This is a genomic window from Nonomuraea sp. NPDC001636 (assembly GCF_040298265.1).
Classification (GTDB): Bacteria; Actinomycetota; Actinomycetes; order Streptosporangiales; family Streptosporangiaceae; genus Nonomuraea.
In genome coordinates this window covers 1-57671 of sequence record NZ_JBEOZT010000039.1, presented here as the reverse complement: position 1 = coordinate 57671, position 57671 = coordinate 1, and the positions used below count along the sequence as shown (strand labels likewise).

Sequence of the window (57671 nt, the reverse complement as noted above, 5' to 3'; positions counted from 1 at the left end):
AAGGGAGAGCCGATCCGGCACTGGCACGAGGCGCTGCGCGCGGCCTGGCCGGTGCTGACGCGCGGGCGCCGGTGCGGCGTCGGGTAGGCGGCGCGGTGCTGTGGCTCATGGTGGCGGGCCTCGCGGGATGGGCGGGGCTGCGGCTGCTCGGGTGGGAGCCGAAGTTCCTGTGGTCGCAGCTCGTGTCGTTCACGCCGTACGCGGCGGCGCTGTCAGTGGTGCCGCTGGCGTTCGCGCTCTACCTGCGCGCCGGGGCGCTGATCGCCGCCGCGCTCGCCGTGACGTGCGCGTTCGCGGTGGCCGTCGTGCCGCGCGCGCTGCCCGAGGGCAACCCCCCGGCCGCCGGGCCGGTGCTGCGGGTGCTGGCGGTCAACCTGCTGCACTCCTCCGTGCTGCCGCCGGTGCTGGTGGAGACGGTCGAGCGCGAGCGGCCCGACGTGCTGCACCTGCTGGAGTTCACCGGCCTGATGCGGGAGCGGGTGGAGGAGCTGGGGCTGACGCGGCTGCTGCCGTACCGGATCGTGCTGCCGGGGGAGGACTCGTCGGGGGCGGCGATCTACTCGCGGTACCCGTTGCGGGCCGCGGACTCGCCGATCGCGGCGCCGCCCTTCGAGGAGAGCCCGCGCCACCTGCCCGCCGTCGTCACGCTGCCGGGCGGGCGGGAGGTGGAGATCGTCGCCGTGCACGCGTGCGCGCCCTCGGAGGGCTGGCGCACGGCCTGCTGGGCGTCGAGCATCCGGGCGCTGCCGCCCGCCGGCGGCCGCCTGCGCATCCTGGCCGGGGACTTCAACTCCACGCTCGACCACGCGGTGCTGCGCGACCTGATCGCCACCGGCTACCGGGACGCCGCCGACGTCACCGGAAAGGGGCTCTCCATGACCTGGCCCTACTACGAGCAGCCGCGGCTGTTCCCGAAAGTGGCCATCGACCACGTGCTGGCCGACCGGCGGATCGCGGTCCGGAGCTTCCAGACCCTGCGGGTGCCGCGGACCGACCACCGGGCCACGCTCACCGAGCTGGTCCTTCCTTGATGTGACGTTTCCGGAGCTGAGACCGATATGTCATGGACACCCAGGGGGACGGATGACGAGGTTGCCGGAGCGGAAGACGGTGTTCGGCACCGTGCTGGACGCCCTCACCATGAACCAGGTGATCGCCCGCTGCGTGGCGGCCGTCGCGGAGGGCGGCCGGCTGACCATCGGCGTGGTGAACGCCGCCAAGGTCGTCAACATGCGCACGGACGCCGCCCTGCGCCAGTCGGTGCTGGACAGCGACCTCGTGCTGGCCGACGGGCAGGCGGTGGTCTGGGCGGCGCGGGCGCTCGGTCACCGGATCCCCGAGCGGGTGGCGGGCATCGACCTGTTCACCGAGCTGATGGCCGAGGGCGGCCGGCGCGGCTACCGGGCCTACTTCCTCGGCGCGACCGGTGAGGTGCTGGCCGGCGTGCTGGACGAGGTGCGCGCCCGCTACCCGGGCCTGGCCGTCGCCGGGGCCCGCGACGGCTACTTCGCGCCGGAGGAGTCGGCCGAGGTCGCCGCCGAGATCGCCGCCTCGCGGGCCGACCTGCTGTTCCTGGGCATCACCTCGCCGAAGAAGGAGATCTTCATCCGCGAGTGGGGCGAGCGCACCGGGGCGCGGATCATCCACGGCGTCGGCGGCTCGTTCGATGTGCTGGCCGGGCGTACCCGCAGGGCGCCGGTGCGCTGGCAGCGATCAGGGCTGGAGTGGCTCTACCGCATGCTCCAGGAGCCGCTGCGGCTCGGGCCGCGCTACGTGCGCACCAACGGCAGTTTCCTGCTCCTGGTGGTCAGGGAGTGGGCCGGTGTCAGACGCAGGATCGAGGAGACGACGTGACGGATCACCGGATCGCTCTGCTGAGCTCCGGCCACCAGGACTTCGTGCGGGGCATGCTGGACCTGTCGGTGCGCGGCCTGCCCCCCGGCTACGGCGACGGCGGCTTCGTCTTCACCCGCCGGGGCCGGCGACAGGCCGACGGCACGTGGACGGCCGTGCCCGAGGGGCGCAGCATCCGCTACTCCGCGATCGTCGCGCTCGGCGTGGCCACCCTGGAGGAGTCCCGGCAGCGGGCGGCGCTGGCCGGCGACGACGTCCTCGACCTGGTGGGGAACCTGGTCAAGCGGCTGCCCGAGGTGCGCGGCGCCGGCGACGCGGCGCTGATCTGCTGGGCGGCGGCCGAGACCGGGCACGCCGACCTCGACCTGGCCCTGAGCCGCCTGGCCGAGCTGGACGCGGGCGGGCAGATCCACACCGTCGAGGCGGCGTGGGTGCTGGCCGCCCTGGTCGCGGCCGGGGTGCGCGACGGCCGGGCCGAACGCGCCCGCGAGCGGCTGCTCGGCGGGCTGACCGGCAACCGGCTCTACCCGCACGCGCTCGGCCGGGGCGCGCTGGTGCCGCGCTACCGCGCCCACGTGGGGTGCTTCGCCGACCAGGTCTACCCGCTCCAGGCGCTGGCCCGGCTGCACGCCGCCACCGGGGACGCCGAGGCGCTGAAGGCCGCCGAGCAGGTGGCCGCGGGCATCTGCCGGGCGCAGGGGCCGGAGGGGGAGTGGTGGTGGCACTACGACGCCCGTACCGGCTCGGTGGTGGAGGGGTATCCGGTGTACAGCGTGCACCAGCTCTCCATGGGGCCGATGGCGCTGCTGGACCTGGCCGACGCGGGCGGTACGGCGTACGTGGCGGAGATCTCCAAGGGGCTCGACTGGATGATCGAGCGGCCCTCGTTCGTGCTCGACGACCTGGCGCTGACCTGGCGGAAGGAGGCCAGGGCCGATCCGCGCAAGCTGGTGCGCGGGCTGCGGGCGATGGCGACGGGCGTGCACAAGGAGCTGCGGCTCGGCGTCCTGGACCGGGTCTACCCGCCGGTCGCGGTGGACCGGGAGTGCCGGCCGTACGAGCTGGGGTGGTTGCTGTACGCGTGGCTGGCCAGATGCGGACAAAGCGCGTGACTTAGCCCTGAATCGGTGCGATAGATCGATCCAGGGCTCGGGGGATTTTTCCGTTTCAAGGGGGTTCCCGTGTTACGGCGGCTTCGCCATGCGCTTTTTTCCGTCCTGCTGGTCACGACCGGGCTGGCGATCGTCGCGCCGCCGCCCGCGCAGGCACTGCCGGGCAGCTTCCAGAGACAGGTGGTCTTCAGCGGGCTGACCAATCCGACCAACATCGAGTTCGCCTCGGACGGCCGGGTGTTCGTCGCCGAGAAGAGCGGCCTGATCAAGGTGTTCGACTCCCTCGCCGACACCACGCCGGCGATCTACGCCGACCTGCGCACGCAGGTGCACAACTTCTGGGACCGCGGCCTCCTCGGCCTGGCCCTGCACCCGGACTTCCCGGCCGACCCACGCATCTACGTGCTGTACTCCTACGACGCGGTGCCCGGCGGCAGCGCGCCGCGCTGGGGCGCCGCGGGCGTGAGCGCCGACCCGTGCCCGACCCCGCCCGGCGCGACGGGGGACGGCTGCCTGATCACCGGGCGGCTGTCCGTGCTGGCGCCCTCGGGCGGCTCGGTCGCCGAGACCCCGCTGATCACCGACTGGTGCCAGCAGCACCCCAGCCACTCCGTTGGCGACCTGGCGTTCGGCCCCGACGGCATGCTCTACGCCAGCGGCGGCGACGGCGCCAGCTTCAACTTCGCCGACTATGGCCAGGACAACCTGACCAGCTCCGACGTCACCCCGGACAACCCCTGCGGCGACCCGCCCTCGCCCGTCGGCACCGCGCTCAGCCCGCCGGCCGCCGAGGGCGGCGCGCTGCGCTCGCAGGACCTGCGCACCGGCGGCGACCCGGCGGGCCTGAACGGCAGCATCATCAGGATCGACCCGGACACCGGCGCCGCCGCCCCCGGCAACCCGAACGCGGGGAGCAGCGACCCCAACGCGGCCCGGATCATCGCCTACGGCCAGCGCAACCCGTTCCGCATCACCGTACGGCCCGGCACGAACGAGATCTGGGCGGGCGAGGTCGGCTGGAACACCTACGAGGAGATCAACCGGATCGCCTCGCCCACCGGCCCGGTCAGCAACTTCGGCTGGCCCTGCTACGAGGGCCCGGCCCGGCAGGGCGGCTACGACAACCTGAACCTGACGCTCTGCGAGAACCTGTACGCGGCCGGCCCGGCGGCGGTGACGCAGCCGTACTTCGCCTGGAACCACGCGTCCAAGCCCGCGCCGAACGACCCGTGCCCGTCAGGCGGCTCGTCCTCCAGCGGCGTCGCGTTCTACGAGGGCGGCTCCTACCCGGACGCCTACGACGGCGCGCTGTTCTTCTCCGACTTCAGCAGGTCGTGCGTCTGGGTCATGACCAAGGGCGCGAACGGCCTGCCCGACCCGGCCACGGTGACCACGTTCGACTCCGGGATGCCCGCCGTGGAGGTGCAGACCGGCCCCGGCGGCGACCTGTTCGCGGTCGACTACACCAACGGGCAGATCATCCGATACCTGTACAACAACACCCCGCCGACCGCCGTCATCGGCGCCAGCGCGACCTCGGGCAACGCGCCGCTCACGGTCAACTTCACCTCCGCCGGATCCACCGACGCCGACGGCGACCCGCTCACCTTCCGCTGGGACCTGGACGGCGACGGCGACCACGACGACTCCACCTCGGCCACGCCCTCCTACACCTACGCGCAACCGGGCTCCTACGTGGTCAAGCTGCGGACCGACGACGGGCGAGGCGGCCAGGGGAACGCGACCGTCACGATCAACGTGAACAACACGGCCCCCACGGCGACGATCAACTCCCCGTCGCCCTCGCTGACGTGGGCCGTCGGTGACACGATCACGTTCTCCGGCACCGGCACCGACGCCCAGGACGGCACGATCCCCGGCTCGCGGATGCAGTGGAAGCTGATCATGCATCACTGTCCCAGCACCTGCCACGAGCACGAGATCACCACCTTCACCGGCACCGGCGGCTCCTTCGCGCCGCCGGACCACGAGTACCCCTCGCACCTGGAGCTCAGGCTGACCGTGACCGACGCGCACGGCCTGACCGACACCAAGAGCGTGCTCCTCCAGCCGAAGACGGTGAACCTGACCTTCCAGACCGTGCCCGCCGGGCTGCAACTGGGCTTCAACAGCGAGCAGACCGTCGCCCCCTTCACCAGGACGGTGATCGTCGGCTCGCACAACTCGGTCTCCGCGCCCTCGCCGCAGAGCTCCGGCGGCTCCAGCTACACGCTCACCTCCTGGTCCGACGGCGGCGCGGCCACCCACAACGTCACGGCGCCGGCCACCGCGACGACCTACACCGCGACGTACCAGCAGTCCCAGGTGCCGGACGGGCTGGTGGCGGCGTACGGGATGGACGCGGGCGCCGGGACGGCGGTCGCCGACGCCTCGGGCAAGGGCAACAACGGCACGGCCGCGAACACGACGTGGTCCCTGACCGGCAAGTACGGCCAGGCGTTGTCGTTCGACGGCACGTCGAGCTGGGTGACGGTGGCCGATTCCAGTTCGTTGCGTCTGACGAACGGGATGACGTTGGAGGCGTGGGTGCGTCCGTCGAGTGTGACGGGGTGGCGGACGGTGGTGATGAAGGAGTTCGGGGCGGATCTGGCGTACGCGGTCATGGGGAGCGGCGGCAGCGGCCCGGCGGCGTTCGTCTACACCTCCTCGGGAGCGAACGCTCCGGCGGCGAACAACCTGCCGTTGAACACCTGGAGTCATGTGGCGGCGACCTATGACGGTTCGATGTTGCGGATGTTCGTCAACGGCACGCAGGTGGCGACCAATCCGACGGTCGGCAACCTGCGCGCCGGGACCAGCCCCCTGCGGATCGGCGGGAACAGCGGCTCCGGCGACTACTTCAGCGGTCTGATCGACGAGGTGCGGATCTACAACAAGGCGCTCACCACCGCCCAGATCGCCACCGACATGAACACGCCCGTCGGGCAGCAGGGACCGCCCGACACCCAGCCGCCCACCGCGCCCGGCTCGCTGGCCGCGACCGGGGGCCAGGGCAGCGCCCAGCTCACCTGGACGGCCTCGACCGACAACGTGGCCGTCACCGGGTACACCGTCCACCGGTCGGTGACCGCCGGGTTCACGCCGTCCGGGGCCAACCAGGTGGGCTCGACCGCGAGCACGTCGTTCACGGACTCGGGGGTCGCGGCGGGCACGTACTACTACCGGGTCGTGGCCTTCGACGGCTCCGGCAACACCGGCCCGTCGTCCGGCGAGGCGTCGGCGGTGGTGACCCAGCCGCCCACGGTCAGCGGGCTGGTGGCGGCGTACGGCATGAACGCGGGCACCGGGACGGCGGTCGCGGACGCCTCCGGCAACGGCAACAACGGCACCGCCGCCGCGACCACCTGGGCGGCCGGCAAGTACGGCCAGGCGTTGTCGTTCGACGGCACGTCGAGCTGGGTGACGGTGGCCGACTCCAGCTCTCTTCGCCTGACGAACGGGATGACGTTGGAGGCGTGGGTGCGTCCGTCGAGTGTGACGGGGTGGCGGACGGTGGTGATGAAGGAGTTCGGGGCGGATCTGGCGTACGCGGTCATGGGGAGCGGCGGCAGTGGCCCGGCGGCGTTCGTCTACACCTCCTCCGGCGCGAACGCTCCGGCGGCGGCCAATCTGCCGTTGAACACCTGGAGTCATGTGGCGGCGACCTATGACGGTTCGACGTTGCGGATGTTCGTCAACGGCACGCAGGTGGCGACCAATCCGACGGTCGGCAACCTGCGCGCCGGGACGAGTCCGCTGCGGATCGGCGGGAACAGCGGTTCCGGCGACTACTTCAGCGGCCTGATCGACGAGGTGCGGATCTACAACAAGGCGCTCACCGCCGCCCAGATCACCACCGACATGAACACGCCGGTCAGCTAGTTCCGGCTGCTCTCGTCGCGCAGCCAGGTGGTGTAGTCGCCCGCGCGGATCGCGCGGGCGGCCCGCCGCCTGGCCAGCACGGCCATCGCGGCGAAGACCACCGCCGCGCCCGCCAGGCGCGGCTCCTTCGCCACGATGGCCGCCAGGTCGCGCGGGCCGGTGCGCTCGCCCGCGCCGGCCGAGGTGCGCTCCAGCTCGGTGACGCTGGTCATGGCGCGGACCCGGCGGCGCAGCAGGTCGGCGACCGTGCGCGGCGGATGGATCACCGCGCGGGCGGTGCCGACGATCACGCGTTCGTCGGGCGTGAACGCCAGCGAGGCGGTCAGGTCGTCGGCCATCACCGGCGGCAGCGCGCGCAGCCGCTCGTTGCCCGCGCCGTTCACCGCGATCACGCCCCGGGCGAACAGCCCGGCGCGGACGTGCGGCAGCCGCGTCCAGATCGCGTAGTAGGCGCGCACCGGCCACGGGCGGTCGGCCAGCGTCAGGTCCCGCTCCGGAGCGGCGGCGAGCGGCCCGTCCGGCGCGGCCAGCACGGCCGCCAGCGCGCGCGCCGAGGCCGTGCTGAGCTCGACGTCGGCGTCGACGTACAGGCGGGGGTAGCCGCGGGCGGCCGCGTCGCCCATGCGCAGCGCCGCGCTCTTGGACGGGACGGGCGTGGTCAGCACCCGGACGTCGTACGGCCGGGCCACCTCCGCCGTGCCGTCGGTGCAGCCGTTGGCGACGACCACCACGTCGAACTCGCCGGGCGCCGCCTCGCCGAGCAGGCCGTCCAGCAGCCGGCCGAGCACCTTGGCCTCGTTGTGGGCCGGGATCACGACGCTCACCACGACGGGAGGATCCCCGCGTCGCGGGCCTGCTTGAGCGTGGGGGCGGCGGCGTCCTTCGCCGACAGGACCGGCTCCACGTCGATCGGCCACTCGATGGCGAGATCGGGGTCGAGGGGGTGGATGCCGTGCTCGTGGGCCGGGTCGTACGGGGAGGAGCAGAGGTAGACGACCGTGGCCGACTCGCTGAGGGCCATGAAGCCATGGCCTAACCCCTCGGTCAGGAAGATGCCCTGGCGCGAGACGTCGTCCAGCCGCACCGCCTCCCACCGCCCGTACGTCGGCGAGCCCACGCGGACGTCCACCACGACGTCCAGGGCCTCGCCCGCCACGCACATGACGTATTTGGCCTGGCCGGGCGGCACGTCGGCGAAGTGGATGCCGCGCAGCACGCCCCGGCTGGAGACCGAGCAGTTGACCTGGGCCAGCTCGATCGAGCGCCCTGTCGCCTCCCGCAGGTCGGCGGCGCGGAAGCTCTCCAGGAAAACCCCCCGGGGATCGCTGAGGATGCGGGGGGTGTAGAGCAATGCTCCATCGATGCTCAGGCGTTTCATGAAGACACTTGTAACACTCATTGCCGCTCACCCGAAGTATGGCTGTGGGTTTCCAAAGGGGGAAATCTTGTCATTTCTGGGTGGGGCCCTTTGTTGATGACATCGTGCCGGTTGTGCGGCTCGACGGACCTGGTCGGCGTGGTGGATCTCGGGGCGACACCGCCCTGTGAGCTCTTCCTCACGGCGGAACAACTCGATCAGCCCGAGCTCACCTATCCCCTTCATCTGCGGGTTTGCACGGGCTGCTGGCTGGCCCAGATCCCGCCGTTGATCACACCGGAAGAGACATTCACCGAATACGCCTACTTCGCGTCATTTTCTGCCTCCTGGGTGGAGCACGCGCGGCGGTTCGTGGACACGGCCGTGGAACGGTTGAAGCCGTCGTTCGTGGTCGAGGTGGCCAGCAACGACGGCTACCTGCTGCAGCACGTGGTCGGACGCGGCATCCGGTGCCTCGGCATCGAGCCGTCGGCCAACGTGGGGCAGGCGGCCAAGGACAAGGGCGTGCCGACGCTCACCGCGTTCCTGACCCCGGAGACGGGCGCGTCGGTGCGGGACGGGAACGGTCCCGCCGACCTGGTGGTGGCCAACAACGTCTACGCGCACATCCCCGACGTCATCGGCTTCACCCAGGGGCTGCGCGCCCTGGTGGCCGACGACGGATGGGTCTCGATCGAGGTCCAGCACCTGCTCACGCTCGTGGAGCTGAACCAGTACGACACGATCTACCACGAGCACTTCCAGTACTACACGGTGGCCTCCGCGCAGCGGGCGCTGGCGAGCGGCGGGCTGACCCTGGTCGACGTCGAGCTGCTGCCCACCCACGGCGGGTCGATCCGGCTGTGGGCGCGGCCCTCGGGCAGCCCGTCCGGCCGGGTGCTCGACGTGCTCGCCAGGGAGAAGGCCGCCGGGCTGCACGACCTCTCCGGTTACGCGGGGTTCGCGGAGCGGGTCGCCCGCGTCCGCCGCGACCTGCTCCGATTCCTGATCACCGCCGCCGAGGAGGGCAAGACGGTCGCCGGGTACGGCGCGCCGGGCAAGGGCAACACGCTGCTCAACCACTGTGGCGTCCGGCCGGATCTGCTGGCCTACACCGTGGATCGCAATCCGTACAAACACGGCAGGTTCACGCCGGGCACCAGGATCCCGATCGCTCCGCCGGAGCGCATCGCCCAGGACCGCCCGGACTATGTGCTGGTCCTGCCATGGAACCTGCGCGAAGAGCTCACCGCTCAGCTCTCCTATGTGCACGAATGGGGAGGCCGGCTGGTCTTCCCGATCCCACACCTGGAGGTCGTGTGAAGGTTGTCTTGTTCTGCGGAGGATTCGGCACCCGGATGCGGACCGGTGTGCCGGGCGAGGTGCCCAAACCGATGGCGCTCGTCGGCCCGCGACCGCTGCTCTGGCACGTGATGCGCTACTACGCCCACTTCGGACACAAGGAGTTCATCCTGTGCCTGGGGTACGGCGCCCACCACATCAAGGACTTCTTCCTCGGCTACCAGGAGGCCACCTCCAACGACTTCGTGCTGCGCGGCGGCAAGGTCGAGCTGCTGTCGAGCGACATCTCCGACTGGTCCATCTCGTTCGTGCAGACCGGGACGGACTCCCCGATCGGGGAGCGGTTACGCCGGGTCCGCAGCCATCTGGGCGACGACGAGATGTTCCTCGCCAACTACGCCGACGTGCTCACCGACGCGCCGCTGCCCGAGATCATCGACCGGTTCACCGAGTCCGGCGCGGCCGCCTCAATGATGGTGGTGCCGCCGTCCCAGACCTTCCACTGCGTGGACGTCGGCGAGAACGGGCTGGTCGGCGGCATCTCGCCGGTCAGTGAGATGCCGGTGTGGGTCAACGGCGGCTACTTCGTGCTGACCCAGGAGATCTTCGAGCACATCCCGGAGAACGGCGACCTGGTCGCCGACGGCTGCGCCGAGCTGGCCAAGCGCGGACGCCTGCTGGCCTACCCCCATCGCGGCTACTGGCGGCCCACCGACACCGTCAACCAGCGCATGGAGCTGGACGAGGCGTACTCGCGCGGCGTGCGCCCGTGGGCTCTGTGGGAACGGTCCCGGTGATCGGACTGCGTCCCGGGGGCGTGACCTCCGTCGTGGCGCTCGCCGCGCACTGCGACGACCTGGCGATCGGAGCCGGCGGCAGCCTGCTGACGATCTGCGCCGCCCGTCCCGGCGTGCGCGTGGACGCGCTGGTGCTGTCCGGCGGCGGGACCGAGCGGGAGGACGAGGAGCGCGCCGCGCTGGCCGACTTCTGCCCCGGCGCGGACCTGCGGGTGAGCGTGCTCAAGCTGCCCGACGGCTACCTGCCGGCCCGCTGGGAGGAGGCCAAGGCCGCGGTCGAGGAGCTGCGCGCCCGCACCGAGCCCGGCCTGATCCTGGCGCCCTGGCGCGGCGACGCCCACCAGGACCACCGGGGGCTGGCCGAGCTGGTGCCCACCGCCTTCCGCGACCACCTGACGCTCGGCTACGAGATCGTCAAGTGGGACGGCGACCTGGCCGCCCCAGCCGTCTACCAGCCGCTCACGCCGGAGGTGGCCGAGCGCAAGGCGGACCTGCTCCAGCGCCACTACGCCTCGCAGCGGCACCGCCCCTGGTACGACCGCGAGGCGTTCCTGGGCCTGGCCCGCATCCGGGGCATCGAATGCCACACGCGGTACGCCGAGGCGTTCCACGTGTCCAAGCTGACCGTCGATCTGGAGAACTGATGCGGGTACTGCTCACCGGCCACCAGGGCTACCTGGGCAGCGTGATGGCCCCCGTCCTGGCCGAGGCCGGGCACCAGGTCGTCGGCCTGGACTCCGGCCTGTTCGCCGACTGCGTGCTCGGGCCCGAGCCCGAGCCGGTCGAGGCGCATGCCGTGGACCTGCGCGACGCCGGCCCCGAGCACGTCGCCGGGTTCGACGCGGTGATCCACCTGGCCGCCCTGTCCAACGACCCGCTCGGCGCGCTCGCGCCCGACCTGACCTACGACATCAACCACCACGCCTCCGTACGGCTGGCCAGGCTGGCCAGGGACGCGGGCGTGCGCCGCTTCCTGTACGCCTCCACCTGCTCGGTCTACGGCGCCTCCGGCGGCGCGGACCTGCTGGACGAGGAGGCCCCGCTGCGCCCGGTCACGCCGTACGCCGAGTCGAAGGTGCGGGTCGAGGACGACCTGACCGCGCTGGCCGACGACGACTTCACCCCGGTGTTCCTGCGCAACGCCACCGCCTTCGGGTTCTCGCCCAGGCTGCGCGCCGACATCGTGCTGAACAACCTGGTGGGCCACGCGCACCTGACCGGCGAGGTCCGGGTGTTGTCCGACGGCACCCCGTGGCGTCCGCTGGTGCACGCCAGGGACATCGCCGACGCGTTCGCCGCCGCCCTGACCGCGCCGCGCGAGGCCGTGCACGCCACGGCGTTCAACGTGGGCACCGAGGCCAACAACGTGACCGTGGCCGAGATCGCGGCCGAGGTGGTCGCGGCCGTGCCCGGCTCGACGCTGACGATCACCGGCGAGACGGGCGCCGACCCGCGCTCCTACCGCGTCGACTTCTCCCGGATCAGGTCCGCCCTGGGCCACGAGGCCCGCTGGACGGTCAAGGCGGGCGCCGTCGAGCTCATCGACGCCTACCGCGAGCACGGCCTGACCAGGCACGACTTCGACCGCCGCTTCACCCGGCTGGCCCGGCTCGCCGACCGGCGCGAGGCCGGCACCGTCGACGCCACCCTGCGGCCATGACCGGCCCGGAGATGCACGACCTGGTACGGCGGCTCTACCCGCTGTGCCGCAGCATCACCGGCGACGGCCTGCGCCGCACCCTGGAGATCATCGGCGGCTCGATCCCGCTGGAGATCACCGAGGTGCCGACCGGCACGCAGGTGCTCGACTGGACGATCCCCCGCGAGTGGAACATCCGCGACGCCTACGTCAAGGACGCCGCCGGGAACCGGGTCGTCGACTTCCGGCGGAGCAACCTGCACGTCGTCGGCTACAGCGCGCCGGTCGAGGCCACCATGTCGCTGGCGGAGCTGCGCGGACGTCTGCACACGCTGCCCGGCCAGCCGGACCTGGTGCCGTACCGGACCAGCTACTACGCCGAGACCTGGGGCTTCTGCCTGAGCCAGAACACCCTGGACGGGCTGGCGGAAGGCCCGTACGAGGTCAGGATCGACTCCACGCTCGCCGACGGCCACCTGACCTACGGCGAGCACGTGATCCGCGGCCGCAGCTCGGCGGAGGTGCTGATCTCCTGCCACGTGTGCCATCCCTCGCTGGCCAACGACAACCTGGCCGGGGTGGCGGTGGCGGTGTCGCTGGCCCAGCGGCTGCTCGACCCCTGGTACACCTACCGGTTCGTGTTCGCGCCCGGCACCATCGGCGCGATCACCTGGCTGGCGCTCAACCGCGAGCGCGTGGACCGGATCAGGCACGGCCTCACCCTGGCCTGCGCCGGGGACGCCGGGACGATCACCTACAAGCGCAGCAGGCGCGGCGACGCCGAGATCGACCAGGTCTTCGCGCACGTGCTCAAGGACCGGCCGCACACCCTCCTGGACTTCTCGCCCTACGGCTACGACGAGCGGCAGTACTGCTCGCCGGGGTTCGACCTGCCCGTGGGCTCGCTGACCAGGACGCCCTACGGGAGTTACCCGGAGTACCACACCTCGGCCGACGATCCGGATTTCGTGCGGCCCGAGGCCATGGAGGACACCCTGGAGACGCTGTGGAGCGCCGTACGGGTCCTGGAGGGCAACCGCCGCTACCAGAACCTCAGCCCGTACGGCGAGCCCCAGCTCGGGGCGCGCGGCCTGTACGGCTCGCTGGGCGGCCGCAGTGACACGAAACAGGCCCAGATGGCGATGTTGTGGGTGCTCAACCTTTCCGACGGGCGGCACAGCCTGCTCGACATCGCGGAACGGTCGAACCTGCCGTTCCAGGCATTGGCGGACGCGGCGAACGCCCTGCAGAACGCGGGCCTGCTGAAGGAGTGGGTGGATTGAGCCTGGCGCTGAAAGTCGGCGACGTGGTCGAGGTTCTCAGTGCTGAAGAGATCCTGGCGACCCTCGATGAGCGCGGAGAGCTGGACAGCCTCCCGTTCATGCCGGAGATGCTGCGGTTCTGCGGGCAACGGCTGACCGTCCACAAGGTGGCCAACAAGCTCTGCGACACGATGACCAGGACCGGGATGCGGAAGATGGAGGACGCCGTCCACCTGACCGGCTCCCGCTGCGACGGCGCGGCCCACGGCGGCTGCCAGACGGCCTGCCTGCTCTACTGGAAGACGTCCTGGCTGCGGAAGGTGGACGGGGCGCCCACGGCCGAGGAGCCGGTCCGTCCCGAGCGGCCGCTGCTGCCGCTGCTGGAGGTCAACACCCGCAGGGAGCCCGCGCCGGACGGCGAGGAACGGTTCCGCTGCCAGGCGACCGAGCTGCTGCGGGCCGCCCCCGAACTGCTCCCGTTCCGCGACCTGGGCCAGTACGTCACGGACGTCCGGGTGGGCAACGCCGGGATCGCCTCGACCGTCCGGACGTTGTTCTTCGGCCTGTTCAACCGCTACCAGCGGCTGTCCAGGAGGTTCCCCCGGGCGCTGCGCTTCAGGGGCGGCCTGGACTGGGGGTTCGTGCAGCCCGGCCCGCACACCGGCCCGGCCCCGACCGGGACGACCGACCTCCAGCCGGGCGAGCTGGTCCGCGTCAAGTCCAAGGACGAGATCGTCGCCACGCTCACCACCAAGGGGTTCAACCGGGGGCTGGGCTTCGAGGAGGACATGGCCCGGTCGTGCGGCAAGGTCGCCCGGGTGACCGCGCGGGTCGAGCGCTGCATCGACGAGAAGACCGGAAAGCTACTTGAGATGAAAAATCCGTGCATCGCCTTGGACGGAATCATCTGCGACGGTGTGTACAAGTCCAACTGCCCCCGCGCGTTCATCCCGTTCTGGCGGGAGATCTGGCTGGAGCGGGTCAACGAGCAAGAGTAGGGCACAGCATGGTGGATCAGGCGAGCCCGGACATCAGTGACATTGGGCGCAAGGCGGGTCGAGGGGCGGTGTGGAGCCTGCTCGGCACGCTGGTCACCCGTGCGGGCTCGTTCATCCTCGGGCTGATCCTGGCCCGCCTCCTCGCGCCCGCGGACTTCGGCACGTACGCCGTCGCGCTCGCGGCCACCCAGTTCGTCATGGTGGTCAAGGACGTCGGCGTCATGTCGGCCGTCGTGCAGTGGCGCGGCCGGCTGGAGGACATCGCGCCCACGGCCACGACGCTCACGATGATCTCCGCGCTCGGCCTGTACGGGATCTTCTGGGTCGGCGCGCCGTACTTCTCGGCGCTGGCCGGCAGCGCCGAGGCCACCACCGTGGTGCGCATCCTCACCGCGGTCATCCTGGTCGAGGCGGTCACGGCGGTGCGCAGCGCGGCCCTGCTGCGCTGGTTCCGCACCGGCAAGAACGCCAAGGCGGTGCTCGCCGGCTTCCTGGTCAACGCGCCGGTGGCCATCGTGCTCGCGGTCAACGGCGCCGGGGCCTACAGCTTCGCCTGGGGGCAGCTCGCCGGGGCCGTGGTCACCGGCGTCTTCATGCTGATCTACGCCCGGCTGCCCTACCGGTTCGGCTTCGACCGGCACATCGCGGGCCGGCTGCTGAGGTTCGGGATCCCCTCGGCGGCCGGGATCGCCCTGGAGGTCCTGCTGCTCAACGTGGGCTACATCATCGTCGGCAACATCATGGGCGATGCGTGGCTCGGGTTCTACCTGATGGCGTTCAACGTGTCGAGCTGGGTGCCGGGCATCATCGGCAGCGCCATCCGCATGGTGTCGATCGCCGGCTTCTCCCGGCTGGCCGAGCGGGACGAGGAGTCGTTGTCGCTCGGCGTCCAGCGCAGCGTGCCGCTGCTCATCGCCATGGTGCTGCCGCTGGCGGTGTTCATGGCGGTGCTGGCGCACTCGCTGATCATCTTCATCTACGGCCCGGAGTGGGAGCAGTCCGCCGGGGTGCTGCGCTTCCTGGCGGTCCTGATGGTGGTGCGCATGCTCACCGCCTTCGCGCTCGACATCCTGAACGGCCAGGGCGCCACCCGCTCGACCGTCTGGATGAACCTCGGCCACGCCGCGGCGATGATCCCGGCGGTCATCGCCGGCACGCACCTCGACGGCATCCGCGGCGCCGCGATCGGCCAGGCCACTGCCGCCGTGCTGGTCGCGCTGCCGCTCGCGATGATCGCCGTGCAGCGGGCGGGGGTCCGGCTCGGGCCGGTGCTGCCCGGTCTCGTACGCCCGGCGGTCGGGGCGGTGGTCTGCGCCGCCGTCATGCTCGGCCTGGCGAGCCTGACCCACGGCAGCCCGTTCGTCCAGCTCGCCCTGGCCGGCGGCGGCGGACTGCTGGCGTACGTGCTGGTCGTGGTGACCCGCGACCAGTTCCACCTAGTGAGCGCCCGTCTGGTGCGGCTGCTGCCCGCCCGCGCGCGCTGACCCCGAGGAGAGACGATGCTGGTGTCCATCGGAATCCCGGTACGCAACGGCGCGGACCGGCTGGAGACGGCCGTGCGCTCCGCGCTCGCCCAGGATCACGCCGAGCTGGAGGTCGTGATCTCGGACAACGCCTCCACCGACGGCACGCAGGAGCTCTGCCGCGAGCTGGCCCGCCAGGACGACCGCATCGCCTACCACCGCCAGCCCCACGACCTGCACGTGGTCGGGAACTTCGTGGAGGTGCTGCGCCGCGCGCGCGGCGAGTTCTTCCGCTGGATGGGCGACGACGACCTGCTCGAACCCGACTACGTCTCGCGCACGCTGGAGCCGTTCCTGGCCGACGAGCGGCTCATCCTGGTCACCTCCGACGTCCGGTACACCGGCGCGGACGGGACCGTCCACGAGCCGCGCTACCGCGGCACCCGGATGCTCTCCGACGACCCGGTCGACCGCCTCGACGAGCTGTGGGACGTGGTCACGACCCAGCACCATGGCCTCGACCCGCTCTACGGGCTGATGCGGCGCGAGCGGGTGGCCGCCGTGCCCAGACCGCTGATGATCCGCGAGGACGAGGTCTACGCCACCATGCTCGCGCTGACCGCGCCCTGGGGGCACGTCCCGCACGTGCTGGCCCATCGCAACCTGCGCGAACGCCGCCTGTCCGGGATCGCCGCGGCGCTCGGCGTGCCGGCCTGGACCGCCCATTTCGCCACCACGCTGCAGTTCCGGGCCATGCACCGGGCCCTCGGCGGCACGGAACTGTCGGCGGAGCAACGCGCCCGCGCGCGGGCCGTGCTGCTGCGCACGTACTGGCGGCGCCAGCAGCAGATGCTGACGCACCGCAGCCGCAAGATCGCCGGGTTGGCCGCCCGACTCGTCTCCTCGAAAGGGTGAAACCCTCGTGCTGATTCGCATCGTGCGGCTGCTCATGCAGCCGGGCCGCATCCTGCTGGCCGTCCTGCGGCGCCTGCCGTTCGGCTCCCACGAGCTGCGCTGCGCGCTCGACCTCTATCCGCGGCCGCACTACGCGTACGGCGTCCAGCAGGCGGCCGAGCTGGCCCGGCGGCTCGGCGTCGGCCGGATCAGCGTGGTCGAGTTCGGCGTCGCCGGCGGCGCGGGCATGGTCGAGCTCAACCGCATGGCGGCGCTGGCGACGGCGGCGACCGGCGTCAAGATCGACGTGTACGGCTTCGACACCGGCGCCGGCCTGCCCAAGCCCACCGACTACCGCGACCTGCCCTACATCTGGCGCGAGGGCGACTTCGTCATGGACGTCGAGGCCCTGCGCGCCCGCCTGGGAGCGGCGCACCTGATCCTGGGCAACATCGAGGACACCGTCGGGGAGTTCCTGGACGGCGAGCGCCCCGCGCCCATCGGCTTCGTCTCGATCGACGTGGACTTCTACTCCTCGACGGCGGCGGCGCTCAGGCTGTTCGCCGGCGACCACCGCTACTTCCTGCCCCGCGTGTTCGTCTACCTGGACGACACCGTCGGCGACGACGACCAGGTCATCCACAACGACTACGTCGGCGAGCTGAGCGCGATCAGGGAGTTCAACGAGGACAACAAGGCGATGAAGCTGGCCCCGATCCACGGCCTGCGGCACAAGCGCCCGGTCCCCGCCCCCTGGAACGACAACATCCAGGCGCTGCACCGGTTCGACCACCCCGACTACTCGACCTATGTCGCCCGTCCGGACACCGAGACACAATTGCCGCTGTAATTCCCTGTAACGAAGAAGCGGGCACCGGCGAGAGAAAGGAAAAGAACGACGCGAGGGGGTAAATCTCGCTATGTCCGTTATATTAACCAATAGCCGAATTCGGGATGATGTTCGGCGCCAAATGATCTTCAAAGGGGACGTGTTCCTCTACTCCGCCACCCCCGCCTCGACCGAGCTGATCGAGTTCGCCCGCGAGCTGATCGAGGAGGCGTTCGGAGCACGCGACCCGCAGACCGCCCAGCACGAGATGCCGGTGGAGGACTTCGCCGCGCTGCTCGCCGAGCTCAAGCCCCGCTTCATCCATCATCCCACCAGCAAGAAGCTGATCCGCTCCCTGCTGGCGGAGCTCGGCATGGCGCTGGACAAGACCTACTTCGACGTGCCGCGGCTGCGCACCTCGACCGCCGACCACTACCTCGACTCGGGCATCTCCTACGCCTACCACGCGCACAGGGACTGCTGGTACTCCGCGCCGTTCTGCCAGGTCAACTGGTGGATGCCCATCTACGAGGTGGTCCCGGAGAACGTCTTCGCCCTGCACCCGCAGTACTTCGACCGTCCGGTGCTCAACGGCAGCGGGCGCTACGACTACGCGGAATGGACCGCGGTGAGCCGGCCCACCGCCGCGCAGCACGTCCACAGCGACACCAGGGAGCAGCCCAAGCCGGAGGAGGCGCTCGACCTCGACCCCGAGCTGCGGCTCGTCCCCGAACCGGGCGGCATGATGCTGTTCTCCGGCGCGCACCTGCACTCCACCGTCGCCAACACCTCCGGCAGGACCCGCTTCAGCATCGACTTCCGCACCGTCCACATCGACGACGTCCGCTCGCGCGCCGCCGCCCCCAACGTGGACGCCGCCTGCCGCGGCACCACCCTGCGCGACTTCCACCGGGCCGACGACCTGTCGCGCATCCCCGAGGAGCTCGCGGCGGCCTACGAGGCCGAGGCGCTGGCGAAGATCACCTGATCTGGGTCACCTGAACCGCGCCCGCGCGGCCTCGCGCAGGCTCCGCCAGCCTCTGTGCCGCTGGAAGGGCAGCTCGAAGACGGACGCGAACAACCACGCCACTCCCACGCTCGCCGGCACGGCCAGGGCGAGCGTGAGGAGGAAGGCGGGCATCCCCGGCGGCACACGCGGCGCGACCACCAGCCGGCTGACCATGACGACCAGCGGCGCGTGGATCAGGTAGAGGCTGTAGGAGAACGAGCCGAGCCGCCGTACCGGACGGGTGTCGAGCAGCCGGACGAGCCAGGAGGGCCGGCCCGTCGCCACGCCGGCCAGCAGCAGGCCGGCGGCGGGCCCGACCGCGAGGTCCACCCAGAAGAAGTGCCCGACCACCCACTCAGGACCGGCCACCACGACCAGCGCGAGCACCGGCAGCGCGGCCGCCGCGGCCAGCCAGTGCCAGGGCAGCCGCCCGGTGCGCTCCGACGCTCGCACCACCCCGGCGCACACCGCGCCCACGGCGAACAGCGCGGCGAACTGCGGGGTCAGCCGCATCAGCAGCTCCACGGCCGGCACGTACGGCGCCAGCGCCCCCACGGCCACCACGACCAGCGTCACCGCGCCCAGCATCACCGCCGCCCCCCACCGGCGCAGCACCAGCACCATCAGCGGGAACAGCAGGTAGAGCTGCGCCTCGACGGCGATCGACCACATGGCGCCGTTGGGACTGGGGGAGCCGAAGACGTCCTGGAGCAGCAGGCCGTAGATGAGCACCGACTGCCCGGTGGGCACCTGCTGGCCCGGCTGCGGGATGACCGTCCAGGCGATCACCAGGCTGAACAGCAGCGCCGCCCAGTACGGCGGCAGGATGCGCCAGGCCCGCCGGCTGAAGAACGTGGGGATGCCGCCCAGCCGCCAGCCGGACCGGGCGGGCGAGACCGCGAGGGAGAACCCGGACAGCACGATGAACACCACGACCGCGAAGTGCCCGTAGAGCAGCCACCCCGTCCACCAGGGCGCGTCGTTGACCGGGAACCCGGGGAACGACAGCAGCCAGCAGTGGTGCAGGACCACGAACAGCGCGGCCAGCCCCCGTAACCCGTCGAGCCCGGCGAGCCTGCTCCGTGTCGCCGGACGCTCAGTTGTCAGCCCCACCGCAAGCCCCCGTCGCCGTAGTCGTAGGTCTATCGCGGCGATCACGTCCGATGTAACCGATCTGGGGGGATGTAACGTCTGCCAGTGATTGGGCGATGGTCCGCTATAGGGCAAGTTCGCTGATGCGGGGGAACGTACCAAAATGGAGTTCTGGAAGGCGATCCTTGGTCTTCTCCGACGAATTCTGATAGGCCCGCCGCTGATCCTCCTGTCGATCCTGGTGGGCGGCGTGGTGTACCTCGTCCTCCCGACCCACTACACGACCGACGTCTCCCTCGTCCTCGCGACGCCGGTGAACGGCGGCACGGTCAACAGCGACAAGACCAAGCAAGGGCTGACCAACCCCTTCCTCTCCTTCAACGACGCGCTCAAGACCGGGGCCAGCATCGTCATCCTCGCGATGAACACCCAGGACGTCTGGACCGAGCTCGGCGCCCCCAAGGACGGCCCGACCGAGATCACCATCGACGACGGGCGCACCAACCCCAACGTCCTGGACATCAACGGGCCCTACATCTACATCAGGGTGGACAGCGAGTCCCCGCGGCAGGCCACGACCGTGCTCATGGCGGCCCGCGAGCGCGTGGCGACCGAGCTGTTCAAATGGCAGAAGACGCTCGGCGCGCCGCCGAACACCTTCATCACCTCCACCGACATCGTGCCGCCGTCCAAGCCCGAGGCCGACCACAGCGCGAACTGGCAGGGGGCGATCGGCGGCGCGCTGCTCACCCTGTTCCTGGGCCTCGGCATCGCCTACGGCGTGCTGGTCCGCCGCCGGCCCCGGCAGCGCCGGCAGCCCGAGCCCGCCGCCCCGGCCGCGCCTCCCGCCGCCGCTCCCGCTCCGGTCCCGGTTCCGGTTCCCGTCCCGGCTCCGGCGCCCGAGCCGGTCGAGGCGCAGGCGGCCGAGATCCCGGTCCTCGACGAGGACAGCTCGGCCACCATGGAGTTCCCCGCCTACCGGGCGGGCCCGCTGTCGCCCGTCCCGGGGCCGAGGAAGGCGAACCAGGACGACGGCGAGGAGTGAGGGCCCGCCATGGACTTCTGGGCGACGGCGAAGATCCTTTTCAAGCGCTGGTACGTGACGGTCCCCGCGTTCCTGCTCACGGTCGTGACGGCCCTCGGCGTGTTCGCCGTCGCGCCCAAGACCTTCATCTCCACCTCGGCGCTCGTGCTGACCCTGCCGGTGACCGGCGGCAGCGTGCCGAGCGACCCCAGGTTCCCCAACCCGCGCACCAACCCCCTGGTCTCCTTCGACCAGGGGCTCAGCATGACCTCCTCGATCCTCATCCAGGCGCTCAACACCCCCCGGACGGCCGCCGAGGTCGGCGCGCCCATCGGCGGCGACGTCACCCTCAAGATCACCAGTGGAGGCACCAACCCCGAGCTGATGCCCGCGACGCCGTTCATCGTGATCATCTGTGAGGCGCCGACCGCCGAGCTGGCCCACGGCATCGTCGTGAAGGTCACCGCCCTGGCCCAGAAGGAGCTGCGGGCCCGGCAGCAGCAGGTCAAGGCGCCGCCCGCCACGTACGTGACCGCCACCGTCGTGGTGCCGCCGACGGCGCCCGACGAGAAGAAGGGCAGCCGCATGCGCAGCGCCGTCATCACCGGCGCGCTGGCGTTCTTCATGAGCCTGTTCGCCGCCTTCGCCGTCGAGAGCTTCGCCCGGCACCGCCGTTCGCGCCGCCGGTCCGGGGGCGGTCCCGTGCGGTTCGAGCCCGCGCTCGCCAACGGCGCCAGGACGCCGGCGGGACACGAAGGATGACCGGCACCGTCCTGCCGCGGCGCGCCGACGGCGCCACCCTGGCCTGCCTGTTCGTGCTGTTCCTGCTGATCCTGCCGGCCCGCCTGGCGGTCGCCGGGCTGCCGCTCTCGCTCACCCCCGCCGAGATCATGGCCCTGTTCATGGGCGTGGTGTGGGTGTGCGCCCAGATGGTCGGCACGACCGGCGTCGCCAAGGGCGGCAACCCCGTCCGCACCTCGATCTTCGTCTACGGCATGCTCCTGCTGGCCGTCTACGGCTACACGACCTACCGCTACCTGCCCTCCGACGAGCTCAACCTCGCCGACCACACGCTGGTGCTCTACCTGGGGTACGCGAGCCTGCTCCTGGTCATGTGCGACGGCGTCGGCAGCCGCGAGCGCCTCGACTTCGTGCTCAAGGCGGTCGTCATCGGCGGCACGTTCGCCGCGATCGTCGCGTTGCTGCAGTTCCGGCTGGACTTCGACCTGACCGAGTACATGCGCGTCCCCGGCCTGCGTCACTCCTCGGTCGAGGAGGTGCCGACCGTGATCTCCCGGTCCGACCTGCGCAGGGTCGCCGGCACGCTCGGCCACCCGATCGAGTTCGGCGCGCTGTCGGCGATGCTGCTGCCGCTGGCCGCCCACCTCGGCTTCCAGGCGCGCAGCCGGGGCCAGGCCGCGACCCGCTGGTGGATCTGCGCGGCCGTCATCGCGGCCGGCCTGATGTTCTCGGTCTCCAGGACGGCCGTGCTCGGCCTGGCCGGGGCCGGGCTGATCCTGCTGCTCGGCTGGTCCAACCGGCGGCGGATCGTCACCATGGGCGCGTTCGTGGTGTTCCTGGGCTTCATGAAGGTGCTGGCGCCGGGCCTGATCGGCACGTTCTACAACCTGTTCGCCGGCGCGGGCGAGGACAGCAGCGTCATCTACCGCACCCACGACTACCCCTTCGCGATGCGGGAGTTCGCCAAGAGCCCGTTCTTCGGCCGCGGCCTCGGCACCTGGTACCCCTTCAAGCACCAGGTGTTCGACAACCAGTACCTGCTGTCCCTGGTGGAGACCGGGGTGGTCGGCGTGCTGGGGTTCGTCGGCGTGATCGGGTGCGGGATCGTCGTCGCCCTGCGGGTGCGCCGGATGAGCACCGACCCGAACGTGCGCAACCTCGGCCTGACCATCGCCGCCTGCCTGGTGATCCCGCTGCTCGGCGCGGCCACCTTCGACCTGCTGTCCTTCCCCGGCATCACCAGCGTGCTGTTCCTGCTCGTCGGCGCGGCCGGGGCGCTGATGCGGTTCGAACGCCGCGATCAGGCGGCCAGGACGGCCCTGAGCTCCTTCCACGAGCCCGCCGACCTGTCGCGCTCACTGATGGCGGTCACCGGCAACGGCCACGGCAGCGCGAGGTCGGGGTCGTCGTAGCGGACGGCCAGGTCCTCGGCCGGGTCGTGCTCCCTGTCGATGCGGTAGCAGACGTCGGCCTGCTCGGTCAGCGCCTGGTAGCCGTGCAGCACGCCCGGCGGCACGTACAGGTTGGCGAAGGTCACGTCGTCGAGCCGGACGGCGACGTGCGAGCCGAACGTCGGCGACCCCGGCCGCGCGTCCACCAGGACGTCCAGCACCGCGCCACGGGCCGCGCGCACCAGCTTGGCCTCGCCGCGCCCCGACCGGCCGTGCATGCCCCTGACCGTGCCGAGCCGCGAGCGCGACTGGCTGTCCTGGACGAACGCCGTGTGGTCCAGCCCGTGCTCGGCGGCGATCGCGGCGTCGAAGGTCCTGGTGAACAGGCCGCGGTCGTCGTGGCTCGGCGTCGGCACGAACAGCAGCGCGCCTTCGAGCCCCAGTCGCTCGACTCTCATCGTGTTCCTCTCCGGTGGAAGGGCCCGCGGCTGCCTGTGGCAGGGCCCGCGGTTCAGCCCGGCAGGGCCCGCAACCGGCGGGACGGCCTGAGCAGCGCCACGACCGAGGCCCTGGCCGTACGCCGCCCGGCCGCCGCCCGCATCGCCTCGCCGAGCAGCACCGCCAGGTAGAAGCCCGCGGTCGCGACCCGGCCCCGGCGCCGCCGGAACAGCCGGACACGGTTGACGGTGAGCAGCGCGGCCAGCATCGGGCTGGTCTTGGCTTCGCCGCCGATGTGCTCGACCACTGCGGCGGGCTCGTACCAGAGGGTCCAGCCGGCGTCCGCGGCGCGCAGCGCGTACTCGGTCTCCTCGCTGTAGAGCAGGAAGGACTCGTCCCAGGGGCCGAGCCGGGCCAGCGCCGTGGCCGAGACGAGCATGGCGGCGCCGGTGGCCCAGTCGGCCGGCCCGGGACGTTCGTAGCGGGCCGGATCGACGACCATCTCGCCCAGCGTGCCGATCCGGCCCGCCAGCCGGCCGCCGACCAGCGACTCGGCCAGCGCGCGGCGTACCGCGGGCGTGCGGCGCAGCGAGTGGTGGAGCACCCCCTCGGTGCTGACCAGCCGGGGGACCGCGATGCCGGTGCCGGGCCGGTCGAGGGCCGCGGCCAGCACGGCCAGGGCGCCGGGGCGCAGGCGGCAGTCCGGGTTCAGGACGAGCACCGCGTCGAGGTCGTCCAGGTCGAGCGAGGCGACCCCGGCGTTGATCGCCGCGGCGTACCCGGCGTTCCGGCCCACCTGAAGGGGCCGTACGGGCAGGCCGGTGGCCTGTTCGGCGATGGCGAGCGAGTCGTCCCTGGAGGCGTTGTCGGCCACGACGACGTCGGTGAGCCGGACCCCCTTCGCGCCCTCGGGCAGGGAGGCCAGGCAACCGCCGAGGACCGGCGCGCTGTTGTAGGTCACGATCACGATCGCGACTCGGGGAGGGCCGGGCGTCACATGTCGCCATCGGCGGCCGGGAATGGATCGTTACAGGTAACAGAAGGCACTGATGAGGCGATGAGGAGGTAGGGGCCGGGTGTCGTAGGAGACGGAGACACATTCCATGCAGGATCTGCAGGCTTTCACCTTCCACCGGGACGAGCTGTTCCCGCTGGCGGACAAGTACTCCGAGCAGTTCCGTACCGCCTCGCCGTTCCGTCACGTCGTCATCGACGACTTCCTGCCGCCCGAGGTGCTGGAGCCCGTCCTCGACGAGTTCCCCGAGCCGCGCGACGCCACCTGGCAGCGGTTCGACAGCGCGCGCGAGGTGAAGCTGGCGCTGGCCGACACCGAGCGCATGGGGCCGGCCACCCGGCGCCTGCTGGCCGAGTTCAACAGCGGCGTGTTCGTCGAGTTCCTGGAGCGGCTGACCGGCATCACGCAACTGGTCTCCGACCCGCACTTCGAGGGCGGCGGCCTGCACCAGATCCGGCCCGGCGGCTTCCTGAAGGTGCACGCCGACTTCAACCGCAGCCGCCGGCTCAACCTCGACCGCCGGCTCAACGGCCTGCTCTACCTCAACAAGGACTGGCAGGAGAGCTACGGCGGCCACCTGCAGCTGTGGAACAAGGACATGACCGCGTGCGAGGGCAAGATCCTGCCGGTCTTCAACCGGTTCGTGCTGTTCGCCACGACCGACGACGCCAACCATGGCCACCCCGACCCGCTCACCTGCCCGGACGACCGGGCCCGCCGCTCGATGGCGCTCTACTACTACTCCAACGGCAGACCCGACGACGAGGTCACCGACGACCACACCACGCTGTTCAAGCAGCGGCCGGGCGAGGCGTGGAAGAGCAACCTGCGCCAGGTCGCCAAACGCTGGACGCCGCCCGCGCTGGCCGACCTCGTCGGCGGCCGGAGGACCAAGGGCGAGTGAGGCCGTACGTCCGAGGGGGCTGGTGCCTCGTCGCGGTCCTGGCCGTGCTGCTGGGCGGCTGCACCGCGTCTCCCGGCGGGCCCGAGGTCACCCGGTCGCCCGCCGCGGCCACGTCCAGGCCGGGCACGCCGCCGCCGTCGAAGCCGGCCGAGCAGGGCTGGCCGGGCGCGCACAACACCGGCGTGCCCGAGGGGACGGCGCTGCGCAAGTCAGGATCGATCCGGGTGACCAGGAACGGCACGGTGATCGACGGCGTCGAGGTGACCGGCTACATCACGGTCGAGGCCGACGACGTGGTCATCCGCAACACGCGGGTGCGCGGCACCAAGGGCTGGTGGGGCATCCTCCAGCGCGAGGGACGCACCGGCCTGACGGTCGAGGACACCGAGATCTTCGGCAACGGCAGAGCGCGCACCCAGTTCGGCATCCTCAACCAGGGCAAGCTGATCACCATCCGCCGCGTGGACGTCCACACCATCTCCAACGGCATCCTCACCCAGCAGGGCCTGGTCGAGGACTCCTACGTGCACGACCCGAAGTACTACTCCGGCGACCACACCGACATGATCATGTCCACCGGGCCGCCCGCGCCCGGCACCGAGCTGGTCATCCGGCGCAACACGGTGATCAACACCCTCGACCAGACCGGCGCCATCGCCCTCTTCCAGGACTTCGGCGTGGTCAAGGACGTGACGGTCGAGGGCAACCTGCTGGCCGGCGGCGGCTGGTCGCTGTACGCCGGGGCCGGGGTGAAGGGGAAGTCGTCCAACATCAAGGTGATCGGGAACGTCTTCAGCCGCCGCGTCTGGCCCAAGGGCGGAGCGGCGGGGCCGGTTTCATATTGGGATAAAGACGGGCCCGGAAATCAGTGGCACGGGAACACCTGGGAAAACGGCGGCACAGTGTCGCCGGGATGACGCCTCCCTGTCGCATTTGCTGCGATAGATGAGAAACATGAGCTTGATGTGAATTTGGAGGATAACGAGTTTATTTCGGTAAAAGGCACCACTTCTTCTTTCGGCATGGCTACTCTCTCCCCTTGGGGGACTCGGACTCGGCCACGATCGGAAGGAGTCGCCTGTGTCGCGGCATCGAAGAGGGAAGAGGCGCACCGGCTGGTTATCCCTGGCCGGGGTCTCCGTGGTGGCGGTGCTGGCCGGCGGGTACGGCCTCGTCGTCTCCGACGTACTGGAGCCCCGGGCCGTCCTGACGGAAGTGAGCGGGGCGGGCAGCGCGGCCTCGCCGCAGGCCGCCGCCGGCCGGCGAGCCCGGCCGCGTCCCACCACCCACAAGCCCCGGCCCGCCAGGACCCGGAGCCAGGAACCCAGGTGGTGGCCCAGGCGGCCCACGAGGAAGCCGACCGCGCGCCCGACGCGCCGTCCCACCCACCGCCCGACGCCCCGCCCGACGCCGACCGACACCCTGCCCGGCACCCCGCCCGGCACCCCGCCCGGCACCCCATCCGAGACGCCCACGACGACACCTACGACGACGCCCACGGTGAGCCCTCCCGCCACGCCGACCGTCACGGCCACCCGCACCCCGACCCCGACCCCCACGGGCACGCCCCCCGGCGAGTCGCCGACCCCGACACCTACCAAGACGTCCACCGGCACCCCGACGGCGACCCATACGGCGACCCCCACGGCCACCAAGACCCCACCCCAGACGCCGACCAAGACCCCCGCCTCCACCCCGCCCCCCGGCGGCGGAGGCTGGCCCGGGGCGGGCAACACCGGCGTCCCCGACGGCACCGACCTGGTCAAGAAGACCGGCTCGATCGTCATCAAGGAGGACGGCAAGGTCATCGACGGCTGGGACGTCACCGGCGACATCACCGTCGAGGCCGACAACGTGACCATCCGCAACACCCGCGTCCGCGGCCAGAGCGACTACTGGGGCATCCTCCAGCGCGAGGGCTTCTCCGGCCTGAAGGTCGAGGACAGCGAGATCTTCGGCAACGGCAAGGTGCGTACCCAGTTCGGCATACTCAACCAGGGCAAGCTGATCACGGTCCGCCGCGTGGACATCCACACGATCTCCAACGGCATCCTCACCGACCAGGGGCTGGTCGAGGACTCCTACGTGCACGACCCGAAGTACTACTCCGGCGACCACACCGACATGATCATGTCCACCGGCACCGCCGCCCCCGGCACCGAGCTGGTCATCCGGCACAACACGGTGATCAACACCCTCGACCAGACCGGCGCCATCGCCCTGTTCCAGGACTTCGGCGTCACCAGGAACGTCACCGTCCAGGGCAACTTCCTGGCCGGCGGCGGCTGGTCGCTGTACGCGGGCGCCGGCCGGAAGGGCCTGTCGTCCAACATCAAGGTGATCGACAACGTCTTCAGCCGCAAGGTCTGGCCGAAGGGCGGCTACGCCGGCCCGGTGTCGTACTGGGACGCGAACGGGCCGGGCAACGTCTGGAAGGGCAACTCCTGGGAGGGCGGCGGCGCGAGCATCATGGGCACGGACTGACCTCGGAAAGCCCGAGTGCTAGCTGCGGACCGCGATGACCGACTTCACCAGCCCGGCCAGCCGCTCGAAGCGCAGCCGCGACTTCGGGAAGTAGTGCCGCATCTCGGTCACGCTCAGCAGCTCGACCTCCATGGCGATCATTCGGGCGGCGTCCCGGTCGGAGGTCGGCGTGTGGACGAGCGGCCAGCGGCGCAGGATCGTCGTCCGCGCGGCGAGCGGCAGGAACTGGAACCCGGGGAACAGGAAGTGTGGTTCGACCGGGAAGTACCGGTAGGGCGTCTGCACCCAGTGGCGATCGGCCATCTCGTGCACGGTGTCGGCGAACCGCTGCCGACGCTGGTGCCCGCCGACGTGCTCGATGACGGCGTTGGAGAAGACCAGGTCGTAGCGGCTGCCGCGGATCGCGGGCGGCAGGTCGCAGGCGTCGGCGACGTCGGCCCGCAACCAGGACGGCAGGTCGGCGGGCGGCTGTTCGAGGTTGACGATGTGCACGTGCGCGGGCCTGACCGGGGCGCGCATCCAGGCCCCGGCCGTGCCGCCGAGGTCGAGGACGCTCATCCGGTCGAGGTCGGGGAAACGGGCGGCGAACCATTGCCACCTGCGGGCCCGCGCCTTGGCTCCCAGCGAGTCGGGGGCGTCCACGAAACGACTGCGCAGGGCGTTCAGGCGGCTCATAAAGGCAACTCCTCCGGCCGGAATAAGTAGCCCTATGCTCGCAGAATTTCGCCCGTCCGGCTAAGAGGGCCTTTCTTCGTGACATTCTTGGGATGCATACCAATTGACCGTCCGGCGCAACCCTTCGTCCAATTCCGTGGCAGGGCGCCAGCCGAGCCGGTCCGCCGCCGGGACGATGTCGGCGACCTGCGTGATGTCGTGCGGGCGGTCGGGCGCGGTGCCGAACTCGGGCCGCGTGCCCGCGCCCGTGATGCGGTAGAGCCGCTCGACGATCTCGTGGGCGGCGGTCCGTACGCCGGTGCCGACGTCGAGCGTGTGGCCCACCGCCTTGTCGGACTCGCCCGCCAGCACGAACGCGTCGACGACGTCGTCCACGTAGATCCAGTCGGCGAGCTTGGCGCCCCTGGTCAGCCGGGGACGTTCGCCGCGCAGCAGGCTGAGCGTCACGTACGGCACCAGCTTGGTGGTGTCGGGCTGGGCCGGGCCGTAGACCATGCTGGGACGCAGCACGGTGACCGGAAGGTCCCAGAGCCGGTGGTAGAGCCGCGCGTAGCCGGTGGCGGCCCACTTGGACATCGCGTACGCCGACGAGGGCGGCGCATGGTCGTTGCCCGGCCGCGGCTCCTCGATCGAGCCGGTGAACACGGTCCGGACGCCGTGCTCGCGCGCGGCCGACAACACGTTGACCGCGCCCACGACGTTGCTCTCCAGCGTGGCCCGGACGACCTCGTCGCCGCGCGACCCGGTGACCTCGCCGGCGAGGTGGAACAGCAGGTCGGGGCGTACCGACCGGAACAGCCGCGCGGTGTCGGCGGCGTCGTCGAGCCGGGCCTGGTGCCAGATCTCCCCGTGGCGGGCCCGCTGGGGCCGCCGGCTGACCGCGTGCACCTGCGCGCCGAGCACGCGCAGACGCGCGGCCAGGTGCGATCCGATGAACCCGGCCGCACCCGTCACCAGCACCACGGCCTCAGGCCAATACGACATCGTGGATTGACCTCCGTGGAAGATGGAGCCGTCGGGCCGACGGCTCCATCTAATACACGAACTAGCCGATGCGCCAGGTGTCTCCACCCATGAGCAGCTCGCTCAGGTCGCCGGGGCCCTTCTGCGCCACGGCCTCCTCCAGCTGGTCGGCCATGAGCACGTCGTAGGCCGGGCGCTCGACCTGGCGGAAGATGCCGATCGGCACGTGCTCGAAGGCCGGCTCGTCGAGCCTGCTGAGGGCGAAGGCCACCGACGGGTCAGGGTTGTGGGCGTCGTGCACGAGGATCTGCTCCTCGCTCACGCCCTCCCTGGCGACGACCTCGATGCCGCCGTTCGCGGCGCGCACGACGGCCTTGGACGCGCTCACGATCGGCTGGCCGTGCTCCAGGCGCAGCGTGATGTCGTCGCGGACCGCCGGGTCCTTGAGCTGCTCGAAGGCGTTGTCGTTGAAGATGTTGCAGTTCTGGTAGATCTCCACCAGCGACGTGCCGCGGTGGGCCGTGGCCTCGCGCAGCACCGACTGCAGGTGCTTGCGGTCGGAGTCGATCGTGCGGGCCACGAACGACGCCTCGGCGCCGATGGCCAGCGAGATCGGGTTGAACGGCTTGTCCAGCGAGCCCATCGGCGTCGACTTGGTGATCTTGCCGACCTCGGAGGTGGGCGAGTACTGGCCCTTGGTCAGACCGTAGATCCTGTTGTTGAACAGCAGGATGTTCAGGTTGACGTTGCGACGCAGCGCGTGGATCAGGTGGTTGCCGCCGATCGACAGCGCGTCGCCGTCACCGGTGATCACCCACACCGACAGGTCGGGCCGCGAGGCGGCCAGGCCGGTCGCGATCGCGGGCGCGCGGCCGTGGATCGAGTGGAAGCCGTAGGTGTTGAGGTAGTACGGGAAGCGCGAGGAGCAGCCGATGCCGGAGACGAACACGATGTTCTCGCGCCGCAGCCCCAGCTCGGGCAGGAAGCTCTGCACGGCCGCCAGGATCGCGTAGTCGCCGCAACCCGGGCACCAGCGCACCTCCTGGTCGGACTTGAAGTCCTTCAGCCCCTGCTTGACGTCGGTCTTGGGAACCAGGCTCAGGCCCTTCCCGTTCACCAGCTCAGTCACTGTCGATCACGTCCTGAATGACTCCGGCCAGCTCCTCGGCCTTGAACGGGAGCCCGCGCACGCGGTTGTAGCTGATCACGTCGACGAGGTAGCGGGCTCGCAGCAGCAGCGCGAGCTGGCCGAGGTTGATCTCGGGCAGCAGCACCTTGTCGTAGCTCTTGAGCACCTCGCCGGTGTTGGCCGGCAGCGGGTTGAGGTGGCGCAGGTGCGCCTGGGCGACCTTGCCGCCCTGGCGCCTGATGCGCCGCACGGCCGCCGCGATCGGCCCGTACGTCGAGCCCCAGCCGATGACCAGGACCTTGGCGTCGCCGTCGGGGTCGTCGACCGCGAGGTCGGGCACGTCGATCCCGGCGATCTTGGCGGCCCGGGTGCGGACCATCAGGTCGTGGTTGTCCGGGTCGTAGGAGATGTTGCCGGTGCCGTCGGCCTTCTCGATGCCGCCGATGCGGTGTTCGAGGCCGGGGGTGCCGGGGATGGCCCAGGGGCGGGCCAGCGTCTCGGTGTCACGCTTGAACGGCAGGAACTCGCCACCCTCACCGTTGGGTTCGGTCGTGAATTCCTGCGAAATGTCGGGCAAGTCGGAAACTTCGGGCAGGCGCCACGGCTCCGAGCCGTTGGCCAGGTAGCCGTCCGAGAGCAACATGACCGGCGTGCGGTACTTGACCGCGATGCGGGCCGCCTCGACGGCCGCGTCGAAGCAGTCGCTCGGCGAGAGCGGCGCGACGATCGGCACCGGCGACTCGCCGTTGCGGCCGAACATGGCCATCAGCAGGTCGGTCTGCTCGGTCTTGGTCGGCATGCCCGTGCTGGGACCGGCGCGCTGGACGTCAACGATGATCAACGGCAGCTCGGTGGTGACCGCGAGGCCGACCGTCTCCGCCTTCAACGCCACGCCGGGGCCGGAGGTGGTGGTCACGCCCAGCGCCCCGCCGAACGCGGCGCCCAGCGCCGCGCCGACGCCCGCGATCTCGTCCTCCGCCTGGAAGGTGCGGATGCCGAACCGCTTGTGCTTGGACAACTCGTGCAGGATGTCGCTGGCCGGCGTGATCGGGTACGAGCCCAGGAACAACGGCAGCTTCGACTGCACGCTGGCCGCGATCAGCCCGTAGGCCAGAGCCTGGTTCCCGGAGATGTTGCGATAGACGCCGGGAGCCAGCCTGGCCGGCTTGACCTCGTAGGAGACCGAGAACGACTCGGTCGTCTCGCCGTAGTTCCAGCCCGCCTGGAAGGCCGCGATGTTCGCCTTGGCGATGTCGGGCTTCTTGGCGAACTTCTGCTGCAGGAACGAGATCGTCTGCTCGGTCGGCCGGTGGTAGAGCCACGACAGCAGGCCGAGGGCGAACATGTTCTTGGCGCGCTCGGCGTCCTTCTTCGAGATCTCGAAGCCTTCGAGCGACTTGACCGTCAGCGAGGTCAGCGGCACCGCGTGCACGCGCCACTCGCTCAGGGAGTCGTCCTCCAGCGGGTTGGCCGCGTAGCCGACCTTCTGCAGGTTGCGCTTGGAGAACTCGTCGGTGTTGGCGATGATGTCGGCGCCGCGCGGCAGGTCGCCGAGGTTGGCCTTGAGCGCCGCCGGGTTCATGGCCACGAGCACGTTGGGCGCGTCGCCGGGCGTCAGGATGTCGTGGTCGGCGAAGTGGAGCTGGAAGCTCGACACGCCGGGCAGGGTTCCTGCGGGGGCGCGGATCTCGGCGGGGAAGTTGGGCAGCGTCGACAGGTCGTTGCCGAACTCCGCCGTCCCCGCGGTGAAGCGGTCGCCGGTGAGCTGCATGCCGTCGCCGGAGTCGCCGGCGAACCTGATGATCACGCGGTCGAGTTGCTGGACCTGCTTCGTCACAGCTCAGTCCTCCTCGACGCGCCAAGGCGCGGTTGCGTTGGGCGCGTTCTCTGTTTCCATGCTAGATCCTCGGAAGGTCACGCGTTTGCCAGCCGCGAAAGCGGGTAACGCGGTCGGAAGTCAGGGTGAGGCGGGAGAACGACGACACAGCCCTGACGCGAGCCTGCAGAGGTCTACATGCAGGCGTGCGAAGAGGACGGTTCGGGTCACGAGCGCCAATGATACGTCCCCCCAACACGTGTGCTACGTCAGGGGCTGCTTACGCGACTGCTGGTTCCCCGACTCGTACAGGCGTCCGGCGCGCATCGCTGCGGAGCCGTACAACTCAGGAACGGTCACGAAGGTGTAACCCTTCCCGCTGAGTTCTTTCAGGATGCCCGGAATCGCGTCGATCGACTCGGGGTTGGTGTCGTGCATCAGGATGATCGCGCCCGGATGGGCCTTGCGCACGACGCGGTCGGTGATCTCCGACGCCGTCGCGCCGGGCTCGTCCCTGGAGTTGACGTCCCAGCCGACCAGCGACAGTCCCAGGTCGCGGGCGACGTCGCGCACGTCCTTGCTGATCGCGCCGTAGGGCGGGCGGGCCAGCGTGGGCTCCTGCGCGATCGCCGCCCGGACGGCGTCGTCGGTACGCCGGAAGGAGTCGGCGATCTTGCTGGTCGCCTGCTTCGACAGGTCCCGGTGCGACCAGGAGTGGTTGCCGACCAGGTGGCCTTCCGCGCTCATCCGGCGCAGCAGGCCCGGCTGCGCGACGGCGTTCGTCCCGACGGTGAAGAAGGTGGCCCGCGCCTTGCCGGCGGCCAGCAGGTCGAGCAGCCGCCCGGTGTGCGGCCCCGGCCCGTCGCTGAACGTCAGCGCCACGCACTTGGTCCTGGCGCAGTTCACGCTGCCGGCCCGGTTGCTGGACGCCTCGGGGCTCGCCGCCGGCGTCTTCGGCGTCGTCGTCGGCCCGGCCGGAGGGGCGCTGCGGGCGGCCTCCCGCACGCTCTCCTGCGCCCGGCGTCCCAGCTCGGACAGCAGCGGCGCGACCCGTCCCGCCGGGACGGCCACCGCGACCCGGCCGAGCGAGCACGGCCCGATCTGGCAGTCGTCGAACTCGACCACCAGGTCACCGCTCCGGTTGAAGGCCATGGAGTCGAACTCGCCGGGGTCGGCCCGCACGCCGTCCCGCTCGACCTGCGGCCCGCGTCCCTTGAGCTGCTCCTTGACCAGCGCCGCGAGCCGGTCCAGCGCCTGCGGCCCGCCCAGCAGCGCCGTGGACCCGCCCGCCTTGCCGGTACGCGGGTCGAACCAGAAGGTACGGGTGGAGTTGCCCCAGCTCGCGCCCAGGAACTCGCCGGTCCGCAGCCGTACCGCGACGGCCTCCGGGGAACGGGCGGCGAGCTGCCAGTCCACGTTCAGCTCGGGACGCGGGTAGTCGCCGTTGACGCTCTTGGCGGCCCGGAAGTCCCGCAGCTGCCGCTCGGCGTCCGCGCGCAGCGCGCGGTTCAGGCCCGGCGCGTCGGCCAGTTCGGGGTAGCTGATGTGCACGTATCTGCTGCGGTCGTCCTCGTTCGTGATGGTCGCGGTGGACAGGCCGACGACTGTCGCGGGGTCGACGAAGTCGATCGCGGTCGGCTCTGCCGGGACCAGCACGTCCCGCTCGGGTGCGGCGGCGGCCAGCCCGCAGCCACCGGCCGAGAGGGCCAGCAGAGCGATTCCAACAAAGAATCGCGTTTGATGCATGTCTGTCAGGGTATGTGGGGGATCTTACCTTTTGCCCCGTCTTGGGGTTATGGGGTCTGAGGTTTGACTGGGTTACGATCACGTCATGGAGGGCTACTTCGGGTCCTACGTGCTGGTCGCCGTGCTGTTCGCGATCGGTGTCGCCATCGTCGCCGGGGCCCTCACGGTCAACCGGCTCCTGCGGCCCACCAGGCCGACCCCCGAGAAGCTGACCACGTACGAATGCGGCGTCGACCCCGTCGGCGACGGCTGGGCGCAGTCGCAGGTCCGCTACTACGTCTTCACCTACCTCTACGTCGTCTTCGCCGTCGACGCCGTCTTCCTCTTCCCCTGGGCCACGATCTTCGACGCGCCCGGCTACGGGGTGACGACACTGGTGGAGATGTTCGTGTTCCTCGGCTTCATCGCCCTCGGCATCCTGTACGCCTGGCGCAAACGCGTCCTCAGCTGGACGTAGATCACTCTTGACGTTCTCGTGCCGCCTCGGCAGATTTGTCTGCCGTGTCGAGCAGCGGCAAGGGATGGGCGGCGCGCCGGCAGGCGGCCGTCGTCCACGGCCTCCACCGTGACGTGATGCGAGCCGCCCGCGAGGATGACGCCGCTCGGGCGGGCGGATCAGCCGGGGCCGCGCGGGCGGCCGGTTACGCGCTCGCCGCGCTGGTCCATCTGCTGCCGATCGCCTTCCTCGCCCTCGGCGGCTACCTGGTGACCAGGTTCACCATCCTCAGCGTGCCGTTCGGGGTGATCGCGCTCGACGTCGCCTGGTTGCTGCGTCCCCGCGTCATGCGCGTCCCGGGAGGAGCCGAGACCCTCACCCGGAAGAACGCCCCGCGCCTGTACGAGCTGATCGACCGGATCGGCGACGAGGTCGGCGCGCCGCGCACCGACCTCGTCGTGCTCAGCGGCACCGCGAACGCCGCGTTCACCACGTACGGCTGGCGCAGACGCCGCCTGGTGGAGATCGGTTACCCCCTCTGGATGCTGCTGAATCCGGCGGAACGCGTGTCGGTGATCGCCCACGAGATGGCCCACTCGCGCAACGGCGACGCCAGGCACGGGCTCGTCGTGGGCGGCGCGTTGTACTCGCTGGACGAGCTGCGGGAGGTGACCCGGTTCTGCTGGCAGCCGGGCGACGGCCTGTCCCGGCTGGCCGCCGAATGCCTGCTCGCGGTCGTCGGGTTGCCGGTGCGAGGGCTCATCGTCGTCCTGGAGCTGCTGGTCCACCGGTCGTCGCAACGGGCCGAGTACCGGGCCGACGCCATCCAGGCCCGCGTCGGCGGGACCGAGGCGGCGCTCTCCTTGATGGATGCCCTGCGCTCCCGGGTCGTGCCCGCAGACCATTTCCTGGTGACGCAGACCCTCGCGGTGGGCCGGCAGGACCTGTGGGCGGAACTGCGGGACCACGTCTGCGGCCTTTCGGAGACGGAGATCGAACGGCTGTGCGTGGCGGCCGGGCTGGACGAACTGCGGGTGGACAGGACGCACCCGCCCACGCACCTGCGAAAGGAGCATCTGGCGGCGCTGCCGTACGCGGAGGCGCGGGTGCGGGCGGAGGCCATGGAGGAGATCGAGGAGGAGCTGGCGCTGCCGGCCGAACGCGTGGCACGCGGCCTCAAGGAAGACGCCCAGTCGGCTCTGTACTACTGAGGAAGCCGCCGGGCGCCGCGGGTGCGTCCTTTGCCTGACCTGCGATTCGCGCAAGAATGGGCGACATGGCAGCAACGGATCTCCCGATGCCCACCGTCGGACCTGTCTCCAGGCTCGCGCCCAAACCCATGCGGTTCGTGCTCAACTGGGGGCGGCGCTATTCGCTGTGGGTGTTCAACTTCGGGCTGGCCTGCTGCGCCATCGAGTTCATCGCGACCTCCATGAGCAGGCACGACTTCATCCGGTTCGGGGTCATCCCGTTCGCCAACGGCCCCCGTCAGGCCGACCTGATGATCGTCTCCGGCACGGTCACCGACAAGATGGCCCCCGCCGTGAAGCGTCTCTACGAGCAGATGCCCGACCCCAAGTACGTGATCTCGTTCGGCGCCTGCTCCAACACCGGCGGCCCCTACTGGGACTCCTACTGCGTGACCAACGGCGTCGACCAGATCATCCCCGTCGACGTCTACGTGCCCGGCTGCCCTCCCCGTCCCGAGGCGCTGCTCTACGGGATCATGAAGCTCCAGGAGAAGATCGCGGGGGAGAAGCTCAGCGACCGGTACGTCTGGTCCCGCTCCCACGGCTCCGAGGACCAGGCGTGAACGCCGCCGTCGCCGCCCGTTTCGGCGAGCGCGCCGAGATCAGCGAGTCGTACGGCGAGACCACGGTCGACGTCGCCCCCGCCGACTGGATCGAGCTGCTGACCTTCGCGCGCGACGACCTCGGCCACGCCTTCTTCGACTGGCTGACCGGCGTGGACGAGCCGCCCGACGCCTTCGTCGTCGTCGCCCACGTCTACAACCTGGACACCCGCGAGCGGCTGCTGCTGCGCACCCGGGTGCCGCGCGCCGACCCGCGCCTGCCGTCCGCCGTCGGCGTCTACCGGGGGGCGAACTGGTACGAGCGCGAGACGTACGAGATGTTCGGGGTGATCTTCGAGGAGCACCCGTACCTGGTGCCGCTGCTCCTGCCCGACGGCTTCGAGGGCCATCCGCTGCGCAAGGACTTCGTGCTGGCCGCCCGCGTGGCCAAGCCGTGGCCGGGCGCCAAGGAGCCGGGCGAGTCAGGGCACGGCGCCCCGAGCCGCCGCAAGACGCTTCCGCCCGGAGTACCGGCCGATTGGGGTCCGCCTGATGCTTGAAGTGGTGCTGAGCTTCGTCGTCATCCTCGTCGTGTTCCTGGTGCTGCCGCTGATCATCGGCCAGACCGAGCACAAGGTCATGGCCCACATGCAGTCGAGGCTCGGCCCCATGTACGCCGGCGGCTTCCACGGCTGGGCGCAGCTCATCGCCGACGGCGTGAAGTTCATGCAGAAGGAGGACGTCATCCCGGCCGCGGCCGACCGCCGCGTCTTCATGATCGCGCCGGGCGTGGCGCTGGTCCCGTACCTGGTCGTCCTGATCGTCATTCCGCTCGACCGCGGCCTGGTCGCCGTCGACCTCGATCTCGGGTTGTTCTTCGTGCTCGCCGTCATGGGCGTCGGGGTGCTCGGCGCGATCATGGCGGGTTGGGCGTCGGCCAACAAGTATTCGGTGCTCGGCGGCATGCGGGCGGCGGCCCAGCTCATGTCGTACGAGCTACCGCTGGTGCTGGCGGCCTCGTCCGTGGCGATGGCGGCGGGCACGCTGTCACTGCCCGGCATCGTCGAGGCGTGGCAGTGGTGGTGGCTGCCCTGGCAGGCGATCGGCGGCGTGGTGTTCTTCGTGGCGGGGCTGGCCGAACTGCGCCGTCCGCCGTTCGACATGCCGATCGCCGAGTCCGAGATCATCATGGGCCCGATGACCGAGTACACCGGCATGCGTTTCGCCCTGTTCATGCTCTCCGAGTACGTCGGGATCGTCGTCCTGTCCTTCCTGACCACCGTGCTCTTCCTGGGCGGCTGGCACGGGCCGTTCCTGCCCGGCTGGATCTGGACTCTGATCAAGGTCTTCGCGCTGGCGTTCGTGGTGATCTGGCTGCGCGTCACCTATCCGCGGCTGCGTGAGGACCAGCTCCAGAAGCTCGCCTGGGCCGGACTCGTGCCGCTGGCGCTCGTGCAGCTCGCGCTCACCGGAGTGGTGAAGGTCCTCATCTGAGTTTCGCGCCGGCGGAAACTTTATGCCGTCCTTATCCGTCGTACCCCGCATAGGGGGCCCCGGATGAAGGGGACAATTCGTGAACGCGCAAATCCTGCCGGTCGCGGGTGCGATGAAAGGCGCCCGCTGCCCGAAAGTCAGCCTCACCTCCGACGGCCGCACCTTGACCGTCACCGACAAAGCCAGGGGCCGTTCCACGACCCTGACGCCCGCGTCGCTCTACCGTTACGACTATTCGACAGACGGTTCCGGTAAGAGGTCACGGTTCCTGAAAGGGGTCGCCGCCCTCGACCCCGACGGACTCGTCCTGCTGGACCTCCCCGGCGACTGGCACCCACCCCACCTGCGGGACTTCGCCGCCAAGGCCGGCATCCCGCTCCGGGACGGCCGGGACGACAGCTCCGAGCGGGCACGCCGGATCCTCGCCGCCCGCGCCCCCGGCTGGGAACGCATCCGCGGAATCCCGGCGCCGCGGACGGCTCGATGGAACCTGGCGCTGGGGGTGTGCGCGGGAATCGCCGGGCTGGCGTTGATGGTGTATCTGGGGGCCACCGGAATGTGGGTCGCCTGGCGCGGCTTCTCGACCTTCGGACGTTTCCTGATGGAACTGATCGAGGCCAAATGGCTGATGGTGGCTTTCAGTCCCGCGTTGCTCGTCGTACGGCCGGTGCTGGGCGGGGTGCATCGGTGGCAGGAGAGGCGTGGCCGGGTCGTGGGGCCGCCTGGAGGGCCGTATCTGCGGATGAAGTCGTCCCGGAGGTTGTCGGTGTACCGCCGTTCGGGGGTCATCACCGAACTTCCGGTCGAACCGGGCAGCAGCCTCCTCCGGTACCGTCACGACGACCTGTGCGGCGTCTTCGTCCTCGACCCCGCGGGGAACCCCCTGCTCCACCTGCCCGGCCGCTGGCCCCCGGCCCCTCTCCACCGCTTCACCGAACGCCATGGGTTGGGCCTGGCGATGCACCAGGTCAGCCGTGACGAATACCTGACCCTCACCACCCACTCCCGACGAGCCTTCCCCTGACCCCCTCCTCACCGGGCCGTCCTGCACGAACCCCCTCGCCCAGATCGTGAGGGGCGCCCTACTCCACCTCCCGTCACTTCCGTCCCTGTCCCTGCGGTAGGGGGTGACCCGCTTTCGTCGTACGGCGCTTCGTGATGGGGTGACTCCTCCCAACTGGTTGGAAAGGCCCGCTCGCGAGAGGTCACCGGTGGGCGGTCAGTTGGTCGGTGGTGGTCATCCGTCCGCTGTTGTTCGGCGACGACCACTGGTCTTCGGTGGTGCGGCGCCGATCATCGTTCATGGTCGCTCGGTGGCGATTTCTGATGGGTGATTGGTCGGCTTCCCATTGGCCGGTTGTTTTTCGGCTGACTGCCACCGGTCTTCGGTGGCACAGCGGCGATCACCGACCCGCGCTCGTACGGCAGCCGCCGCTGGCCTTCGGAGGGGACGGCGGCGATCACCGGTTCGCAGTCGTTCAGTCGCGCACCGGTGGGCGGTTAGTTGTTCTGTCCCGTGAGGTTGGGCACACCGCTGGCGGGTGGCAAGCCGTTCAGGGCGGTGTGTCGGCGGTGGTCATCGGTCCACTGTCGTTCGGAGGCCCGGCACCCGACCGAGGTGCCCTACCGGGGGCCACCGGCCTTCAACGGCTGGGACTCAATCACTGGTTCGCGGTCGAACGGCGGTGGCTACTGGCCTGCGGTGGTTCGAACCGATCACCGGTTCGCGGTCGTTCAGTGGCGTCACCAGTAGGCAGCCGTTCGGCCGTGGCTGCTGGTGGGCGATCGGTGAGCGGTGGGCGTCGGTTCGCGGTCGGTTGCGCGGGGGTTGCTGGCCTGTGCGGAAATGGGCGGTGGTCAGTGGACGATTGCGACCATCACGTCCGACGCCGACGGGCGTTCATGGGGGCGTTTGTTCAGGCATGCCCCCACCACACCGCGCAAGGCGGGCGGCAACGGCGACAGGTCCGGATGGAACGTGAGCACCCGGTTGAAGACGGCGGGCACGGTGTCCTCGCCGAACGCCGGACGCCCGGTGGCCGCGAACATCATCGTCACCGCCCAGCTGAACACGTCGGACGCCGGCCCCACAGGCTCCCCGGTCAGCTGCTCAGGCGACATGTACGGCGGCGTCCCCACCATCTTCCCGGACGTCATGGTCATCCGGTCGAGCGCCCGGGCGATCCCGAAGTCGATCACCCGCGGCCCGTCGTGCCCGATCAGGACGTTGCTCGGCTTGAAGTCACGATGCACCACCCCGGCCTTGTGGATGGCCGCCAGCGCTCCGGCTGTGGATAACGCGAGCCGCGTCAGGCCGTCCTCGTCGCGGGGCCCGTGGCGCCGTACGAGTTGCTCCAGCGACGGCCCCTCCACGTATTCCGAGACTATGTACGCGTGCTGCCCGTTGATGTTCACATCGAGCACCCGGGCTGTGGAGAACGTGGCGACCCGCCGGGCCGCGTCCACCTCCCGCGCGAACCGGGTGCGGGCCGTCTCGTCGACCAGGTCGTGCAGCACCTTGACCGCGACCCGCGCCCCGTTGGGCGCCATGGCCAGGTAGACGGCGCCCTGGCCGCCGCGCCCGAGCTGGTGCAGCACCCGGTAGTGCCCGATCCACTCCGGTTGCCCGCGATGTTGCTGATGGGTGGGGGCCGTGGTCCGTTGATGCAGGTCGGCGGGCCGGTGTTGCGGCGCGGGCGTCTGGGCGGGCGCGTGCATGGGCGCCTGCGTGCGCAGGGTTGCCTGCGCATGCACCGGCGGACGGTGTCGCGCCCGAGCCATCGCCGGCACCAGGACGGCCGAATGGGCGATCCCGCCGATCCAGGCGACCACGAACCCGAACGAGATCAGCGTGGACATCGGCTCGGGGATGTTGTCGAAGTCGTCGTACAGCATGATGGCGATGACGAACGAGCCGATCAGGACCAGGTAGACGCAGGCCCCGATGGCCTGCCAGGTGCTCCGCAGCCAGAATGCCGCGAACCCGATCGTGAACGGGGTCGCCAGCCCGCACGAGATCAGGGCCAGGCTGGCCCACCCGATGGCGGCCGCCCACGCCCCGCTGCTGGGACGGACCGGATGGCTGTACGGCATGGCCGAGAGACTATCGCCATGCAGTCGTTCATATCGGACAGTCACCCAGCCTGTGGATAACTTCCACCGAACCTGTGGATGGCTGTGGAAAAACTGGGGACAACGGTCTTGGCTCATTCACCTCCGCCGCCAAGTACGTCATGATGTTGAACCATGGCGCGGATACCGGGAGTCGGACTGGCGAAAGGGCTGTCCATCACTCTTCGCCACATGCTGCGCAAATCCGTCACCCAGCAGTATCCCGAGGTCAAGCCGGCTCTTCCGCCGCGCAGTCGAGGCGTTATCGCCCTCGTTGAGGAAAATTGCACCTCTTGCATGCTCTGTGCCCGGGAGTGCCCCGACTGGTGCATCTACATCGACTCCCACAAGGAGACGATCCCGGCACCGGAGGGCGGGCGTCCCCGTCAGCGCAACGTGCTCGACCGGTTCGCCATCGACTTCGCGCTGTGCATGTACTGCGGCATCTGCATCGAGGTCTGTCCCTTCGACGCGCTCTTCTGGTCTCCGGAGTTCGAGTACGCCGAGGGTGACATCCGGAACCTTCTTCACGAGAAGGACAAGCTGGCGTCCTGGACCCAGACCGTCCCGCCGCCGCCCGCCCACGATCCCGGCGCCGAACCGCCCAAGGAGCTCACGGCGGCCCCTCGCCGTCCCGCGGCCCGTACCGGAACCACCCGCCCCGGAGCAGCACCAGAGGCGCCCGGCCCCGCCGGAGCCGCCCGCCGCGCCCCGCGAGAGCGGGAAGGCGCCGCGGGCGAAGCAGCGTCAACGGCCCCCCAGGGAACGGGCACAGCGCGCCCGGGTGCCGGCCCGCAGGGCGAGCGCGCCCGCAGGGGAGCGACGGGCGTCCCGGGCGAGGGCGTGACCGAGCCGAGCGCCGCCGAGCCGGGAGCCGTGTCCCCGGAAAGCGGAGAGTCGGGAGCCGTGCCCCCGGAAAGCGGAGAGTCGGGAGCCGTGCCCCCGGGGAGCGGAGAGCCGGGGGCGGCTGCCTCCGGTGCGAAGGCGGGCGCCGACGCCGAGACCGGCGCCACATCCCCGCCCGGCCCCGACTCCGCCGTAGGCGCAATCTCCGACGCCGGCTCCGCCGTGAGCGCAACCCCTGGCACCGAAGCAGCGCGCCGTCCCGGAGGCGGGGAAGCCGCCCCTGCCCCCGAGGAGGCCGCAGCAGGTGACGCCGGACGGGCCGGCGCAACTCCGCCTTCCGGGCGCACCAACGCGGGCCCGTCGGCCGGAGGCGTCGAAGCGCGCCCTGGCGCCGACCAGGAAGAGCAGGCAGGTGAGAAGGCCGGCGCCGCGGAAGCTCCCGAAGCCGCCCCCGGCGAAGGCCCTGCCGCGGCTGCGCCCCCTGCGGGCCGCCGCGAGCGTACGCGCAGGCCCATGTCCAACGTACGGGGCATCCGCCCTCCAGGCGCTCTCCCGCCCAGCCCGCAAGCGGCTGAACCGTCCGCCGACGCACAGAACGAAGAGCCGGAAGACACTCGCCCGTCCGACACAACGACCCCGAAACCGTCAACAGCGGCAAGCCCGTCAGACGTGACGGAAGGCGACGTTCCCCCCGCGGCGGAGGGTGACGCGCCGCGCGTCCATGACGACGACGCCGCAGCTCCGGCGGGCGAGGAGCCGAACCGGCCGCCCGACCAGAGCGGCCCGGCCTCGGACGAGCACCCGCCGCGAACGCCTTCATCCACAGGCGAGCCGCCCTCGAACGGGTTTTCCACAGGCGCGGGTGAACCGTCTCCGGAACCCGGCCCGGACGAGCAGACTTCTTCCGCGAGCCCCCGCAGGCGCCGGATGGCGGACCCGAGGTCCATCCGGCCGCCGGGGCGGCTCGGCCCTGACGACACAGAGGAGTCCGAGGAGGAGTCGTGACCGAGGCGGTGCCCTCCTACCTGTCACCCACCGGGCAAGAGATCGTCTTCTTGCTGCTGGGAGCGGTAGCGGTTGGATCGGCGCTGCTCGTCGTCACGACCCGGCAACTCGTCCACGCCGCCCTGTGGCTCGTGGTCTCCTTCGGCGCGCTCGCGGGCGGCTACCTGGTGCTGACCGCCGAGTTCGTGGCCTGGGTCCAGGTGCTCATCTACGTGGGCGCGGTGGTGGTCCTGATGCTGTTCGGCATCATGCTCACCCGTGCCCCGATCGGCCGTTCCGCCGACCTCGACAGCGGCAACCGGCCGGTGGCCGCCCTGGTGGCGGTGGCGACCGCCGCGGTCCTGGTCACGGTCGTGATCGACGGTTTCCGCACGGCGTACACCCCGCTCACACCGGGCCAGGGGGCGGCGAAGGAACTGGGCGCCAGCGTCTTCGCCACCTGGGTGCTGCCGTTCGAGGCGCTGTCCGTGCTGCTGCTCGCCGCATTGATCGGAGCCATCGTGCTGTCCCGTACGGACATTCCCGGCTCGCCGCCCGATCAGACCGGGGGGCACTAGTGCACATCGTCTACCCGGCGGTCGTCTCCGCGCTGCTGTTCTCCGTGGGCGTCTACGGCGTGCTCGCCAGGCGTAACACGATCCTCGTGCTCATGTCGGTCGAGCTGATGCTCAACGCCGTCAACCTCAACCTGGTGGCTTTCGACGTGTGGCTGCGCGACCGGCTGCACAGCGGCCAGGTGCTCACCCTCTTCGTCATCGTCATCGCCGCCGCCGAGGTCGGCCTCGGCCTGGCGATCGTCCTGGCCCTCTACCGCAACCGCCGCACCGTCGACCTCGACCACCTCCGCGACCTGTCCGAGCCCGCCGACGAACGCCCTGACCTGGTCCCGACCGCCGCCCCCGCCGGCGCCACCCCGCCCTCTCTCAACGACATCCATCCGGGCGCGCCGGCCGGCCCGGGTCAGCTCCTCTCGGACGACCACCGCGCCCGGCGAGGGGGCGAGCTGTGACGACGTTCCCGCTGCTGGCCGTGCTGCTGCCCGCCCTTGCCGCCGCCACCGGACTGCTGCTCTCCCGCTGGCCGCACGCCCGCCCCGCTGCCCAGGGACAACCACCGGGCGGAGCGCGCCTCGCGGCGGCCGAGAAGACCGCCGGCGAACGCGCCAACACCCGAGCCGCCTGGATCGCCGTCATCCCGACCGCGGCGTCGGCCGTCCTGGCTCTCTGGCTGGCCTGGGGGCCGGGCTTCACGTTCCTCGAAGGCGGCGCCCCCTCGGCGCCCGTGGGCCGCACGTACGGCTCGATCGTCACCGGCGGCGTCCCGATCTCGCTGACCCTGCTGGCCGACGACCTGTCGGCCGTCCTCGGCGTCCTGGTGACGCTGGTGGCGCTGGCCGTGCAGGTCTACTCGGTCGGCTACCTCGAAGACGATCCCCGCTACCCCTCCTACAGCGCGTTCATCAGCCTGTTCACCAGTGCCATGCTCCTGGTGGTCTACGCGGGCGACCTCCTGATCCTCTACGTGGGCTGGGAGATCATGGGCCTGTGCTCCTACCTCCTCATCGGTCACTGGTGGGAAGACCGGGGCAATTCGCGCGCGGCGGTCAAGGCGTTCCTCGTCACCCGGCTCGGCGACGTCGGCTTCCTGTTCGGCATCTTCGTCCTCGGCACGGCGGCGGGCAGCTTCCGCGTCGCCGACGTGCTGGCGAAGGTGCCCGACATGTCCGCGGCCACCCTGACGACGGCCACCATGCTGCTGCTGTGCGGCGTCGCCGGCAAGAGCGCCCAGGTGCCGCTGCACACCTGGCTCCCGGACGCCATGGCCGGCCCCACCCCGATCAGCGCGCTGATCCACGCCGCCACCATGGTCGCCGCCGGCATCTTCATCGTGGCCAGGCTCTTTCCCGCCTTCCTCGCCGCCCGTCCCACGCTCGACGTCCTGGCCGTCATCGCGGCGATCGGCATGCTGGGCGCCGCACTGGCCGCGTTCGCCCAGGACGACCTGAAACGCGTGCTCGCCTACTCCACGGTCAGCCAGCTCGCCTACATGGCCGGCGGCCTGGCCGCGGGCTCCGACCGGGCGGCGATCTTCCACCTGGTGACCCACGGGGCGTTCAAGGCGCTGCTGTTCCTGTGCGCGGGAGTGGTGATCCACCACGTCGGCTCCAACCTCATGACCCAGATGGGCGGGTTGCGCCGCGAGCTGCCGGTCACGTTCGTGACGATGACGGTGGGGTTCGCCGCTCTGATGGGCCTCCCACCGGCCAGCGGCTTCTTCAGCAAGGACGGCGTCCTGGCGGCCATGGACGCCGCGCTGGCCGGCGGCGGCCTGACGGACGCCGCCGCCCTGCTCCTGTATGGCTGCGCCCTCGCGACCGTCGCCGTCACCGGCGCGTATGCCACCAGAGCCTGGCTCCGCACGTTCTTCGGGCCGCCGCGCGTGGTGGCGCTCCCCGAGCCCGAGCCCGGCACGGCCCACGTCGTCGACGTCACCGAGGCCCCCAAGACCATGCTCGTGCCCGTCGTGCTCCTCGCGGTTCCCGCCCTGCTGCTGGGCTTCGCGGGGCAGCCGCACATCGAGCCGGCGGTGGCCGCGATCAGCGTCGTGCTCGCCCTGCTCGGCGCGGGCGTCGTCTACGCCGTCTGGCGCGGCGATCCCGTCACCGACCCGGCCCGCCTGCTGGGCCCTCTGCGGGTGCCCTGCGAGCGCGCCTTCTACGTCGACGACGTCTACGCGGCGCTGTTCGTCCGCCCGATCACGGCCCTGGCCCGGCTGGTCGTCAGGACGGACGACGTGGTCGTGGACGGCGCCGTCCGCGGGTCGGGCCGCACCGCCCGCGGCCTGTCCGGATGGCTGCGCCTGGCCCAGAACGGCAACGTGCAGCTCTATGTCAGCGGCGTTCTCGCCGGCGTGATCCTGATCGCGGTGGGGGCGGTGATGCTCACATGACGGGCTGGCTGTCGGTCGCACTGCTCGCCGTGCCCCTGCTCGGCGCGCTCGTGCTCCTCCTCGCCCCCGGCGCGCTCCGCCCGGTCCTGCGCACGTACGGCTTGATCCTTTCGGGCGTCACGCTGGCACTGGCCCTGGTCATGGCGGCCACGTTCGACCACGGGCGGCCGACGAGCCTGCAGTTCGCGGTCGACCAGCCGTGGATCCCCGGCCTGGGGCTCCGCCTCCATCTGGGCGTCGACGGCATCTCCCTGCCGCTGATCGTGCTCACCGCGCTGCTGACGTTCCTCTGCTTCGGTTACCTGTTCTGGGGCCGGCCCCGCACGCCGAGCCGGTTCCTGGGGAACAGGCCGAGGGCGCTGGTGTTCACGCTGCTGGTGCTCGAAGTCGGCATGATCGGCACGTTCCTCGCCCTCGACCTGCTGCTCTTCTTCATCTTCTTCGAGATCGTGCTGATCCCGATGTACTTCCTGATCGGCATCTGGGGCGGCGCCGGGCGCCGGGCGGCGTCGGTCAAGTTCATCCTGTACACGCTGCTCGGCTCGGTCGTGATGCTCCTCGGCCTGCTGCTCGTCTGGGCGCGGACCGGCACGCTCGACATGGCGGAGCTGGCCGCCGCCCACGGCGCAGGGATGTCCAGGTCCGTGCAGATCCTGGCGTTCGTGGCGATCGGCGTGGGCCTGGCGGTCAAGACGCCGATGTGGCCGCTGCACACCTGGTTGCCCGACGCCCACACCGAGGCCCCGACCGTCGGCTCGGTGCTGCTGGCGGGAGTGCTGCTGAAGATGGGCACGTACGGTTTCGCCAGGATCGCCATCCCCGTCCTCCCCGAGGGGGCGACCGCGGTGGCGCCATGGCTGGGGGCGTTCGCCGTGGTCGGCATCGTCTACGGCGCCCTGGCCTGCCTGGCCCAGCGTGACCTCAAGCGCATGATCGCCTACTCCTCCGTGGGCCACATGGGCTTCGTCCTGCTCGGCTTCGCCACCCTGACCCCGGTCGGCGTCAACGGCGCCCTGTTCGCGAACGTCGCCCACGGCCTGATCACCGGCCTGCTGTTCTTCCTCGCCGGTGGGATCAAAGACCGTTATCACACGGCCGACATTCCGAGCCTCGGCGGCGGCCTGCTGGCCACGATGCCGCGGCTGGGATCGGTACTCACGTTCGCCGCGATCGCCTCGCTCGGGCTGCCCGGCCTGGCCGGGTTCTGGGGGGAGATGCTGGCGCTGCTGGGGTCGTTCCAGCCGGCGAGCGGCCTGCCGCGTGCGCTCTTCCGCACGTACATGGTGATCGGCGGCCTGGGGGCGGTCCTGACGGCCGCGTACTTCGTGCTCATGCTGTCCCGCGTCACCCACGGCCGTCCGTCGGGAGCCGCGCGGCAACAGGAGACCCCGGACGAACGTCCTGTTGCGCCTCTCGGCTCGGAGGAGTCGCTCGCGGGGCAGCCGGCGACCGCGACACTCGAAGCCGGGAACGCCACGCAGCGCATCGACGACCTCCGGTCCTACGAAGTGGCGGCGTGGACCCCGCTGGTGGTCCTGATCGTGCTCTTCGGGCTCTGGCCCGGTCTCCTGCTCTCACTCACCACGCCGGCGGCGCAGACCCTGCTGGGAGCCCTGCCATGACTCAGCAGATCGACTACTTCGTCATCGCGCCGCCGCTGGCGTTGGCGGTGGTGGCCGGGCTCGTGCTGCTGCTCGACGTGTTCCTGCCTGCCACGACGCGCACTCGCACCGCGCTCGGGCTGGTGACCCTGGCGGGGGTCGTCGCGGCCCTCGGGTTCGTGATCGCGCACGCCGCCGGCGGCACGTCCCGGGCGACGTTCTGTTTGCCGCCGGATCTCGCGACCGGGGGAGCGGGCACGCTCTGCTCGTTCGTCGCCGACCGGTTCACGACGGCCTTCGCGGGGCTGGTGCTCGTCGCGGCCCTGGTGGTCGTGCTGATGTCGATGACGGAGCTGGCCGGGGGCGGCATCCCGGCCGGTGAGTGGTACTTCCTGCTGCTGTGCACCCTCGTCGGCGCGGTGACCCTGCCTGCCTCCCGCGACCTGATCATGCTCGTGGTGGCGCTCGAACTGGTCTCGCTGCCGGTGTTCGCCCTCACCGCGCTCAGACGCTACGACGGCCGCGCCTCCGAGGCCGCGGTCAAGCTCTTCGTCGTGTCGGTCGTGTCCACGGCCGTCATGCTGTTCGGCGTCTCCCTCCTGTACGGCGTCTCCGGGGCGGTCCACCTCTCCCGCGTGGCGGCCGTTCTGGGCGGCCGGATCCCGGCACCGGGGGCGGCGGGCACGCACTCCGCGGCCCTGGAGACGGCCCACGGGTTGCCCGCGGTCGTCACGGTGGGCGTCGTCCTCGTGGCGGCCGGGTTCGCGTTCAAGATCGCAGCCGTGCCGTTCCACTCCTGGGCGGCGGACGTCTACCAGGGCGCGCCCGTCCCGGTGGCGGCCCTGCTCTCGGTCATCTCCAAGGCGGCCGGGTTCGCGGGGCTCATCCTGGTCCTGGTCGCCGGGCTGGCCGGCCAGTCGTCCACCTGGGGGCCGGTGATCGCGGTCATCTCGGCGCTGACCATGACCGTGGGCAACCTGCTCGCCATGCGTCAGCGGTCGGCCGTCCGCATGCTGGCCTGGTCCTCGGTCGCGCAGTCCGGCTACATCCTGGCCCCGCTGGCGATCGCCGCCACGGCGGCCCCGGCCCCGGCCCCGTCCCAGGCCGCGACCGGCACATCCGTCGCCTACCTGGTCATCTACGCGGCCATGAACCTCGGGGCCTTCGCCGTCGTCATGCTCGTCTCCAGGGCCGCACCGCGCAACGAGCTCGACGACTACCGCGGCCTGGTCCTCCGCAGCCCGGCGGCCGGCATCGCGCTGGCCTTCTGCCTGGTCTGCCTGGCGGGGCTCCCCCCGGGGCTGGCCGGTCTCTTCGCCAAGGTCTTCGTGTTCCGGACGATCGTCGAAGGCGGCCTCGGCTGGCTCGCGCTGGTCATGGCCGTCAACACCGTGATCGGCCTCTACTACTACGCCGCCTGGGCGGCCCGTCTCTTCGCCCCTCCCGGGGAGACGCGCCTGCGTGGCTCGTCGCCGTCGGCGTGGCTCGCCGTCGGCCTGGCCCTGGCCGTGGCGATTCTCTTCTCGGTCGCTCCGCAGCTCGTGCTGGACATGACGTCCTTATCGGCCACGAGCTGACCGTAGGCCGGTCATGACACCCGGCTGTCCCTACGCGGGCAGCCGGGCCGCAACCCGCCCCGCCCCCGGCGAACAGGGGGTAAGTCGCGCTCCGCCCGCAGCTGAGCACGCCGGGGAACGATAGACCGGGTCGTCGTCGTTGGACGAGGTGAAACCGGGACCACGAAGGGGGGAGACCTTGCGCCACAACGGTCTGCGTACCGCCATCCTCCTGGGAGGTCTGTCCGCGTTCATCATCGTGATGGGCGCGTGGCTGGGGGGTGGCACCGGCCTGCAGATCGCGCTCGTGCTGGCCCTGCTGAGCAACGGCGTCGCCTATTTCTTCTCCGACCGCATCGCGCTGTCGGCCATGCGGGCCAGGCCGGTCAGCGAGGTCGAGCACCCCACGCTCTATCGCATCGTCCGCGAGCTCTCCACCGAGGCGCGCCAGCCGATGCCGCGGCTGTACATCTCCCCGACGGTCCAGCCCAACGCCTTCGCGACCGGCCGCAGCCCGCGGAAGGCCGCCGTGTGCGTCACGTACGGCCTGACCCAGCTGCTCGACGAGTCCGAGCTGCGCGGCGTGATCGGGCACGAGCTGTCCCACGTGTACAACCGGGACATCCTCGTCTCCTCCGTGGCCGGTGCGTTGGCCACGATGATCACGTGGCTCAGCTACGTCGCGGTCTTCTTCGGCGGTTCCGACGACGACGAGGGGCCCGGGTTCGTGGGCGCCCTGCTGATGATGATCCTCGGGCCCGTGGCAGCAGGGATGGTCCAGATGGCGATCTCCCGCACCAGAGAGTTCCAGGCCGACGAGTCGGGCGCGCGGCTCACGGGCGACCCGCTGGCCCTGGCCTCGGCCCTTCGCAAGATCGAGATGGGTGCGCGCAGGCTGCCGCTTCCCGAGAACAGCCGTCTCACGTCGGCGTCCCACATGATGATCGCGAACCCGTTCAGCGGATCCGGCCTCGGCCGCCTCTTCTCGACGCATCCGCCCACGTCGGAGCGGGTGGCGAGACTGGAGCGCATGGCCGGCTACCGCCGCTGACCCTCCCGGCCGGGACGCAGTGCGGGGGACGCGTCCGTGCCGAATGCGTCAGAGCCTCCGAAATCGACCGAGAGCCCCGAACGGGGCTCACCCGTCATCCTGCTCTTCGGCGGTCCTGCCGTGGCGATCAGGGCCTTCCGGCGACGTCGGTGCTATCCGGGCTCTCCGGCCGCAGCGATCCTTCTCAGGATGGCCGGCAGGTCCTCCGGGAAGAAGGTCTCCTCGGTGTTCTCGAGTTCCTCCGCGCTCCACCACCGATGCCCGGTCGTCGTCTCCTTCTCGATCTGCTCCATGTGCTCGAACGACACGGCGGTGTCGTGCACCCGGATCGCGAAGAAGGTCTGGTCCTGCGTGATCGCATAATCGGACCAGCAGAACTCGATCGTGCTCGTCCCGTACGGCCCGTTGAACTCCGCCACCTCCCGCCGGATCCCGACCTCCTCGTACAGCTCCCGCGCGGCGGCCTGCCGAAGCTCCTCCCCGGCCTCGGCCGCGCCCCCGATGGTGAACCAGAACGGCTTGTCCGGCAGTTGCGGATCAAAGCCGTGCAGCAGCAGCACCCGGTCTTTCGCATCAAGGGGCAGGACGCGTGCCGTGAAGCGGCGCAGGGGGATCTTCGTCACGGTTGTCGAGCCTACGATGCCGGATTCGCCCGTTCCAAGGTGAACGCAGGCCCGAGGCACAAGAAGGCGCGTACGCCGCCATGTGCCCCGGATGCCGACCTGTTAGCGGTAGTTCACGAATTGCAGAGCGATGTCGAGGTCCTTGCCCTTGAGCAGAGAAATGACGTCCTGCAGATCGTCCTTCTTCTTCGAACTGACCCGCAGCTCCTCGCCCTGGATCTGCGCCTTGATGCCCTTGGGGCCCTCGTCGCGGATCAGCTTGGAGATCTTCTTGGCGTTCTCCTGGTCGATGCCCTCCTTGAGGGTGACCAGCATGCGGTATTCCTTGCCCGACAGCCGGGGCTCGCCCGCGTCGAGGATCTTCAGCGACAGCCCGCGCTTGACCACCTTGTCCTTGAACGCGTCGAGTGCGGCATTAGCGCGCTCCTCGCTGTTCGCCTTGATCTCGATGTTGTCACCGGTCCAGCTGATGCTCGCCCCGGTGCCCTTGAAGTCGAAGCGGTGTCCGATCTCCTTGGCCGTCTGGTTCAGCGCGTTGTCGACCTCCTGGCGGTCGATCTTGCTGACGATATCGAAAGATGAATCGGCCAAAACACCCATCCTCTCGGCTGTGGAAGCGTTATTCGGGATCCCGCCTCTCCGCCGTACGCGAAACCGCTCCGTCGTACGCCGAATGCGCGGACCCAGCGAACGAGCCTAGCCAGCATCGGCGCGCCGTGCAGTCCACGTGGGCGCGAGGCGGCTTGATGCCGGGCCCTTGGCGACGGATCATGCCTGTGGGCCCACATTTCGCAGTTTCCGATCGTATTGGTAGGGATCATGCGAGTCATCGGAGCCGGCTTCGGCCGTACCGGAACCTTGTCCACCAAGACCGCGCTGGAACGTCTGGGCTTCGGCCCATGTCACCACATGACGGAGGTGCTCCAGAATCCCGTCCACATCCGACGCTGGCTGGACCTCGCCGAAGGCCGTCCGGTCACCTGGGAAACCCTCATGTCGGGGTACGACTCCTGCGTCGACTGGCCGGCCGCCGCCTACTGGCGCGAACTCGCCCACCACTACACCGACGCCAAGGTCATTCTCACCGTCCGCGACCCGGAACGCTGGCTGGCCAGCATGAACGCCACCATCTTCAAACAGTCGGCCCGCGCCCGCACCTGGTCGGGCCGGACGATGGCCACGCTCTCCCGCCTCCTCGACACGGACTTCGCGGCATTCATCCGGATGACCCGGCTGGTCGTGAGCGAGCGCGTCTTCGGCGGCGGCACCCCCGACACCGAACTCGCCCTCAAGATCTTCACCGAACACGTGGAGGAGGTCAAAGCCACCATCCCCCAGGACCGCCTGCTGGTGTTCGAAGTCGCCCAGGGCTGGCAGCCACTTTGCGACTTCCTCGACGTACCCGTCCCGGACGAACCCTTCCCCAGAACCAACGACGCGGCAGGCTTCGACCAGCACGCACGCGGTATGGGACGCCTGCTGTTCCAGCGCAGCCAGTGACCACGATCCGGCTGGGGACAAACTGGTGTCACGTACACCTCGGAAGTCCGCTATTCTTCTGTCTGTCGCCGCGAGAGCGGATGGCACGGCAGGTTGCCCGAGTGGCCAAAGGGAGCGGTCTGTAAAACCGTCGGCTCAGCCTACGCAAGTTCGAACCTTGCACCTGCCACATCAGCGGGAAGAGGCCCGTCACCAGCGGAAGCACAGTGACGGGCCTCTCGCGTTGTGTCCGGCCGTTCACGGCTGACACCGGCGCTCTACGGTTGATCGTTCCCTATACGTTCCCTAGCGATCATGGCTGGTGGGCCGCGGCCTTGGATGTGCCTGCGGGTGTCGCCTCGCTCAGCGTGAGGTCTGTGGCGGCGCGGGGCAGCGGCGTACTCACTCTTCGTCCCAACGAGTTCAGCGCCGGGCGAGGGGCGCGTGGCGATTCTTTTCCAGGTCTGTGTGCCCTGGTAAGGGGCGTGGAGCTGGGCTTCGGCGGCGGACAGCCTGAGCGAGGCGGTCACGATGAACTGGCAGTACCAGACGACATCCTCCGGCGTCGAAGCGTAGTTGCTCGGTACCCGGCACTCCCGCCGGTCGCGGCGGCTCAGGGGCATGCTGCTCGGCGAGGTCCCGCTTGCGCTTGTGCCGGCCGTGGCCAGGCACGGAGGTGGTGGTCCTGGGTACCGTGAGGATGTTCGGCGGCGTGGTCGGGGGGTACGCTCGCGCTGGCCAGCGCGACGGTTCTGGCCGTGATCGTATAGCTCGGTGGGCGGCGTGGTCCTGGTGGTGGTGACCATCGCCGCCCTACAGCTGTTCTCAGTTGACGTCGTTGACGCAGGTCCCAGAAGGGGCTGCGGAGATTGCCTTCTGGTCATCCCCGAAGGGAAGGGGAGTGACGGGCTGCGGGTCACGGTCTCGAAAGTGATCGCCCAACCAACCGACGACCACTACCGACGACTTGCTCGCGCAGGCGTTGCGATTCTCTGTCCGGTCGTGCCAAGCACGGCCTATGCCCACTGGGGGACCTGAATGGACGCTTCAGTCAACCTTAGAGGACCTCTTAGAGTCTGCTAACGAAAGATTTGGTCGCTGAGGCTGGACTCAGAGAGGCCCTGGTCGAGGGCGTCTTGAGTGATGCGCCTGCGGACAGGAGCGGGCTCCTGGTAGCTGAGGTGTTGTCTACGCATCTCGGCGGCCAGGAGCCCGTGGTTGTCTGTTTGCCCGCTCACGTCCGTGGGCGCCAGTGATTGTGCTTCACCGGGGTGCAATCGTTAGCTGGCGTATAGCGCAGCGATCCGAGCATCCAGAGCGTTGCCGTCACTCGTTCAATCACAACCGCTGAGATGACGGATCTTCTCGGCAGGTTCGTCCCGGTCGCCCGGTTCAGGCGCTAATCCCGGCAGGACGCGTCCACGGGATGCGGCTCGTCGCTCGGGCCGGGGCCGACCAGCAAGAGCGCCTTGCCCTCAGCGCTCATGACGCCGTCGTGGACGTACCAGTCGTCGGGTGCGGTGGGCTTGGCTTGCTGTCCCGAGGAGGTGAACTGCGACTCCACGCCGCGCCCCCGCAGCAGCGTGCGGATTTCCGCGACGTTCTTGTTGACATAGTCCACGCAATACAGCGGCTCACCGGACATGCCGATACCGGGAGGCATGGCGTACTTCTCACCGGGCCGAGCCTGCCGGCCGATGATGACCTCGGCCTTCCCGCCGAAGCCCACCGGGACCTTCAGCCCGGTCGGGCATCCGCCGAATCGGTGGCACGGGCCGGGGGCGTTGATTGCCGTGATGGGGCCCTTGGCCGCCACGGGCTCGCCAGATCTCAGCGGGTCGAGGTCGGTCAGCACGAACAGGCTGCCGGCCAGGCTCTTGGACGTCGGCGTAACGCTGAGCGTGATGTCGAGACCACGGGCCTTCAGCTCGGATTGGTACTGACTCGGATCGGCCATCAGGTCCTTGACAGTGATGACGTAGTCGTCGTCCACGCGTTTGATGTCCAGCGCCGCGGCGGCCGGAACCTGGTTGACGGCGAAGGTCGCCACAGCGGTCGCCGCGGTCAGGACTGGTACAGCCAGCCACCGGCGCCGGTGGTGCAGCAGGCTTCGCCGACGCGGTACGTTCCGGGGTGCGGCGACGGGGGTCGAGGTGATCTCTTGCAGCAGTTCGCCGGCCAGCGCGGTGTTGCCCGGTCCCGGGTCGGGCGCGATGCCAGCCACCAGGCGGTCGATGTCGTTCTTCATATCGCCTCTTTCGTCATAGCGATCGCACGCATGCCGTAGCGGGCGATGTCGAGCCCAGCCGCCTTCAGGTCCTTGGCCAGCCGCTTGCGGGCGCGGTGCAGCCGCAACCGGGCCGCCCCGCGTGAGCAGCCCAGCACCGTGGCGATCTCGTGGGAGCCCAGCCCCTCCCAGCCGGCCAGGGCGAGCACCTCGCGATCGTCCGGGCTCAGGCGCATGAAGGCCTCTCGTACGCCGTCGAAGTCATTGTCCGCGCCGACCGACTGCGCCCACTGCTCAAGCTGCTGGCCGAGGCGTTCGACCAGCTCGCTGCGGCGCGAATCGGCCCGGCGGCCGTTGGCCAGCACGCGACGGGCCACGCCGTAGAGCCACAGACGGGCCCTGTGTCCCTCGGGAACGTCGTCCAGCCGGCGCCAGGCGGTGGCGAACGTCTCTGCAAGGGCGTCGGCGGCGTCGTCGTGGGAGTCGGTACGCCGCCGGAGGTAGGCGAGGATATCGGCATAGTTCGCCGTGTAGATCTCCTCGAAACGCTGCTTGTGATCAGGGGGGCCCACGCTGTTCTCTCTCGTTCGGAAGCCTGACATTCCGTACGTGTCTCGACCTCCAAGGGTGTTACACCCCAATTGCGAGGCGTGCCACACCGACCACCAGTGTCATGGCCGCAAGCCGTCATATCCGTCGGATCTGACCGATGCCGAGTGGGTGGTGCTGGAGGATGAGGCGCGGGGCGTGATGGCCGAACTGGTCGCGGTCAGGGGCCGGCCAATGGTGCATGACCTGCGGGCGGTGCTGGATGCGATCAACTACGTGACCAGGTACGGGATAGAGTGGCGGGCCCTGCCGGTCGACTTCCCCCCACACGAGGCTGTGTACGCCTTCTTCCTGCGCTGGTCCCGGCGTGGTCTGCCTGAACGGCTCGCGGGGCGGTTACGTGGCCGTCTACGGGTCATGGCCGGACACGGCGAGTTGCCGACGGCCGGGTGCATCGACTCCCAGACCGTCAAGGCGGCCGAGACCGTCGGGACTACGATCTGCGGGTATGACGCAGGCAAGAAGCTGAAGGGGCAAAGCGGCATATCGCGGTCGACACGCTCGGGCTGCTGCTGTGCGTGATCGTCACCGCCGCGTCGGTTCAAGACCGTGACGGCGCGCACCCGTTGCTGGCCCGGCTGCGGGAGAAGTTCTCCACCATAGCGCTGGTGTGGGCGGACGGCGGCTATGCCGGACGCCTGCTCACCTGGGCACGCGACGTGCTCCAGCTGACCGTCACGATCGTCAAGCGCTCTGATGACCTGTGCGGTTTCGTCGTATTGCCGCGCAGGTGGGTGGCAGAACGAACCTTCGCCTGGCTGACTCGCTACCGCCGGCTGGTGCGGATCTACGAACGAAAACCCGAGCACCACGAAGCCATGATCTGGTGGGCCACCGTGCATCAGATGACCCGCCGCCCGCGAACTGGCAGGCCAACCGCCTCATGGCCGTTGGGGCGGCCCGCCACCGCCTCCCGACCTGTCCAGTCCCGACCGGCGCGGCAAGGTGCTGGAACTCCTGGCCGCCCAGCCGTGGCGAGCCTGGAGAGGGGCCGAGCTGGCCGCTATCCTCGGGATCGAGAACGTCAACAGCTTCCGCGTCCAGCTGTCCCAGTGGTCCCACCAGGGTTACATCAACAAGCTCGGACCAGCCGTTTATGGCCCCATGCCCACGAGCACTTAAGCCATTGCCAGCAGGCTCTAAGAGTTCGGTGGATGAAAGTGATCTCTACACCGTCAAGGGCAGCCTGCTTGTGGCGTCCCGGCGCGCGTCGGCGATCACTGGCCGCCCTGAGGCTCTCCGACCGGTCGCGGCCAGCGACGCAATGCGTCGATAGGACGCACGAGGGGCCAAATCTGTACGCGGGCTATCAAAGTGGCTTGTCCTCGGGTTCGATATGACGTTCGAGATAGTCAATCATGTTTCGAAGCACATCAATGTCGTCATTCACCATACCTAAAGCCAGATTACATGACATGCAGAGAAGTCCACGTACACGCCCAGTGGTGTGACAGTGGTCAACATTGAGGGTTCCCATGCGAGTCTCTGTTTCGCCAAGGTCGTAGTCCTCGAACTCAAGATTGCACGCGCCGCATCTATTCCCCTGTTGGGAGAGCATGCACTTCACATCGTCCAAGGTAAGGTTGTAGTAGCGTCGGAGGTTGCTCTTAACTGACGATACGGAAGTACATTTACGGCACGATCGGCCTTCCGGAGTATCATAAAAACCAACCTCTGAATATACGTGGCCGTTTCGGCACCGATCGGCATTCTTCCACTGCACTCGTCGCTGTATGGTGGTTGGATCGATGCCTCGAGAACGCATCTTCGACTCCCAGCTGCACTGGCGGCAGAGCCAAGTCCCAGTACGGGGAGCAATATAGAGGTTATCGTCAGTCCATTCATGTCCATTTGCGCAGTGTGTATTTGTGGCGCGTCTTCTTGGCATGGGAGTCACCTTGGGGTCTTGGGGTAGTGGAACTTTGCCGCGCTGAACGTAATTTCTTTGAGCGTCAGCAGTGCATCGACGGCATTTACGTCGACCATCCGGAGTGGTGTAGGTGTTTTCGTCGTTAAATGGATGGCCGTTAACGCACGTTGTCTTGCGCGCGTTCTTGGCGGCGTTAGTATTGCGCGCAGTGGTTACTGTTGCTGCTTTTAGGTGCTCACTGGAAACGCAGAGTATATTCCCGCAAATATCCTCAATGATTACGCCGATCGCCAAAGTGGCGCCCTCTTGTTCCATAAGCCATCGTCGAACATACACGAGAGGCTCCAGTTGGGATGCATATCTTGCGCCGTCGTAATATCTAGGATAACCGTCCTTGTCGGTCCGTCCTGTCCATGTGCGGCAGCCAGACAACTCATCCAGCTCACTTAGCTCAACGATCACTTCATGGCTAAGTGCAGGCTTGGGCGATTTGCGGTCAAATATACCATTATTCCGAAAGCGACGGTAACATGCCTGGCAGCGTGTTTTCTTCAGTCGCGATGCGATGTTGGAACAGCCGTCTGTCATGCACAAGCTCGACATGGGAGCATTCAACTATATTGCGGTCGTTCTTGGAAATTCGGCCTAGCAGGAGGACAGCTTGTGGACGGACGTCTGCCTGTCCCTGTGGAGCAGAGGGCGGTACGTGGTGGCTGAGCCCCTGACGATCGAGGACTTCGGTGCCCGCGATGAGGGCTGAGGCGATCACCGGCACGGCCCTCCTCTGTCGGGCCTTGCCCACAGGGAGATCGTGACTGAGGTGACAGCAGTGTCCTCCGCATCGACACGCCCGGCCACCAACCTCGGGCGGTCAGAAGGCGGTGAGTGTTCCAGCTGCCAGGCCCAAGGAACCGGGTTCCTACTTGGATCGATTGCATACGAGCCAGTTCACCACTCTGAGGGTCACTCGGAAGTGAGCAGTCCTCATTAATAGTGATCAGGCAGATCTCGTTGTCGTCGCGTGCTGGCGGGCGCGTCTCGAATGAGCGAGGTTCATCGGCCTCCGACGGCGGTCGCCGTCCCACATGCTGTATATGACCATCGCAGCAAACACTGAGCCGTTTTCATCCCCGTGCGGTGAGTTGCTGATCACAGCATCATCGCGAGGTTGACGTTCGCCTGATGACATGGCGAAACCCCTGGTAG

53 protein-coding genes, 1 tRNA gene and 1 pseudogene (1 of these 55 running past the window's edge) are annotated in these 57671 nt (G+C 69.8%); 38 read left to right on the top strand and 17 right to left on the bottom strand.

All coding sequences use genetic code 11. The annotated features are described in order from the left end of the window. From rfbD to ABT158_RS45580, 5 genes are all read left to right on the top strand, one after another. On the top strand, positions 1–87 hold the 3' end of the coding sequence (rfbD, locus tag ABT158_RS45600) for a dTDP-4-dehydrorhamnose reductase (RefSeq protein WP_352364742.1). It extends 765 nt beyond the left edge of the window; the window shows 87 of its 852 coding nt (coding positions 766–852); the start codon falls outside the window, past its left edge; the stop codon is at positions 85–87. Between the two features lie 8 nt (positions 88–95). Then, entirely contained in the window at positions 96–1031 is a 936-nt protein-coding gene (locus ABT158_RS45595; protein WP_352364740.1) for an endonuclease/exonuclease/phosphatase family protein, read from the top strand. A 52-nt stretch (positions 1032–1083) separates the two neighbouring features. Next, a complete protein-coding gene (locus ABT158_RS45590) occupies positions 1084–1854 on the top strand; it encodes a WecB/TagA/CpsF family glycosyltransferase (protein ID WP_352364738.1) in 771 nt (256 codons plus the stop codon). Beyond that, entirely contained in the window at positions 1851–2966 is a 1116-nt protein-coding gene (locus ABT158_RS45585) for a hypothetical protein (protein ID WP_352364736.1), read from the top strand. The genes ABT158_RS45590 and ABT158_RS45585 overlap by 4 nt, the downstream gene beginning before the upstream one ends. Before the next feature lie 69 nt (positions 2967–3035). Next, positions 3036–6848, top strand: coding sequence for a LamG-like jellyroll fold domain-containing protein (locus ABT158_RS45580; protein ID WP_352364734.1), 3813 nt, complete (start codon positions 3036–3038; stop codon positions 6846–6848). Here the strand turns inward: ABT158_RS45580 and ABT158_RS45575 are convergent. Continuing rightward, complete coding sequence (locus ABT158_RS45575) at positions 6845–7675, bottom strand: glycosyltransferase (protein ID WP_352364732.1); 831 nt, start codon at positions 7673–7675, stop codon at positions 6845–6847. The two genes, ABT158_RS45580 and ABT158_RS45575, sit on opposite strands and share 4 nt — an antisense overlap. Beyond that, positions 7669–8226, bottom strand: a complete 558-nt coding sequence (gene rfbC, locus ABT158_RS45570; RefSeq protein WP_352364730.1) for a dTDP-4-dehydrorhamnose 3,5-epimerase — start codon at positions 8224–8226, stop codon at positions 7669–7671. Before rfbC ends, ABT158_RS45575 begins: the two co-directional genes overlap by 7 nt. 96 nt (positions 8227–8322) lie before the next feature. On the opposite strand from rfbC, the gene ABT158_RS45565 reads away from it, so the two are divergent. The 10 genes from ABT158_RS45565 (at position 8323) to ABT158_RS45520 (ending at position 18377) form a co-directional block, all read left to right on the top strand. Further along, positions 8323–9528: a class I SAM-dependent methyltransferase gene (locus ABT158_RS45565; protein WP_352364797.1), complete on the top strand. Its 1206-nt coding sequence runs from the start codon at positions 8323–8325 to the stop codon at positions 9526–9528. Next, the gene (locus ABT158_RS45560; protein WP_352364728.1) at positions 9525–10304 is read left to right on the top strand and encodes a sugar phosphate nucleotidyltransferase; all 780 of its coding nucleotides are present in this window, start codon (positions 9525–9527) and stop codon (positions 10302–10304) included. Before ABT158_RS45565 ends, ABT158_RS45560 begins: the two co-directional genes overlap by 4 nt. Continuing rightward, the gene (locus tag ABT158_RS45555) at positions 10301–10948 is read left to right on the top strand and encodes a PIG-L deacetylase family protein (RefSeq protein ID WP_352364726.1); all 648 of its coding nucleotides are present in this window, start codon (positions 10301–10303) and stop codon (positions 10946–10948) included. Before ABT158_RS45560 ends, ABT158_RS45555 begins: the two co-directional genes overlap by 4 nt. Further along, positions 10948–11964, top strand: coding sequence for an NAD-dependent epimerase/dehydratase family protein (locus tag ABT158_RS45550; RefSeq protein ID WP_352364724.1), 1017 nt, complete (start codon positions 10948–10950; stop codon positions 11962–11964). The genes ABT158_RS45555 and ABT158_RS45550 overlap by 1 nt, the downstream gene beginning before the upstream one ends. Beyond that, positions 11961–13226: a DUF4910 domain-containing protein gene (locus ABT158_RS45545; protein WP_352364722.1), complete on the top strand. Its 1266-nt coding sequence runs from the start codon at positions 11961–11963 to the stop codon at positions 13224–13226. Before ABT158_RS45550 ends, ABT158_RS45545 begins: the two co-directional genes overlap by 4 nt. Then, positions 13214–14203, top strand: a complete 990-nt coding sequence (locus ABT158_RS45540; protein WP_502911624.1) for a hypothetical protein — start codon at positions 13214–13216, stop codon at positions 14201–14203. Before ABT158_RS45545 ends, ABT158_RS45540 begins: the two co-directional genes overlap by 13 nt. A gap of 8 nt (positions 14204–14211) precedes the next feature. After that, complete coding sequence (locus ABT158_RS45535; protein WP_352364718.1) at positions 14212–15687, top strand: oligosaccharide flippase family protein; 1476 nt, start codon at positions 14212–14214, stop codon at positions 15685–15687. Between the two features lie 15 nt (positions 15688–15702). Further along, positions 15703–16581, top strand: coding sequence for a glycosyltransferase family 2 protein (locus ABT158_RS45530; protein ID WP_352364716.1), 879 nt, complete (start codon positions 15703–15705; stop codon positions 16579–16581). A gap of 7 nt (positions 16582–16588) precedes the next feature. After that, complete coding sequence (locus ABT158_RS45525; RefSeq protein ID WP_352364714.1) at positions 16589–17410, top strand: hypothetical protein; 822 nt, start codon at positions 16589–16591, stop codon at positions 17408–17410. A gap of 121 nt (positions 17411–17531) precedes the next feature. Continuing rightward, positions 17532–18377, top strand: a complete 846-nt coding sequence (locus ABT158_RS45520) for a hypothetical protein (protein ID WP_352364712.1) — start codon at positions 17532–17534, stop codon at positions 18375–18377. A gap of 6 nt (positions 18378–18383) precedes the next feature. Here ABT158_RS45520 and ABT158_RS45515 read toward each other — a convergent pair whose 3' ends face one another. Then, entirely contained in the window at positions 18384–19511 is a 1128-nt protein-coding gene (locus ABT158_RS45515; protein WP_352364710.1) for an acyltransferase family protein, read from the bottom strand. A gap of 142 nt (positions 19512–19653) precedes the next feature. Between ABT158_RS45515 and ABT158_RS45510 the strand changes: the two genes are divergently transcribed. Genes ABT158_RS45510 through ABT158_RS45500 form a run of 3 tightly spaced genes read left to right on the top strand, consistent with a single transcriptional unit; the run spans position 19654 to position 22667 of the window. Then, positions 19654–20535, top strand: a complete 882-nt coding sequence (locus tag ABT158_RS45510) for a hypothetical protein (RefSeq protein ID WP_352364708.1) — start codon at positions 19654–19656, stop codon at positions 20533–20535. Positions 20536–20544: 9 nt separating this feature from the next. After that, positions 20545–21276 (top strand): YveK family protein, encoded by a 732-nt coding sequence (locus ABT158_RS45505; RefSeq protein WP_352364706.1) that lies wholly within the window; start codon positions 20545–20547, stop codon positions 21274–21276. Further along, entirely contained in the window at positions 21273–22667 is a 1395-nt protein-coding gene (locus ABT158_RS45500; RefSeq protein ID WP_352364704.1) for an O-antigen ligase family protein, read from the top strand. The genes ABT158_RS45505 and ABT158_RS45500 overlap by 4 nt, the downstream gene beginning before the upstream one ends. Here ABT158_RS45500 and ABT158_RS45495 read toward each other — a convergent pair. Further along, positions 22556–23104: a dTDP-4-dehydrorhamnose 3,5-epimerase family protein gene (locus ABT158_RS45495; RefSeq protein ID WP_352364702.1), complete on the bottom strand. Its 549-nt coding sequence runs from the start codon at positions 23102–23104 to the stop codon at positions 22556–22558. The two genes, ABT158_RS45500 and ABT158_RS45495, sit on opposite strands and share 112 nt — an antisense overlap. A gap of 53 nt (positions 23105–23157) precedes the next feature. Next, positions 23158–24081 carry a glycosyltransferase family 2 protein gene (locus ABT158_RS45490; protein ID WP_352364700.1) on the bottom strand — a complete coding sequence of 308 codons (924 nt, stop codon included), beginning with the start codon at positions 24079–24081 and terminating at the stop codon, positions 23158–23160. Between the two features lie 106 nt (positions 24082–24187). On the opposite strand from ABT158_RS45490, the gene ABT158_RS45485 reads away from it, so the two are divergent. The 3 genes from ABT158_RS45485 to ABT158_RS45475 all read left to right on the top strand — a co-directional run bounded on the left by ABT158_RS45485 (position 24188) and on the right by ABT158_RS45475 (position 27487). Beyond that, positions 24188–25003, top strand: a complete 816-nt coding sequence (locus tag ABT158_RS45485) for a 2OG-Fe(II) oxygenase (RefSeq protein ID WP_352364698.1) — start codon at positions 24188–24190, stop codon at positions 25001–25003. After that, positions 25000–25920: a right-handed parallel beta-helix repeat-containing protein gene (locus tag ABT158_RS45480; RefSeq protein ID WP_352364696.1), complete on the top strand. Its 921-nt coding sequence runs from the start codon at positions 25000–25002 to the stop codon at positions 25918–25920. The genes ABT158_RS45485 and ABT158_RS45480 overlap by 4 nt, the downstream gene beginning before the upstream one ends. A 163-nt stretch (positions 25921–26083) precedes the next feature. Beyond that, positions 26084–27487, top strand: a complete 1404-nt coding sequence (locus tag ABT158_RS45475; RefSeq protein ID WP_352364694.1) for a right-handed parallel beta-helix repeat-containing protein — start codon at positions 26084–26086, stop codon at positions 27485–27487. A gap of 18 nt (positions 27488–27505) precedes the next feature. Here the strand turns inward: ABT158_RS45475 and ABT158_RS45470 are convergent, their stop codons facing one another. From ABT158_RS45470 to ABT158_RS45445, 6 genes are all read right to left on the bottom strand, one after another. Further along, complete coding sequence (locus ABT158_RS45470) at positions 27506–28162, bottom strand: class I SAM-dependent methyltransferase (protein ID WP_352364692.1); 657 nt, start codon at positions 28160–28162, stop codon at positions 27506–27508. A 60-nt stretch (positions 28163–28222) separates the two neighbouring features. Further along, positions 28223–29146: an NAD-dependent epimerase/dehydratase family protein gene (locus ABT158_RS45465; RefSeq protein ID WP_352364690.1), complete on the bottom strand. Its 924-nt coding sequence runs from the start codon at positions 29144–29146 to the stop codon at positions 28223–28225. Between the two features lie 61 nt (positions 29147–29207). Continuing rightward, complete coding sequence (locus tag ABT158_RS45460; protein ID WP_352364688.1) at positions 29208–30254, bottom strand: 2-oxoacid:ferredoxin oxidoreductase subunit beta; 1047 nt, start codon at positions 30252–30254, stop codon at positions 29208–29210. Continuing rightward, a complete protein-coding gene (locus ABT158_RS45455) occupies positions 30247–32091 on the bottom strand; it encodes a 2-oxoacid:acceptor oxidoreductase subunit alpha (protein ID WP_352364686.1) in 1845 nt (614 codons plus the stop codon). Before ABT158_RS45455 ends, ABT158_RS45460 begins: the two co-directional genes overlap by 8 nt. 120 nt (positions 32092–32211) lie before the next feature. Beyond that, positions 32212–32301, bottom strand: a complete 90-nt coding sequence (locus tag ABT158_RS45450) for a putative leader peptide (RefSeq protein ID WP_352322479.1) — start codon at positions 32299–32301, stop codon at positions 32212–32214. A 33-nt stretch (positions 32302–32334) separates the two neighbouring features. Next, positions 32335–33816 carry a polysaccharide deacetylase family protein gene (locus ABT158_RS45445; protein WP_352364684.1) on the bottom strand — a complete coding sequence of 494 codons (1482 nt, stop codon included), beginning with the start codon at positions 33814–33816 and terminating at the stop codon, positions 32335–32337. Between the two features lie 85 nt (positions 33817–33901). On the opposite strand from ABT158_RS45445, the gene ABT158_RS45440 reads away from it, so the two are divergent. From ABT158_RS45440 to ABT158_RS45415, 6 genes are all read left to right on the top strand, one after another. Then, positions 33902–34273, top strand: a complete 372-nt coding sequence (locus tag ABT158_RS45440) for an NADH-quinone oxidoreductase subunit A (RefSeq protein WP_352364682.1) — start codon at positions 33902–33904, stop codon at positions 34271–34273. A 44-nt stretch (positions 34274–34317) separates the two neighbouring features. Next, positions 34318–35463: a M48 family metallopeptidase gene (locus ABT158_RS45435; protein WP_352364680.1), complete on the top strand. Its 1146-nt coding sequence runs from the start codon at positions 34318–34320 to the stop codon at positions 35461–35463. A 65-nt stretch (positions 35464–35528) separates the two neighbouring features. Next, positions 35529–36065, top strand: a complete 537-nt coding sequence (locus tag ABT158_RS45430; RefSeq protein ID WP_449912128.1) for an NADH-quinone oxidoreductase subunit B — start codon at positions 35529–35531, stop codon at positions 36063–36065. Continuing rightward, the gene (locus ABT158_RS45425) at positions 36062–36604 is read left to right on the top strand and encodes an NADH-quinone oxidoreductase subunit C (RefSeq protein ID WP_352364678.1); all 543 of its coding nucleotides are present in this window, start codon (positions 36062–36064) and stop codon (positions 36602–36604) included. The genes ABT158_RS45430 and ABT158_RS45425 overlap by 4 nt, the downstream gene beginning before the upstream one ends. Continuing rightward, positions 36597–37538 carry an NADH-quinone oxidoreductase subunit NuoH gene (nuoH, locus tag ABT158_RS45420; RefSeq protein WP_352364676.1) on the top strand — a complete coding sequence of 314 codons (942 nt, stop codon included), beginning with the start codon at positions 36597–36599 and terminating at the stop codon, positions 37536–37538. The genes ABT158_RS45425 and nuoH overlap by 8 nt, the downstream gene beginning before the upstream one ends. A 79-nt stretch (positions 37539–37617) precedes the next feature. Beyond that, positions 37618–38562: a hypothetical protein gene (locus ABT158_RS45415; protein WP_352364674.1), complete on the top strand. Its 945-nt coding sequence runs from the start codon at positions 37618–37620 to the stop codon at positions 38560–38562. Between the two features lie 833 nt (positions 38563–39395). On the opposite strand, the gene ABT158_RS45410 is transcribed toward ABT158_RS45415, so the two are convergent. Then, entirely contained in the window at positions 39396–40631 is a 1236-nt protein-coding gene (locus ABT158_RS45410; RefSeq protein ID WP_352364672.1) for a serine/threonine-protein kinase, read from the bottom strand. A 153-nt stretch (positions 40632–40784) separates the two neighbouring features. On the opposite strand from ABT158_RS45410, the gene ABT158_RS45405 reads away from it, so the two are divergent. The 7 genes and pseudogenes from ABT158_RS45405 to htpX all read left to right on the top strand — a co-directional run bounded on the left by ABT158_RS45405 (position 40785) and on the right by htpX (position 49657). Further along, complete coding sequence (locus ABT158_RS45405) at positions 40785–42500, top strand: 4Fe-4S binding protein (RefSeq protein ID WP_352364670.1); 1716 nt, start codon at positions 40785–40787, stop codon at positions 42498–42500. Continuing rightward, positions 42497–43057, top strand: a complete 561-nt coding sequence (locus ABT158_RS45400) for an NADH-quinone oxidoreductase subunit J family protein (RefSeq protein WP_352322488.1) — start codon at positions 42497–42499, stop codon at positions 43055–43057. The genes ABT158_RS45405 and ABT158_RS45400 overlap by 4 nt, the downstream gene beginning before the upstream one ends. Next, positions 43057–43338 (top strand): annotated as a pseudogene (nuoK, locus tag ABT158_RS45395) (NADH-quinone oxidoreductase subunit NuoK); the annotation flags it as partial. The gene ABT158_RS45400 and the pseudogene nuoK, both read left to right, overlap by 1 nt. 167 nt (positions 43339–43505) lie before the next feature. Beyond that, complete coding sequence (locus ABT158_RS45390; protein ID WP_352364668.1) at positions 43506–45449, top strand: NADH-quinone oxidoreductase subunit 5 family protein; 1944 nt, start codon at positions 43506–43508, stop codon at positions 45447–45449. Beyond that, on the top strand, positions 45446–47071 hold the full coding sequence (locus ABT158_RS45385) for a complex I subunit 4 family protein (RefSeq protein WP_352364666.1): 1626 nt from the start codon (positions 45446–45448) through the stop codon (positions 47069–47071). The genes ABT158_RS45390 and ABT158_RS45385 overlap by 4 nt, the downstream gene beginning before the upstream one ends. Beyond that, the gene (locus tag ABT158_RS45380) at positions 47068–48627 is read left to right on the top strand and encodes an NADH-quinone oxidoreductase subunit N (protein ID WP_352364664.1); all 1560 of its coding nucleotides are present in this window, start codon (positions 47068–47070) and stop codon (positions 48625–48627) included. Before ABT158_RS45385 ends, ABT158_RS45380 begins: the two co-directional genes overlap by 4 nt. A gap of 178 nt (positions 48628–48805) precedes the next feature. Then, positions 48806–49657, top strand: coding sequence for a zinc metalloprotease HtpX (htpX, locus tag ABT158_RS45375; protein WP_352364662.1), 852 nt, complete (start codon positions 48806–48808; stop codon positions 49655–49657). Positions 49658–49809: 152 nt separating this feature from the next. On the opposite strand, the gene ABT158_RS45370 is transcribed toward htpX, so the two are convergent. Next, the gene (locus tag ABT158_RS45370; protein WP_352364661.1) at positions 49810–50280 is read right to left on the bottom strand and encodes an NUDIX hydrolase; all 471 of its coding nucleotides are present in this window, start codon (positions 50278–50280) and stop codon (positions 49810–49812) included. 102 nt (positions 50281–50382) lie between these two features. Continuing rightward, entirely contained in the window at positions 50383–50880 is a 498-nt protein-coding gene (locus ABT158_RS45365) for a YajQ family cyclic di-GMP-binding protein (RefSeq protein WP_352322494.1), read from the bottom strand. A gap of 219 nt (positions 50881–51099) precedes the next feature. Here ABT158_RS45365 and ABT158_RS45360 point away from each other — a divergent pair, with 219 nt between their 5' ends. Together ABT158_RS45360 and ABT158_RS45355 are read left to right on the top strand one after the other, a co-directional pair. Next, a complete protein-coding gene (locus ABT158_RS45360; RefSeq protein ID WP_352364659.1) occupies positions 51100–51780 on the top strand; it encodes a sulfotransferase family protein in 681 nt (226 codons plus the stop codon). 87 nt (positions 51781–51867) lie between these two features. After that, positions 51868–51949: transfer RNA gene (locus ABT158_RS45355), tRNA-Tyr, on the top strand. A gap of 1209 nt (positions 51950–53158) precedes the next feature. Here ABT158_RS45355 and ABT158_RS45350 read toward each other — a convergent pair. Together ABT158_RS45350 and ABT158_RS45345 are read right to left on the bottom strand one after the other, a co-directional pair. Further along, positions 53159–54007 carry a hypothetical protein gene (locus tag ABT158_RS45350; protein WP_352364657.1) on the bottom strand — a complete coding sequence of 283 codons (849 nt, stop codon included), beginning with the start codon at positions 54005–54007 and terminating at the stop codon, positions 53159–53161. Then, positions 54004–54558: an RNA polymerase sigma factor gene (locus ABT158_RS45345; protein ID WP_352364655.1), complete on the bottom strand. Its 555-nt coding sequence runs from the start codon at positions 54556–54558 to the stop codon at positions 54004–54006. The genes ABT158_RS45350 and ABT158_RS45345 overlap by 4 nt, the downstream gene beginning before the upstream one ends. A gap of 37 nt (positions 54559–54595) precedes the next feature. On the opposite strand from ABT158_RS45345, the gene ABT158_RS45340 reads away from it, so the two are divergent. Continuing rightward, the gene (locus ABT158_RS45340; RefSeq protein ID WP_502911623.1) at positions 54596–55117 is read left to right on the top strand and encodes a transposase; all 522 of its coding nucleotides are present in this window, start codon (positions 54596–54598) and stop codon (positions 55115–55117) included. Continuing rightward, positions 55114–55935 (top strand): transposase, encoded by an 822-nt coding sequence (locus tag ABT158_RS45335; RefSeq protein ID WP_352364651.1) that lies wholly within the window; start codon positions 55114–55116, stop codon positions 55933–55935. Before ABT158_RS45340 ends, ABT158_RS45335 begins: the two co-directional genes overlap by 4 nt. Here the strand turns inward: ABT158_RS45335 and ABT158_RS45330 are convergent. Next, on the bottom strand, positions 55905–56360 hold the full coding sequence (locus tag ABT158_RS45330; protein WP_352364795.1) for an endonuclease VII domain-containing protein: 456 nt from the start codon (positions 56358–56360) through the stop codon (positions 55905–55907). The genes ABT158_RS45335 and ABT158_RS45330 overlap by 31 nt on opposite strands. Positions 56361–57671 lie beyond the last annotated feature (1311 nt).

Coding starts and splice junctions, on each gene's coding strand:
- ABT158_RS45365 (WP_352322494.1), bottom strand. CDS start 50,880: ATGGGTGTTTTGGCCGATTCATCTTTCGATATCGTCAGCAAGATCGAC.
- ABT158_RS45380 (WP_352364664.1), top strand. CDS start 47,068: ATGACTCAGCAGATCGACTACTTCGTCATCGCGCCGCCGCTGGCGTTG.
- ABT158_RS45410 (WP_352364672.1), bottom strand. CDS start 40,631: ATGCCGTACAGCCATCCGGTCCGTCCCAGCAGCGGGGCGTGGGCGGCC.
- ABT158_RS45445 (WP_352364684.1), bottom strand. CDS start 33,816: ATGCATCAAACGCGATTCTTTGTTGGAATCGCTCTGCTGGCCCTCTCG.
- ABT158_RS45430 (WP_449912128.1), top strand. CDS start 35,529: ATGGCAGCAACGGATCTCCCGATGCCCACCGTCGGACCTGTCTCCAGG.
- ABT158_RS45440 (WP_352364682.1), top strand. CDS start 33,902: ATGGAGGGCTACTTCGGGTCCTACGTGCTGGTCGCCGTGCTGTTCGCG.
- ABT158_RS45500 (WP_352364704.1), top strand. CDS start 21,273: ATGACCGGCACCGTCCTGCCGCGGCGCGCCGACGGCGCCACCCTGGCC.
- ABT158_RS45485 (WP_352364698.1), top strand. CDS start 24,188: ATGCAGGATCTGCAGGCTTTCACCTTCCACCGGGACGAGCTGTTCCCG.
- ABT158_RS45405 (WP_352364670.1), top strand. CDS start 40,785: ATGGCGCGGATACCGGGAGTCGGACTGGCGAAAGGGCTGTCCATCACT.
- ABT158_RS45470 (WP_352364692.1), bottom strand. CDS start 28,162: ATGAGCCGCCTGAACGCCCTGCGCAGTCGTTTCGTGGACGCCCCCGAC.
- ABT158_RS45385 (WP_352364666.1), top strand. CDS start 45,446: ATGACGGGCTGGCTGTCGGTCGCACTGCTCGCCGTGCCCCTGCTCGGC.
- ABT158_RS45360 (WP_352364659.1), top strand. CDS start 51,100: ATGCGAGTCATCGGAGCCGGCTTCGGCCGTACCGGAACCTTGTCCACC.
- ABT158_RS45350 (WP_352364657.1), bottom strand. CDS start 54,007: ATGAAGAACGACATCGACCGCCTGGTGGCTGGCATCGCGCCCGACCCG.
- nuoH (WP_352364676.1), top strand. CDS start 36,597: ATGCTTGAAGTGGTGCTGAGCTTCGTCGTCATCCTCGTCGTGTTCCTG.
- ABT158_RS45565 (WP_352364797.1), top strand. CDS start 8,323: ATGACATCGTGCCGGTTGTGCGGCTCGACGGACCTGGTCGGCGTGGTG.
- ABT158_RS45505 (WP_352364706.1), top strand. CDS start 20,545: ATGGACTTCTGGGCGACGGCGAAGATCCTTTTCAAGCGCTGGTACGTG.
- ABT158_RS45545 (WP_352364722.1), top strand. CDS start 11,961: ATGACCGGCCCGGAGATGCACGACCTGGTACGGCGGCTCTACCCGCTG.
- rfbC (WP_352364730.1), bottom strand. CDS start 8,226: ATGAAACGCCTGAGCATCGATGGAGCATTGCTCTACACCCCCCGCATC.
- ABT158_RS45495 (WP_352364702.1), bottom strand. CDS start 23,104: ATGAGAGTCGAGCGACTGGGGCTCGAAGGCGCGCTGCTGTTCGTGCCG.
- ABT158_RS45550 (WP_352364724.1), top strand. CDS start 10,948: ATGCGGGTACTGCTCACCGGCCACCAGGGCTACCTGGGCAGCGTGATG.
- ABT158_RS45465 (WP_352364690.1), bottom strand. CDS start 29,146: ATGTCGTATTGGCCTGAGGCCGTGGTGCTGGTGACGGGTGCGGCCGGG.
- ABT158_RS45530 (WP_352364716.1), top strand. CDS start 15,703: ATGCTGGTGTCCATCGGAATCCCGGTACGCAACGGCGCGGACCGGCTG.
- ABT158_RS45535 (WP_352364718.1), top strand. CDS start 14,212: ATGGTGGATCAGGCGAGCCCGGACATCAGTGACATTGGGCGCAAGGCG.
- ABT158_RS45520 (WP_352364712.1), top strand. CDS start 17,532: ATGATCTTCAAAGGGGACGTGTTCCTCTACTCCGCCACCCCCGCCTCG.
- ABT158_RS45590 (WP_352364738.1), top strand. CDS start 1,084: ATGACGAGGTTGCCGGAGCGGAAGACGGTGTTCGGCACCGTGCTGGAC.
- ABT158_RS45330 (WP_352364795.1), bottom strand. CDS start 56,360: ATGCGTTCTCGAGGCATCGATCCAACCACCATACAGCGACGAGTGCAG.
- ABT158_RS45510 (WP_352364708.1), top strand. CDS start 19,654: ATGGAGTTCTGGAAGGCGATCCTTGGTCTTCTCCGACGAATTCTGATA.